This is a genomic window from Luteibacter sp. NPDC104163 (genome assembly GCF_055584245.1).
In genome coordinates, this window is record NZ_JBVJMK010000020.1 from 1 (window position 1) to 45,552 (window position 45,552).

Below are 45,552 nucleotides of genomic sequence, written 5' to 3' on the forward strand. Positions count from 1 at the left end.
AAGCGCGCTCCCACAAGAGCATGGTCGTCCGCCCGCCATTCGCCTGTGGGAGCGCGCTTGCGCGCGATTACCTACGCAGCGATGAAGCCGTGACAGGCCATCGAAGCGCCACCGGCTCTCCCACCACCCAACCGCACCGCGTCCGAGAGTCCTTGGCGCCCACCCTCGAGGCGAGTTCCGCAGGCGAGGCGGCTGGGCGGGAAATGGCCCGCAGGGGGTCGGCCATGGATGGCCGGCCCTTTTCTACGAGACAGGGACGTCTCGTAGAAAAGCCCCCGCGCGGCTGCCGGTTCGCGCCAGTAGGGCAATAAGTACATTTGCCCCGGAGGGGCACTCCTTTTCGAACGACGAGGACCTGTCTGAGCAGCGAGGGTGGGCGCCAAGGGCTCTTTCCAGAGACGTCAGAGCGCTAACGCGATGGCGAAGCCGAGCAACGCGAAGCCGAAGGCGAGCCGTCTCGCAACAACGCTACATCGAAGCCGCAGTAATCTTCCCGATCTCGGCAAACCAGCTGGTGGCTTGGTCGCTGCTCGCCGGCGAGTCCGACAGGAACAGCACCACGATGCGCTTGCTGCCGTTCGGGCCCGTGATGATGCCGATATCGTTGAACGCCGCACGGCGGCCGTCTTCCGTGCCGCTGGTGCCGGTCTTGTCAGCCAGCTGGGAACCCGCGGGAAGGCCCGCGCGGATACGGCTCGGTATCACCTGCGCCGTCATCAGGCCAAGCAGCTTCCGGGTCGACGCGGGCGACAGCAGGCGGCCCTCGTCCAGCTTCTCCAGGAAGCCGGCAGCGGCCTCCAGCGTGCTGCTGTCCACCTTGCTCGCCAGCACGGCCGTGCTGCCTTTCTCCTCGAACATATGCGCCAGGTCGCCTTCGCTCAGGTCGATGCGCATGCCGTGAACGCCCTTGTCTTCCAGGAAGCGGGTGGCGACCGCCGGGCCGCCGAGTACGTGGAGCAGGGCATCGACGGCGGTGTTGTCGCTCTCGCTCACGGCGCCGTGCAGTAGTTCGTCGAGCGTGACGTCGCGCGGCCCCTTTTTCAGCGATGCCCCGACCGACGGTACGGCGGAGCCGCCGACGATATCGGCCGGCGTGAGGTGGACCTTCTGTTCGAGCTTGAGCTTGCCCGCGTCGACCTGGGCCAGGACGGCGGCGGCGATGGGTGCCTTGAACGAGCTCATCAGCAGGTACGAGCGTCCCCCGTTGACCATCACCGACTGGCCGCTTGCCGGGTCCATGACCATGATGCCCAGCGTGCCCGGGCGGGCCTTGTCCGCGACCGCCTGGAGCTTGCCCTGGAGGGCAGCATCGGGCGGGGCGGCGAGCGCCGCGGTGGTGGCCAGGGACCATGCTGCGCCGAGGAGGAGTTGCTTGAGCATCGGGGAATGCCTGTTCGAAGAGGTGCGGGCACGTTAACGCCAACCCTGGTCCCAAGGGCTGGCAGGGAGCGGGCAATTTGCTGACGGGCTGCTCATCACATCGGTTTTACAGCCGAATCGGCACCGTTTGAAGGTTATGCCCGGGATGCGCACCGGGTGCGCGCCAGTTCTACAGGGGTTTCCACTTGAGCCAGAAGCAGTTAGCACGCGACCGCACCATCTGGGCCGTCGTTTTCCTCATCCTCGCCGCCACGCTGGGGATCGACGCGGTCACCCCCCTGGGCTACTCCGTATGGGTGTTCTACTTCTTCGCGGTAGGCGTCACCGTCTTCCAGTCGCGCACCGACATGCCCTTCGTGGTGGCATTCGTCTCGACGGTCCTGATCGCCATCGGCTACAAGCTCTCGCCGCCCTCGCTGGCGGAAGGGCATTCCGAGCTCAACCGCACCATCGGCGCGATTTCCCTCTGGGTCATCGCCACGGTGGTGAGCCAGGCACTGCGGGCGCGCATGGCGTCCGAGCGCATGCTCTGGCTGCAGGAAGGCCATAACGCGGTGGCCCATGCCCTGCGTGGCGAGCAGAGCCCGGAGGAGATCGGCATCCACGCGGTGCGGACGCTGTGCCGCCGCCTCGAGGCGCAGGTAGGCGCGCTTTATCGCGCCGACGGCCGCCAGCTGGTGCTGTGTGGTGGTGCCGGTTTGCCCGAGAACCACCCGGACAGCCTGCCGCGCGTCGGCGGGCTGCTTGGCGATGTGATTTCGGAAGGCGAGCCGCGCAGGCTCGCCGACCTCTCCGCCAGCCACCTTGCCGTGGCGACCACGCTGGGCAGCACCGCGCCCTCCGAGGTCTTCCTGCTGCCGGTCACGGCCGATGGCTACTCGGTGGGCGTGGTCGAGATCGGCCGGGTCGGCGGGACGGACCTGCATGGCGCTGATCTCGAACTGCTGCAGCGCGTGGGCGAAACGATCGGCACGGCCCTGCGCACGGCCGCGCTCCGCCAGCGCCAGAACGAGCTGCTGGAAGAGACCCAGCGCCAGAGCGAAGAGCTGCAGACCCAGCAGGAAGAGCTGCGCGTCGCGAACGAGGAGCTCGAAGAGCAGAGCCGTAGCCTGCAGCAGTCGCACGCATCGCTCGAAGCGCAGCAGGCAGAGCTCGAGCAGACCAACGTCCAGCTCGAGGAGCGCACGCACGAGCTCGAACGCCAGCGGCAGACCCTGGTGATCGCGCAGGCCGACCTGGCCCGCAACGCCCGCTCGCTCGAGGCCACCAGCCGCTACAAGTCCGAGTTCCTGGCGAACATGTCGCACGAGCTGCGCACGCCGCTGAACAGCTCGCTGATCCTGGCCAAGCTGCTGGTGGACAACAAGGACGGCACGCTGACCGAGGAACAGGTGCGCTACGCCAGCGCCATCCATTCGTCGAACAACGACCTCCTGACCCTGATCAACGACATCCTCGACCTCTCGCGGATCGAAGCCGGGCATGTGGAGATCGCCGCCGAGCCGCTCTCCGTCGAGGCACTGCTCGAGCGCGTTCGTGAAACCTTCGAGCCGCTCACGGCCGAGAAGCACCTCGCGCTGCGCATCGAAATGGCCCCCGGCGCGCCGGCACGGCTCATCGGCGACGACCAGCGCCTGCGCCAGGTGGTGAAGAACCTGGTGGCGAACGCGGTGAAGTTCACCGAGGCCGGCGAGGTTTCGCTGCGGGTGGACGCGGCGCCGGGCGATCGCGTGCGCTTCACGGTCACCGATACCGGCATCGGTATCGATCCCGCGCAGCTGGATGTGATCTTCGAGGCCTTCCGCCAGGCCGATGGCAGCACCAGCCGCAAGTTCGGCGGTTCGGGCCTTGGCCTGTCCATCTCGCGCGACCTCGCGCAGCGCATGGGCGGCGATATCACCGTGGCGAGCACGCCGGGGAAGGGCAGCAGCTTCATGCTGGAACTGCCCGTCGATGGCGGCGCCTTCGCCACGGCACCCATGCCGCCGGGAGCGTCCATCGTTCCCGTGCGCACCCATGTGCCGGCGCCGGCGCCCATGGCGGTGCCACCCGCCAACCGGCAGGGGGCCTCCGCTGTCGCGACCGCGCCCGCCGCACCGGCGGTCGCCGACGACCGTGCCTCGCGCCAGCGCCCGGGCCGCCTGATCCTGGTGGTCGAGGACGATCCTGTCTTCGCCCGCGCGCTTGTCGAACTTGCGCACGAACTGGATTTCGACTGCATCGTGGCGGGCTCGGCGGACGAGGCGCTCGCGCTGGCCGCGGCACACTCGCCCAGCGGCGTGCTCCTCGACATCGGCCTGCCGGACGTCTCCGGCCTGAGCGTGCTCGAGCGCCTGAAGCGCGATCCGGCAACGCGGCATATCCCGGTGCACGTGGTCTCCGCGACCGAGCAGGCGCATGTCGCGATGGAACTGGGCGCCGTGGGCCACCTGATGAAGCCGGCGACGCGCGAGCGCCTCGTGGATGCCATCGCGCAGCTCGAAGATCGCTACGAGCGGACGATGCGGCGTCTGCTGATCGTCGAGGACGACACCGAGCTGCGCAACAACCTGACCCTGCTGCTCGCGCGCGACCAGCTGGAGATCGTCGCGGTGGGCAGCATCCGCGATGCACTCGATCGCCTCGGCGCATCCACCTTCGACTGCCTGGTGATGGACCTGGTGCTGCCGGACGGGAGCGGCTACGACCTGCTCGAACACATGGCCGCCAGCGAAGCGTTCGCGTTCCCGCCGGTGATCGTCTATACCGGCCGTTCGCTCACCCGCGAGGAAGAGCAGCGGCTGCGCCGTTACTCGCGGAGCATCATCATCAAGGGCGCGCGCTCGCCGGAGCGATTGCTCGACGAGGTGACCCTGTTCCTGCACAGCGTGGAAGCATCGCTGCCCAGCGACCAGCAACGCCTGCTGCGCGAGGCGCGCAAGCGCGATGCCATGCTGGATGGCCGCACGGTGCTGCTGGCCGAGGACGACGTACGCAACATCTTCGCGCTGACGAGCGTGCTGGAACCGCTGGGCGTGCGCCTGGAGATCGCGCGCAACGGCCGTGAGGCGGTGGAACGGCTGGATGGCACCGAAGTGGACCTGGTGCTCATGGACATCATGATGCCGGAGATGGACGGGCTCGAGGCGATGCGGCGGATCCGCGCCGATGCGCGCTTCGTCGACCTGCCGATCATCGCGCTCACCGCCAAGGCCATGTCCGACGACCGCGAGCGCTGCCTCGAGGCCGGCGCCAACGACTACATCGCCAAACCGATCGACATCGACAAGCTGGTTTCGCTCTGCCGCGTGTGGTGCTCGAGGCGCTGATGTCGGCTGAAACCGAACTGTTCGACCTGGAACTCAAGGTGCTGCTGGAGGCGGTGTACCTGCGCTACCACTACGACTTTCGCCATTACGCAGTGAGCTCGTTGCGCCGGCGCATGCGCCATGCGATGGGCCGCTACGGTCTGGAGCGCCTGAGCGACCTGCAGCACCGGGTGATCCACGATCCGGCGTTCTTCGCCGAGGCGATGCAGTATTTCACCGTGCAGGTCTCGGAGATGTTCCGCGATCCCGAGTACTTCTCCGCGCTGCGCGAACATGCGATCCCCGTGCTCAAGACCTATCCCAGCATCAAGATCTGGATCGCGGGCTGCAGCACCGGCGAGGAGGTCTGGTCCATGGCCATCCTGCTCGAGGAAGAAGGCCTGCTGGATCGCGCGGTGATCTACGCCACGGACATCAACCCGGCTGCGCTGGAGGCGGCCGAAAGCGGCGTGTTCGCGCTGGACCGCATGGCGCTGTTCAGCCGCAACTACCAGGCCGCGGGCGGCACGCGCTCGCTCTCGGATTACTTCACCACGGGCTATGGCGGCGTCGTTTTCGATCGCCGGCTGAAGAAGCAGGTGGTCTTTGCCGACCACAGCCTGGCGACCGACGCGGTATTCTCCGAGGTGCACCTCGTGTCCTGCCGCAACGTGCTGATCTATTTCAACCGCGAACTGCAGGATCGCGCGGTCGGCCTGTTCCACGACTCGCTGGTACGCCGCGGCTTCCTCGGCCTGGGTGCGAAGGAATCGCTCCAGTTCGGCGCGCACGCCACGGCCTTCGAGGCCTGCGCCCCGCAACAGCGCCTTTACCGGCGGACCGCGACGTGAGCCAGCCTTTCCCGCAGGCAGTGGTGATCGGTGCATCGGCGGGCGGCGTCCAGGCGCTGCAGGACGTGCTGCGTTGCTTCCCGAGGGGCTTTCCCGCCCCCGTCCTCGTCGTCCAGCACATCCCGCGCGACCGGCCCAGCGGCATCCCCGCACTGCTCGCGGGTGCCTGCGCGCTGCCCGTGGCCGAGGCCGAGGACAAGGAGCCGCTTTGCGCGGGCGTAGTGCTGTTCGCCCCGCCGGACTACCACCTGCTGGTGGAAGACCGCCTGACCGTATCGCTCTCGCGCGATGAGCCGGTGCTGTATTCACGCCCGGCGATCGACCCGCTCTTCGAGTCCGCCGCGGAGGTATTCGGCGACGGCCTGCTCGCGATCCTGCTGACCGGCGCGAGCAGCGACGGCAGCGCCGGAGTCGCGGCCGTACGCCGCGAAGGCGGCACGGTGTGGATCCAGGATCCCGCCGAGGCGGTCGCCCCTGTCATGCCTGCGTCGGCGATCGCCCATGCGGGCGCGGATGCCATTGTCACCCTCGGCGACCTGTGTCGCCGCCTTGGAAACCTAGTGCCATGACGCTCTCGATGACCCAACCCGATGAGACGGCCGCCACGCGCGAACTGGCCAACGTTCTTATCGTCGATGACGTCCCGCAGAACCTGGTCGCGATGGAAGCGCTGCTGGCCCGCGACGACATCCGTATCCTCAAGGCTGCGTCCGGACCGGAAGCGCTGGAGCTGTTGCTCGTCCACGATGTCGCGCTGGCGTTGCTCGATGTGCAGATGCCGGAGATGGATGGGTTCGTCCTCGCCGAGCTGATGCGTGGTTCGCACCGGACGCGCGACGTGCCGATCATCTTCCTCACCGCGTCGCCGAACGATCCGGCCCGTTCGTTCAAGGGCTACGAAACCGGTGCCGTGGACTTCCTGCACAAGCCGATCGACCCGCGGATCATCCTCGGCAAGGTCGATATCTTCGTGCAGCTCTACCAGCAGCGGCAGCAGCTGAAGTCGCAGAACGCGAGGCTGGAGCGCGCCCTGCAGCTCAACGAGGCCATGATCGCCGTGCTGACCCACGACCTGCGTACGCCGCTGTCGGCGATCACGCTGTGCGCGGACCGGATCCGGGAAGAGATCGGCGATGGCCCGCTGGCACGCACGGCGCAACATGTCGAATCCAGTGCGCGACGCATGGCGCGGATGATCGACCAGTTGCTGGATTTCTCGCGGATCCGTTCGGGCGTCATCCGCCTCGACCTCGCGAACCACGACCTGGGTGCCCTGGCCGAGGCCGTGGTGGAGGAAACCCGGCAGGCGTTCCCGGCGCGCGCCATCGAAGTGAGCGTCCGCGGCGAGACGCAGGGCCATTTCGACAGCACGCGGGTATCGCAGGTCCTGTCGAACCTGCTGGGCAACGCGGTGCAGTACGCGCTGGGCAGTACGCCGATCGTGCTTGAGGTCGATGGCGTGGACGTGGCGACGTTGCGGGTGCGCGTGCGCAATGCCGGTGTCCTCCCGGCGAACCTCGTCCAGCGCATCTTCGAGCCGTTCAAGGGCAGCTTCCACCAGAGCCGAGGCCTGGGCCTCGGGCTCTACATCGTCGACCAGTTCGTGCGTGCGCACGGCGGTACGGTGGAGGCGCGCAACGTCGAGGATGGCGTGGAGTTCGAGGTGGTGCTGCCGCGTCACGCGCCGCGCTGAGCGGGCTAGGGCGCTACCGGCAACCCCTGGATCAACCGTTTGGCCAGGCGCGGCTGGCGGAACTGCTCGAGCCACCAGCTGAGGGCGCGGCCTTCGCTTTCCCCGCGCCAGGCGGCATACAGGGTGTTGGGTTCGCGCGGGTCGGCCATGCGCTTCTCGACGAGCTCACCGGTTTCAAGCAGCGCCTTGGCACGGACCTTCGGCACCCAGCCCACGCCGAGCCCGTCGCGCTGGGCCAGGATCTTCGCGCGCATCGACGGCACGGCCAGGGTCTGCTGGCCGCCGAGCGTGCCGTAGCCGCGGGCCGCGCCACGCGAGGAGTCGGCCACCACGATGGCGCGATGCTTCGTCACCATGTCCGTTTCCAGCGGCTCCTTCGCTTTCGCGAGGGGGTGGCGTGGGGAGACAGCGAAGACCCACTCCATGACCCCGAGCTCGTGCCAGCGCAGTTTCGGGATCGCGGGTGGCTCGTTGGTCGCGCCGACGACCAGGTCGGCCCGCCCATCGCGCAGGGCTTCCCACGTGCCACCGAGGACCTCATGGGTCAGGCGCAGCCGCACGCCCGAACCCAGCGCATCGAAGGCGCGGATCGAGGGGAGCAGGAGCTCGAACTCGAGCAGTTCATCGGTGACGATCCAGAGCCGCTCCTCCCAGCCGCCGGCGACCTGCTTCACCCGCTGGGTGAGCCGGGAGACATCCTGCATGAGCCGCGCCGCCTCGTTCGCCAGCAACTGGCCCGCGGGCGTGAGCTGCAGCCGGTAGCGGCGCCGGTCGAACAGCAGGGCATCGAAGCGGTCTTCGAGCTGCCGCGCCGCGTGCGAGAGGGTGGACGGAGCCTTGCCGAGGTGGGCCGCCGCGCGCGACAGGCTGCCGGTTTCGCGGATCGCCTCAAGGAGCGCCAGTTCGTCTTCTGACAACATGTTCGACTCCATCGAACGTCTGCGACGGCGAGATGGTACGCCAATCGACGGTGACGAGAGCAACCTATCCTCCATACCAACCCAACCGGAGCACACCATGAACCGTTTCACTGGCAAGAACGTCCTCGTCACCGGCGGCACCAGCGGCATCGGTCTTGCCGTCGCCCAGGCCTATGCGGCCGAAGGCGCACGGGTCGTCGTCACCGGCCGCGACGAGAAGGCCCTGGCCGACGCGACCGCGACTCTCGGCGCGGGTACCCTCGCACTGAAGAACGATGCGTCGGCGCTCGCCGATGCCAGGTCGCTGGCCGCCGCGATCGGCGAGCAGGGCATCAAGCTCGATGCGATCTTCATCAATGCGGGCGTGGCGAAGTTCGCCCCGTTCGACCAGGTCGACGAGAACCTCTGGGACCTGACCTTCGACACCAACGTCAAGGGTGCTTACTTCCAGCTCCAGGCGCTGCTGCCGTACCTCAACCAGGGCGCCTCGATCGTGCTCAACGGTTCGATCAACGCACACATCGGCATGCCGAACTCATCCGTGTACGCGGCGAGCAAGGCGGCACTGATCACCCTGGCACGGACGCTTTCCGCCGAACTGCTGCCGCGCGGCGTGCGCGTGAACGTGGTGAGCCCGGGCCCGGTGCAGACGCCCCTTTACGGCAAGCTCGGCATGGATGCGGCCCAGCTCGAAGCCACCGCGGCGCAGATCCAGGCGCAGGTGCCGCTCGGCCGGTTCGGCCGTCCGGACGAAGTGGCGGCGACGGTGCTGCACCTTTCGTCGCCGGAGTCGGGCTTCATCGTCGGTACCGAGATCGTGATCGATGGCGGCATGAGCCAGCTCTGAGCGCTGGTTAACCGTCCGCTGAGCGTGGTGGGCCCGGGCTACCCGGGCTTCACCCGTTGCTGACGGCCTGGGCGGGCACGATCGGTGCCGTGCCCAAGGAGCGCCACCCCATGTCCGATCGCCCGTGCCAGCGCTGTGCCCTGGCCCCCGGTTTCACGGTATGTCGCCATTGCCTGGTCGCGGTGCTCAAGGGACAGACATCGCCCGCGTCGCGCTGGATCGCTTTCGGCTGGGCCATGGCGGCGGCGTTCGCTGCCGCCGGGCTGATGGTGCTGTTGCACACCAACGGCGTGCTCGCGTGGACGCTGGCCATCGCCGCGATCATCGGTGGCGCGCTGATGGGGGCGGTGCTCGCCGAGCAACGCGGCATACATCCGCTGGTGTCGCGCGACGTGCCACCGCTCGATGAAGAGCGTGATGTTACGTAGTTATACGCAAGACTTGAACGCACGTGTCCTCTAACCTCGGCGGCGCAACCGAGGCCAGCACCCTGGCTTTTATCACGCCAGCGGTACCGCGCCATGGACACCATCCAACAGAACAGACGCGTAAACCTTCGCTTCGTCCTCGACGAGCTGGCGAACGAAGGCATTACCGGCGCGGTGACGCGTGCATCGGTGCTCGGCGTCGACGATCGCGAACTGCTCGCGATGCTCCGCGGGAAGTACATCAGCAACGAGGCGGCCCGCGAAATCGAGTGGGCGATGCAACGCCGCGAAGGCTGGATGGACGAAGACCACCGTCGCGAATCGCTGGATAACTGAGAGGTGCCGGCGACGCCGGCACCTCCCGTCGCGCTCAGCGCCCCAGGTTGGACAGGAAGCGCTTCGTGTACTGCAGCTGCGTGGTGGATGGCAGCGAATTGCATATCGGCGAGGCGGTGCCCTGCGAGCAGGGTGTATCGCGATCCAGCGACCAGAAGTGCACGCCGGCCAGCTTGTTGGTGGCGGCATAGTTGGTCACGGTATCGATGTCCGCCGTGGTGAACACCTCGCTGGAGACGTCGTTCACGCCGATCATCGGGGTGATCTCGATCTTGCTGGCCGCGATGCCATAGGTGTGCTGCAGGTTGGTCACGGCTTGCACCGCCGACTGGCCCATGTCGCACGAACCATTCCTGACCACGCAGACACCGGCGCCCGCGGCACCGTAGTCCATGGTCATCAGGTTGATCGTGTAGTTCTTCAGGCCGGAGGCCTTCACCGCCTTCACCACCGCATCGCCGGTGCTGTTGAGGCCGCCGAAGCTGCCATCGGAAGCCGCGAGCGTGGCGAGGGTGAAGGAGAAGCGCAGGCTGGGATGGATGCTCTCCGCATACACCGCCTGGCTGACCAGCGCATTGAGCTGTTGCGGCGACTGGCCGCCTTCGATATCGAAATCGATGCCGACGAGGTGCGAGCTGTTGTAGCGGTTAATGAACTGCGCCATGCCGGTGGCACTGCCGCAGGTGAAGACGCCGGCCTGGCCACCCGTCGAGACCACGTAGTTCACGCCGGCTGAGTTGAGCCGGGCGATGTTCGCATCGGCGAACGCCTGGCCGGGCACGCCGCCCCAGTTTTCGCTGCCGCATTCGCCGCTGGCGAAGGCCAGCGTGATCGCGCCGAGGTTGGGCACCTGGGTCGAGACGAGGCTGCCGCTGCCGACGACGGGCAGGCGCGTGCCGGTCACGGCCGTCGACATGATGTTCGTGTTCCAGTCGAGGTTGATCGTGACGTCCTTGTACGGGCTGAAGAGCAGCGCGCCCGCGCCCGGGGGCGGGTTGGTCGGCGGGGGATCCGTCGGCGGCGGGTCGGTCGGCGGCGTACCGCCCCCATCGCAGGCACCCTGCGAGGTCCACGGCTGCCCGGAGCCGGCGCCGCCGCTGCTGGTGGCGGGGTCATTCCCCTGGGTCCACCAGTTGGCTTTGTAGTTCACTCCGTTCTCGCTGGCGACGTTGCCGGCGGTATACACGGTGCCCGCACTCCATGCCGCGGCGCACGCACTGGCGGCGTGGGCCTCGCGGAACGGTATGACGGTGGACAGGGCAAGCGCGATGGCGACGCCGAGCGTGCCGGTACAGCTTCCAAAGACTAGACGGGACCGAACACCTGCATTCACGTGCATGACGACTCTCCGTTCGAGTGGTGTTGCCGAATGGTTGGTTTCCCCCTGGTGCCGGGCGCCTGCCTTCGTCTGCCCCCGTAGCACTGGCGCACGGTTTCGCGGACGGCCGGACCTGTCCGGTTTAGTCCCGGATGACAACGTTGTCTATTCGCAATGCCCCGATTTGTGACGGCGCGCATGTACCGTTTTTGTGCACGATATGCGGCGTTGCGGGGTGTTTTTGGCGATCTTGCGCGCACGAGCGTGCGGGCGGGCCGTTAGCGCATGTTGCGCTGCGTGAGTAGGCGTGTCCGTCGATGACAACGTGGTCATCCCGGCTCTTGTGGGAGCACGCTTGCGCGCGATGGGCAATGGTGCGAGCACCCATCGCGTGCAAGCACGCTCCCACAGCACGCTCCCGCAACGGGGGCGGGCGGTTTAGCCGAGGTCTTTGATGCGGATGCTGCGGAACCAGATCTGGATCGGCGGCTTGCCCTTGTCTTCGCCGCCCTGCAGGGAGATGTGCCCGCGGGTGAATTTCGCGAAGTCCGGCATCTTCGCGAACTTGGTCTTCGCGACGAGGGCCTTCCACTCCGGCGTCCACAGCTGGGTATCGACCGTCTTGTGGCCGTTCTGGAAGAACTGCATGTGGCCGTGGTCGACGATGATCTCGACCTGGTTCCAGTTCCCGTTTTCGCGGACGTTCTCGATATCCGAGGAAATCAGGTCGAAAAGGTCGCCGGCGCGCTCGTACAGCGTGTAGCTGTCGGGCTTGGTGCAGACCAGGTCGGCGATCTGCAGTTCGGGCCCGGTTTGCCAGGTGTATTTGTACTTCGGGGCTTCGCTGACGTTGAACATCACGCCGGCATCGGCGCAGGCGGTCATCTTCCACTCGAGCTTGAGGTGGAAGTTCTCGTATTCGCCGTCGGTGACGAGGTCGGCGAAGTCCGCGTCCGGGGCCTTCAGGTCGCGATCCAGGCGGATGGCGCCATCGGCGACGCTCCAGTCCTTGCCCGTGCCTTTCTGCTGGAACGAATGCCAGCCATCGAGGGTCTTGCCATCGAACAGGAGCTTGAAGCCGTCGCTGCGCTCGGCCGCGCTGAGCGTGTTGGGCACGTCGGCGGCGTGGACGGGCAGGGCGATGAGACAGGTGAGGGCCAGGGCCTTCAAGGGCACTCGAAGCATCGGGGTGACTCCGGCGGGGGAAACGCCCGAGCATACAGACGTCCAGCCGTCCGTACCCGTGCATGATGACCTACCTGCCTTGCGCCAACCGCTAGATCTTGCGGTACTTCTTCAGTTCCACTTCGATCTGGCCGACCAGCGGCGCGGTGAGCGCGGGCTTGCGCAGGGCACGGAGCTGGACCCGCAAGGCCCGCAGGTCCTGCTTCGCGCCCAGTGCGTCCGAGAGCTTCGACATCGCTTGCGTCGCCGCCTTGTCCTGTTTGGCGCGATGGTGGGCGGTCTTGTTCGTGGCGCGGAGGACACGCTTCCAGTACTGCAACTGCATGCGCAGCCGGCGGGCACGGCGACGCCAGCGGTGCAGGTTGGCCGGCGTCGAGGCCTTGCGCACGCGCTTTTCAGCGCGGTTGACGCGATGCTGCTGCCTATCCAGCGTGTCTTCCACGACGCTGCGCTTCACCGCGCGCCACGGCAGCCGCTCTATGAGGTCGCGAAGTTCGCGGACGGCGTGCCGGCGCTTCAGGAAGCGCGGGTCCTTGTGCAGGGCCTCGACGAGCCGCCCGTCGCGGCGGTGCTCCAGGGTCGCAATGGCCTCCGCCCAGTCGGCCGACGGGCGCGGCCCGGCCAAGTGGTGGGCGAGGGTCACGGCGACATGGGCGTCGCGCAGGGGCGAGAGGCCGGTGGCCAGCTTGCCGATGCGGGCCTCGATCTCCACCAGCGATTCGCCAAACACGTCGCCGCCCAGGCGCAGCAGGCTTTTCAGTCGGCGCAGGGCCTTGCGGGCGGCATGGATGCCGGCATGCCGGTCCCGGGTGTTGGCGAGGGCACGCGCGATGCCGCTGCATTCGCGGGAGGCGAACAGGGCCAGGGCCTTGGGAATGCTGGGCGCAGTCTTTGGTGGCATGCGAGCGTGTATAGCATGTGAAGAACCGGGGCGTACGGATTGAGCATCCTGACACCAGACCGTCATAGTGCATTGCTACTTGTGAGGAGGTCATGACCGGAGGCACGCGATGAACAGCACCGTCCTGAGCTCCCAGCCCGTCGGCTCCCCACAGACCCGAATGATCAGCCTCCTCGTCTTCGGGGGCGTGCTCCTCGCCGCGGCTATCTACGTCGGTTCCCAACTCGGCCATGACCTGACAGTCGCCCCGGCCAGCCCCACCTTTGAATACGTGCTGCTGGGCATCGCCCTGTTGATTGCGCTGGGCTTCGAATTCGTCAACGGTTTCCACGACACGGCGAACGCCGTGGCGACGGTGATCTACACGCGCTCGCTGCCCGCGACCTTCGCCGTGGTGTGGTCGGGAAGCTGGAACTTCGTCGGCGTGCTGATCTCGAGTGGCGCGGTCGCCTATGCCGTGTTGCAACTGCTGCCGATCGGCCTGGTGCTCAATGTCGGTACCGGCACCGGTTTCGCCATGGTGTTCGCGCTGCTGCTCGCGGCGATCATCTGGAACCTGGGCACGTGGTGGCTGGGCTTGCCTTCGTCGAGTTCGCACACGCTGATCGGGTCGATCATCGGCGTGGGCGTGATGAACCAGATGATGAACGCGGGCGACGCAAACGCCGCGGTGGACTGGGGCCAGGCGCTCAGCGTCGGCAAATCGCTGCTGTTCTCGCCGCTGATCGGCTTCGGCCTGGCCTACCTGCTGCTGCTCGCGCTGAAGACCTTCGTCAAGGCGCCGGAACTCTATGCCGAACCGCACGGTGACAAGCCGCCGCCGTTCTGGGTGCGCTGCCTGCTGATCCTGACCTGCACCGGCGTGTCGTTCGCCCACGGCTCGAACGACGGGCAGAAGGGCATGGGCCTGATCATGCTGATCCTGATCGGCACGGTGCCCAGCGCATACGCGCTGAACAAGGCGGTGACAAGCAGCGAGACGCAGACGTTCGTCTCCGTGGCCCACCACGCCAGCGAGACGATGTCGAAGTACGCCACCGGTGCCGGCGTGATCGCCGATCCGCGCCACGAGATCGAAACCTATATCCAGAGCCGCCACGCGACGCCGCAGACGCTCGCCGCGCTGAACCAGCTCACCACCACGGTCGCGGACCAGGTCGCGCAGCGTCCCTCGCTGGCGGACCTGCCGCAGCACGAGGTGAACAACGTACGCAACAACATGTACCTGAGTTCCGAGGCGCTGCGCCTGATGGCGAAGGAGAAGCAGCCGGCGTTCTCTGCGGACGACCAGGCCGTGCTGGACAACTACCACGGCCTGCTCGACAAGGCGACGAAGTTCATCCCGACCTGGGTGAAGGTCGCTGTCGCGATCGCGCTCGGCCTCGGCACGATGGTGGGCTGGCGGCGCATCGTGCGCACGGTCGGCGAGCGCATCGGCAAGCAGCACCTCACCTACGCGCAGGGCGCTTCGGCTGAAGTCGTCGCGATGCTGACGATCGGCGCGGCCGACCGCTTCGGCCTCCCGGTGAGCACGACGCACGTCCTTTCATCCGGCGTGGCCGGCACCATGACCGCGAATGGCTCGGGCCTGCAGTGGCCCACCGTCCGCAACATGCTGCTGGCCTGGGTGCTGACCCTGCCGGTGTCGATCGCGCTCGCCGCGGTGCTGTTCTGGCTGCTACGCCACGTGTTCTAGCGCGACGTGCCCGGGCGCGGGCGCCAGAAGCGCTCGCGCCGGTGTTCCTCGTTGAAGTGCGTATCCAGCGGCCGCACCAGGTCGCTGCGCGAAACGATGCCGACCAGCCGGCGTGACGACGGCCCATCGACGACGGGCATGCGTTCGAGCTGATGCACGGCCATGCGCGCCGCGACCTGCTGGCAGGTGTCGCCAGGCTGGGCTACTTCTACCGTAACCCCGGCTAGTGCTTCGCCGATCGTCCCGCTGAACCCCGCATCAAGCCACGCCTGCAGCGACGCGCGATCGACCATGCCGGTCACGACCTGTCCGGCCACGACCGGGAAGGCGCGATGTGACTGGCCGGCGCCGAAGAACGTTGCCAGGACCGTGGCGAGGGGCATCGCCGCATCGACCGCCTGCACCTGGGTCGTCATGACCTCACGCACGGCGTGACGCTCCAGCGGATCGACCCCGTACTCGCGGAAGATGTGGTAACCGCGGCGCGCGATCTTCTCGGTCATGATGGAGCGGCGCATCGTCACCGTGACGAACGCATGCGCGGTAAGCGTCGCGGCCAGCAGCGGCAGCATCGCGTGGCTGTCGTGGGTGAGTTCGAAACCGAAAACGATCGCGGTGAGCGGTGCCCCGAGCGTGCCACCCAGCGTGGCGGTCATGCAGACCAGCGGCCACAGCATCGGATCCGCGCCCGGCAGGATCCGGCTGAGCACCACGCCCAGGCCCGCGCCGAGCATCAGCAAGGGTGCCAGCACGCCGCCGGAGGTGCCGGAGCCCAGCGCCACCACCCACATGATCGCCTTGACCACGAGCAGCCCCACGGCCACCTGCATCAGGACGTTCTGGTGCAGCAGGTCGTCGATGACGTCGTAACCGACACCGAGCGCGCGCGGCTCGATGAAGCCGCCGATGCCGATGACCACGCCCGCGAGCGCCGGCCACCACATCCAGTGCAGTGGCAGTTTCGCGAACAGGTCTTCCACCTTGTACAGCGCGAGCGACAGCGCCGCGGCGAGCATGCCGGAAAGCAGGCCGGCGACCACGCACGAGAACAGCGCCACCATCTGCGGCTGCCCGGTCTCGAGCGGGAAGATGGCACCCGTGCCGAACCACACGGCGCGGCCGAAGCCGGCGACGGCGCACGCCACGGCGACCGGGATGAAGCTGCGCGGGCGCCATTCGAACAGCAGCAGTTCGACGGCCAGCAGCACCGCGGCCAGCGGCGTGCCGAACACGGCGGTCATGCCGGCGGTGGCACCGGCGACAAGAAGCGTCTTTCGCTCCGCGGCGGTCAGGCTGAGCGTCTGGCCGAGCATGGAGCCCAGCGCACCGCCGGTCATGATGATCGGGCCTTCCGCGCCGAACGGACCGCCGCTGCCGATCGCGATGCCGGATGCCAGCGGCTTGAGCACGGCGACCTTCGGTGACATGCGGCTCTTGCCGAACAGGATCGCCTCGATCGCCTCGGGAATGCCGTGGCCACGGATCTTCTCCGTACCGAACCGCGCGATCAGGCCGATGAGCAGGCCGCCGATGACGGGAATGGCGATGACCCACAACCCCAGCGTGTTCGTCGCGGGCGAGCGCTCGGCGAAGGAGAAGCTGCCGAAGAAGAACAGGTTGGTGAACAGGTGGATCAGGTTGATCAGCACGAATGCGGCGAGCGTGGAAAGCATGCCGACCGGTACGGCCAGGCCCGCCATCAGCGGCATCCGCGGGTTGGCGAAGAAATCGCCACGGGAGGTGTCGTGTTTCATGTGTCGTCGTGGGGAAGGTTGGGAATGAAAAGCGTGCCCTGCAGTGAGCGCAGTTCGGCGCGGTGCATCGCGGCCAGCTTCACCAGCATGGCCTCGCCCTCACGCGTGAGCCGGACCTCGACCACGCGCCGGTCCTCGTTCGAGGGCGTGCGGGTGACGAAGCCCAGGTCTTCGCAGCGGGTCACGAGGGCGACGACGCCGTGGTGCTTCGCCTGGAGGCGCTCGGCCAGCTCGCTGACCGATGCCCACTCACGGCCCGGATAGCCCTTGATGTGCAGCAGCAGGAGGTACTGGAGCGGGGTAAGGCCTGCGCCTTGCGCCGCGTTCTCCGAGAACCGCTCGAACCGGCGGACCTGGTAGCGGAATTCCGATAGCTGCTCGAAATCGGCCTTTGCGAGGCGCGGGGTTTTTTGCTGGGTCATGGGTGCGCACGGACGACGGGATCCGGCGAATATATCACAACGTGATATAACTACCCAGTCGCGTGGCGGGACGCGAGGCCCCAGCGTTCAGCGATCACCGAGCAGCGCGAGCATGTCGTTCTGCACCGTCGTGGCGTACGCATCGATGGGCAGGTCGTTCGGCATGATGTCGAACGGATCTTCGATCTGGTCGCCCAGGGCATCGAGCCCGAAGAACGTGTAAGCGAGGATCGCGACCACGACGGGCGTGAACCAGCCCATCAGCCCCACCAGGCAGAACGGCAGGAAGAAGCAGTACACGTGCACCGAGCGGTGCAGCAGCAGGATGTACGAGAACGGGATCGGCGTGCCGCTGATCCGTTCACAGCCGGCCAGCACATGCGAGAGCTGGCTCAGCTTGAGGTCCATGTTCGCCAGCAGGATCGGATCAGTCGGCCCGGCGCGAGCGGCGTCGGCAAGTACCGGACCCATCCGGTGCAGGATGTAGGCGGGCCGGTTGGGCGCGGCGAGCGTTTCTTCCGCAAGGCGTGGCGACAGCCAACGGCCCAGCTCGGCGGACGGGTCGGTACCGCGCAGGTGGTGCCGCAGCGCGTGCGCAAACGCGATGACCATGCCCATGAGCGTGGCGCGGCCGGTGGCATCCATATGGGGAAGGAAGGCATGGATCTGCCGGGCCAGGTCGCGGGCGATCGTGATCAGTTCGCCCCACAGCATCCGCGCTTCCCACCAGCGCTGGTAGGCGACCTGGTTACGGAAGCCGAGGAAGATCGCCAGCGTCAGGCCGAGCAGCGTCAGCGGCGTGGCGTTGAGACCGGCGCCGAACCAGCCGTAGTGCAGGTCGAGGACGGCCACCACCAGCGAGAGCAGCACCGTGTACAGCACCCGCCGCCAGATGACCGGCATGATGGTGCCGCGGTAGGCGAACAGGAGGGAACGAAGGCCTGGGGTGCGGGTGCGCGATGACATAGGTGCCATCGTACGCCGTCAGCTGGCCGGGTCGTCGGCCTTCTTGCGGCGGCGTTTTGGCGCAGGCTGGGCGAGGAGGGCCTGCAGGTAGGCGACGCCTTCCTCTTCAGGGAACCAGGCGACCACATCCGCCACGGTCAGCTTGTAGCGCGTGCGCAACGCCTCGAAGGCGACGCGCGCGTCGGCGAGGGGATCCACACGGATGGTTTTCGGCCGGCCCGGCTTGCGCTTCTCCACCGGCGGAGGCGGCGGAGTCTGCTTGCTATCGGCCTGCTTGCGCTCGAGTGCGGCGAGTTCGTCCTGGAACTGTCTGAAATCGTATTTACCGGACGAATTCATCACTTCAGTCTGCTACGGCGTGGGCCGCCATTGTGGCACGCGGGGATGTCGGAAATTTGAGAATCCGGGACAACCCGGCCACAACTGCGCCCGGCATGGATGGATCGCTGTCCGCTCCATGCCGGGGCGAGGCATCAGCCCGGCGCGCGGGCCTCGGCACCCGTCGAGATATCGTCCGCGTTGTTGCGCTTGAAGATTTCGCGGGCGGCATCACGCTGGTTGCCGCTGTCCGTGTGCACGGAGATCAGGATGCTGCCCTCGCGCACCTTCGCGTCGTAGCGCTTGGCTTCGAACTCGGGGATGCCCATGCCGACCAGTGCACCGATGATGCCGCCGGTCGCCGTACCCACCGCGGCGGCGCTCAGCGCGGCCATGATCGGGCCCGCCGCGATGAACGGGCCGATGCCGGGGATGGCCAGTGCGCCGATGCCGGCAAGCCAGCCCAGCCCGGCGCCGAGGCCGAGGCCGACCACGCCGCCAGCGGTCGCGCCTTCCGGCGCCTTGGTGTGGTGCTCGTGGGCGAAGTCACGGCTGCCGCGACGGTCGGGCAACAGCGCGGAAATGTCGTCGCTGGTGAATCCGGCCTGCTTCAGTTCGAGCACGATGTGCTCAGCCTGTTCGACGGTGCGGGTGATGCAATAGACGGATGAATTCACGGCGGGCGTTCCGGGCGGGGGATGCCCGAAGTACGCCGCACGACCCGTGAACCACCGGTGGAGCACGCGTCCAGACCGGGGCGACTACCCCGTCTGGAGACTGACCGGCTAGCCGGCGCGGAAGGTCGCCACGAGAACGTCGCGGTGCGAGGCCTTCGACGGATCCAGCGGCAGCACCGGGGTGACGCCGTGGAACACCCGGGGATCGTGGATCAGGGCCGCATCCAGCGGCTTTTCCAGCGTGAACTCGCCGAGCGAGCGGCCGTCGGGGGCATGGATGGTCGTCGTACCGCTGGCGATGTTCTCCCGGTCGATCAGCAGCACCATCACGTAGTCCACGCCGTCGCGGTGGCTGCCTTCCGGGGTGGGCTCGCCGGCTGCGCCAGCGGTAGCCTCGATGCGGAACTGGTGGGTCTCGATATGCCAGTGGGCGACCTCGGGGGAGAGCCCGCCGAAGAAATCGCGGCAGAAACCGAGGATCGCCATCATGCTGGGGCCGGTCGCGATCTCTGGAAGCACCGGTTCGAACCAGCGCTCCATGTCGCCCTGCAGCCGGTTATAGGCGAGCGTCTGGAAGTGGGCCTGGTGCGGCCGTGGCTCGACCTGGCCAAAACGCTCGGCCGCATACGTGGCGTGCCGGCGGCGCCGGAAGCGGCCGGTGGCGGCGAGGTAGGTATCCGGTTCCAGTGCGTTCCAGCTGGCGGCGAAGGCGTCCCAGTCCGCCAGCGAGGCCACGTGCCCGACCAGTTCGCGCATGGTGTCCCCGTGGACGAAGGCGAAGCCTTCATGGTGAACCTGGTCGTGGAGGGAGAGTTCGGTCGCTTCGAGGGGGACGTTCATCGGCGCAGTATACGCCCGGCCCCCATGGCCGGGCTGCGGTGGAATGCATCATGGCCCTGCCGTCAGAGCGCCTTCAGCTGCTGCGGTTTGTCCAGCGCGGCGAGCAGGGGCGCATCGCGTCCATAGATATCGTTCTTGAACGCGAGGCGGCCGTCGTCGTCGATATCCACGGTCCAGTACGCCAGCAGGATCGGCACCGTGGTGGGCAAGGTCACGTTCTGGGTCTTGCCGGTGGCGATGCGCGCATCGATCGCATCGCGGTTCCACTTCTCATCATCGTTGAAGAGCAACTGGACCAGGTCGAGCGGGTGCTCAACGCGGATGCACCCCGAGCTGGTATCGCGCTTGGCCTTCGAAAACAGCTCCTGGTGCGGCGTGTCGTGCAGGTACACCGCGAACGAATTCGGGAAGCGGATCACTACCTGGCCCAGCGAATTCCCCGCACCGGCATCCTGACGCAGCGTGATGCCGCGCGGGTTGGACCAGTCGACGCTGGCGGGGGACAGCGTGTTGCCGGCGCTGTCGAGCACGCGGATGCGGTTGTTGGCGAGGTAGCCGCGGTTCGCGCGGATCTTCGGCAGCACATCGTTCTTCAGGATCGTCGGGGGGATCGTCCAGGTCGGGTTGAAGGTGACGTAGGTGATCTGCGAGCGGAAGATCGGCGTGCTCCGGTACGGCTTGCCGACCTGCACGCGGGAGTTCCAGACCGGATTGCCATCGCGGTAGTAGCTGATCTTGAAGCCCGCGACGTCGACGACCACGAAGGTGCCGGGCAGGGCGTGCAGCAACCAGCGCGCGCGCTCCAGGTTGGCGCGAACCTGGCCGATGCGTTGCGCCAGGGGCACGTTGAGCGCCGCCAGCGTATCGGCGCCCACCGCGCCGTCGACGTCGAGGTAGTGGTCCTGCTGGAAGCGCTTGACCGCATCGGTCACGGCGTTGTCGTAGTGCTCGCCGTGGGCGAGCGTCGGGTCGAGGTAATCGCCGGCCACCAGGCGGGCACGCAACGCCGCGACGCGGGGATCCTTCATGCCGGGCTTCAGTGAGGGACCCTCGGGGACCGTGGGCCAGTCGCCGTGGCTGGCGGCATCACGCAGCCGCGCGAGGCCATCACGCAGCTTCGCGTAGAGCGGGTGTTGGGGTCGCGCCATGCCGAAGGCCTGGTCCACCGAGCGCTCGTCGATCGAGGTCTCCAGCATGGACAAGCCCTGCTGCGGATCGATGGCGAGCGGGTCGATGTTCCAGACCGGATCCAGCCGGGACGGATCGACCTTGCCTCGCGCGAGCTGGACCAGGGCCGTCATGTACGCCCGGGTCGCCATAAGGTCGAAATCGGCATGTTGTGCAGGGCTGGCGTCCTTGAACCCGGCAGCCTGCCAGATGTTGCGGAGGGCATCCAGGCCGTAATCCTGCGGCAGCAGCCCATCACCCTCCATGGAAGCGAGGCCGGCGAACAATTGATCGACGTTATTGCTGTCCGACCACGCCGGCGCGTAGTGGCGCTGGGTATAGAAGTCGGAGAGGGCCTGGCCGATCGCGGCTTCCTGCCGGGTGAGCGGGCCGCCCTGGATCGGCGCCATCGCCACGATCCGCGCATAGATGGCCTGGGCCGCCGGGTCATCGGGCGGCTGCGGCAGGGTGACGCTGACGGATGAGCCCGGCGCGGGCGCGACGATTGGTGGAGGATTGGCGGCCGAGACTGTGGGGGAGGGGCTCTGGGCCTTGGCACACAACGGGATCGTGAGCGCCACGACAAACGTGGCGAAGGTGCTGGTAAACCGCTTTTCCATAGTCATTATCTATTGCTTCCAGTTTTTTCTGCGGTGATTCCTTCACCCTTTCACATATATGAAGGGCAGAGATGTGACGATGTTGTGGTCAGTAAATGATCACCACGTTAGGATCGAGGAATCTGTAGTCCCCCGGCTGGCCTGATGATCCGAACGATCCGTACGCTATTAGCGTCCGCACCGCTGCTCGGTGTAGTCGCTTTCCTCCCGCTAAATGCACATGCCGCCGACTCGCTCGGCGCCGCGCTGGCCAAACTGGCCCCCTCCGCTGACCCCAAGGTGATCGGACTTGCCGTCGAGGCAGCCGAGTGCGCGCAAAGCCAGGGCGGTGCGCCTTCGAACCGCCTGGCGGTCATCGATTATTCGAAGCCGTCCTCGCAGCCGCGGCTGTGGGTGTTCGATACGGTGAACCGCAAGCTGCTGTTCCAGGAGCTGGTGGCCCATGGCAAGAACAGTGGCGACGCCGACAGCACGAAATTCTCGAACGCGCCGAACAGCCTGGCGTCGAGCATCGGCCTGTTCCGTACCTCCGACACCTACATGGGCAAGAACGGCTACTCGCTGCGCATGACGGGCCTGGAGCCCGGCGTGAACAGCAATGCGCTGGCCCGCGCCATCGTGATCCATGGCGCCGCCTACGTGAGCGAGACCATGGCCCGCGCCGCCGGCCGCATCGGCCGCAGCTGGGGTTGCCCGGCGGTGAGCACGGCCGTGGCCCACAAGCTCATCGATGCGCTGAAGGGTGGCCAGATGGTCTTCTCGTACTACCCGGACAAGAAGTGGCTGGGTTCGTCGAGCTACCTGAAGTGCAACACCAACCAGCTCGCCCGTGCCGAGGCGGACAGCGTGGCGCGCGCGGGGACCTGATGCCCGGGCGCGCGGTCGGCTAGAATCCCGGGAACCTTACCGTGGAATCCAGCATGAAACACGTTCTTGCGATCGCCGGCTGCCTCCTCCTGGCCGGCTGCGCCACCAGCGGCATGAAAGACACCCTGCCCAAGCTCAGCAGCAAGACGGGCAAGTCCGTGCCGGCCTACGTCCAGTGCGTGGTGCCGAAGTGGCAGGCGCTGACGAAGGACGCGAAGGGCGACGCGAAGGACGACAAGGGCGTGGTCACGGCCAGCGACGACGGCAAGCACGAGCGCCTGGAAGTCACCGCCAATGGCGCTGGCGCGCAGGTGGTGATGTACGAAATCCAGAAGTTCAAGAAGGGCCGCGAATACGACGGCGCCTACCGCGACGAAGCGATTTCCTGCCTGTAACCGGCTTGTCGTAGGAGCGCGCTTGCGCGCGATGGGGTCGCGGCAAGCACCCATCGCGCGCAAGCGCGCTCCCACAGGCTTTTGGCCGGTCACAGCGTTACGGTGCGGGCTCCACCAACGAAGCGTCATCGTTCTTCGGCGACCCCACCGCTTTCGGCACCGGGTAGTACACCAGCTCCGGTTCGTTCGCCGCCTCCAGCAGCGGCAGCGCCACGTCAGGGGGCGCGAACAGCCAGTCCTCCCAGGCGTCGGGCGCCAGGATCACCGGCTGGCGGTCGTGGATATCGCCGCCGACCTTGCCGGGCTCGCCGGTAATGATCGTGTAACTGCGCAACGGCTCGCCGTCCTCGCCACGCCATACTTCCCATAACCCCGCGAACATCAGCAGGCTGCCGTCCGGCGGCCGGATGAAGTACGGCTGCTTGCTGCCTTTCTCGCCCTGCCACTCGAAATAGCCGGAGGCGGGCACAAGGCAGCGCCGCTTCTTCGCCGCGGCGCGGAACGCGGGCTTCTCCGCGAGGCCCTCGCGCCGGGCGTTGATCGTGCGGGCCCCGATCGAGGTGTCCTTCGCCCAGGAGGGCACCAGGCCCCAGCGGAAGAAGCCGACCTCCGCATGGGCGGCGTCGCCGGCCGTCACCACGAGCGCGCGCTGGGTGGGCGCGATGTTGAAGCGATCCTCGCGCTGGTTGATTTCGCTCGACAGGTCGAGCTCCAGGCGCTCGAGGACGTCGCGGGCCTCCCGCGACATGCTGGCTGGCCCATAGGTGGCATAGCGTCCGCACATGGCCCGAGCATACCCGGGTGGTCTTCTTCCGGCATGCCATCCCGGCGACGCCGATCACATCGGGAACCCTCCGCCGCACGGGCGACGGATTTTTTCCGTCGTATTCGCGCCCTTTTTATATCGACCTTGCTGCACTCAACCTCCCGACAGCCGGAGGAGCGTGCCATGGGCCATGACCTGGACGAAGAATCCCGCATCGACGTCGAGTGCCTGCGCGATAGCAGCACCCACGATGTGCCACGTTACACCTGGGATTACCGCGTGTTCGCCCGCGACGGGACGACCATCATCGACACCAGCGACAGCGGTGGCGTCTCGTACGATTCACAGAAGATGGCGCTTTCCGAGGGCTGGCGCATGGCCCGCGAGTCGCTGCACCGCCTGGAGCGCTAGCGCCCTGCGCGGGGCCGGCGCTCCCTGGCGTTGTCGATCGCGCCCAGCAGCTGGTCGCGGTCGAACGGCTTCTCGAGGAAGACGGCACTGAGCGGAAACGGCTCGAGGTCCTGCGGAAGACGACTGGATACGACCACGATGGCCGTTTTCGGCCGCTCGCGGAGCACGGCCTGGATGAGCGCGGTGCCCCGGCGCTCGCCTGGCGTGTCGGCGTGGATGACCAGCAGGGAGAGGTCGGGCATGTTCTGGAACGCCCGCTTGGCGTCCCGATAGGTCACCGTCGCACGGGCGGCGTATCCCGCATCGTCGAGCACCATCGCGACGGTTTCCGCCACCATGCTGGCACGATCGAATACGAGGGCATCGGGGCGATTGTTCATGGCGCAGTCTATCCCCGCCGGGCGGGGCTCGCGCAAGTCATTCCGCGCCTTTTTCAGGCGGCCAGTCCGAATTGATCTCCTTGACCTTCGACATCAGCTCGCGGACCTCGGCGTCGCGGTCGGCGATCCGCCTTTCCTCGGCGGCTTTCTGTGCCGCGTAGTCGTGGTTGGTGCCCTGGACGGCATCGTTCACCAGCCGGCAGGTCTCCTCGATGTGGCTGGCGCGGGTATGGAAGCCGAGGCGATCCGCGAGGATCTCCATGCGCAGGCCGGGCTGGTTCTGTTCGAGGGCCCGGGCACGCACGGCGAAGAACTGCTGCCACTCGCGTTCCGGGGCGCCGCTAAGAATTGCCTCAAGCCTGGGGATGTCCGGGCGGTCGAAGACCCCGATGTCGTCGACGGCTTCGAACGATTCGATCTCGATCCAGTCGCGGCTGGCCATGGCGGGACTTCCTTGGGGGCATTGGGGGCGGCATTGTTCGGGTCGGCGCGTGGAAAGCGCGTCACGGCACTTCACCCGGGTTGCACATCTGCGAAAGAATGCTGGGCAGGTCCCCCAAGGAGTTCCACGCCATGCGTTACCTCGCCATTGCCGGCCTCGTCCTGATCACCGGCTGCGCCACCCAGAACGAGCGCCACGTCGGCATCCACGACGTGCTGTCCAGCACCACGTTCGACTACCAGAACCCGTCCGATGGCGATGCGACCCTGACGGTCGTCCGTGAGCAGGGCTTGTGGGGCGCCGGCTGCTCGAGCGCCGTGTACGTGGATGACAAGGTCGTCGCCGACATGGAAATCGGCCAGCAGCTCGTGCTCCACGTCCCCTCGGGCGCCCGCAAGCTGACCGTCATGCCGCATGGCGCATGCAGCAGCGACCGGGTCGAGGCCGATGCCACGGTGGGCCAGGGCGAGTCGAAGTCGTTCTCCATCCCGGCGAGCGGCGAGGGCCTCGCGGCCGCGGCGCCGCCCAAGGCCTGAGCATTCAGATGACGCTTGTCATCGGCGACGCGAAGGCGCAAGAATCGGCCTAACGCAACGCGTCGCCCGATGGGAGTTCCGTGACATGCACCGGCGCATCGTAGGCCAGTACTGCGTAGAGGTACGCACGCTTCGCCACGCCACCGGCCTGTGGAAGTCGGCCTATATCGTGGAGCTGGCGCATGCCGGCCCGCGCGACTTCGTCATGATCACGCTGCTCGAGGAATTCCTGGACGAGCGCGCGGCCGTCGATGCCGCGATGGAAAAGGGCTGCCAGCACGCTGGCTGGCTGGCAGCCGCCCGCAATGCCTATTCCGGCTGACGTGACCATCCCAGCCACCTTGCCGTAACGCCTCCGCGACGAAGGCGCCCCTACGGTCGGGGCATGGAGGGCAACGGGCCCTCCCATGCGGAGCTACCCGGTGCGGATCATCTTTTACCTGCCGTATAACGCCGCGCCACGCGGGCAGTGGATCGTGCGCCGCAACGCCGACCTGGTCGGCCAGTTCGCGTCCCAAGACGAGGCCCTGCGCCACGCGCACCAGCTGGTCGCCTCGATCCGGGCGCAGCCGGGCCAGGACGCGGAGATCAAGGTAGAGGACGAAAACGGCAACTGGCGGTTCGAACCGGTGCCGGGCGAGGCCGCCACCGCCGGCTGAGCAGGCTGTCGCAGGATGTGAGACGGGGGCGAGGCATAAACGGGGCCCGCTCTCCGCCCGACCTCGCCATGGCCGCCTACCTCCAAGCAAAGCGCACCGACGAGGCCGATGCGGCCCTCGCCACCCTCCACGATGGCCGGACGCTGGCGCACCGGCTCTCGGACAAGTACGCCGACCGGGTGGCCTCGGCCTTTACCGTATTCGGCCGGGAGGGGCGTTTCGTGCCGTTGCCGGACGATCTGCCCGCGCCACTGGCGACTGCCCTGGCCGCACGCGGCATCGAAAGGCTGTACTCGCACCAGCAGCAAGCCTGGGACGGCGCGCGCGCCGGTCGCAACGTGCTGGTCGCGACGCCGACGGCCTCGGGCAAGACCCTGTGCTACACGCTGCCGGTGGTGTCTTCGGTGCTGGAAGCCGGGGCCAAGGCGCTATACCTGTTCCCGACCAAGGCGCTGGCCCAGGATCAGGTGGCCGAACTCCTGGAGCTCAACCGCGCAGGCGACCTGGGCGTGAAGGCGTTCACCTTCGATGGCGACACCCCGGGCGACGCGCGCCAGGCCATCCGCCTGCACGGCGACGTCGTGGTCAGCAACCCCGACATGCTGCACCAGGCGATCCTGCCCCATCACACCAAGTGGGCGCAGTTCTTCGAGAACCTGCGCTACGTGGTGATTGATGAGATCCACACGTATCGCGGTGTGTTCGGGTCGCATCTCGCCAACGTGCTCCGTCGGCTGAAGCGCATCTGCGCGTTCTACGGCGTGCAGCCGCAATTCATCCTGTGCTCGGCCACGATCGGCAACGCCACGGAGCATGCCGAAGCGTTGATCGAGGACGAGGTGCTGACCGTAGCGGAGAGTGGTGCGCCCAGTGGCGACAAGCACGTGCTGCTGTGGAATCCGCCGGTGGTGAATCCGGACCTGGGCCTGCGTGCCTCGGCGCGCTCGCAGACCAACCTGATCGCGCGGGTGGCGATCAAGGCGAAGATGAAGACGCTGGTCTTCGCGCAGTCGCGGCTCATGGTCGAAGTGCTGACGAAGTACCTGAAGGATGTGTTCGACCATGACGGGCGCAAGGCCCCGCGCATCCGGGCGTACCGCGGTGGCTACCTGCCCACCGAGCGGCGCGAGGTGGAGCGCGAGATGCGCGCGGGTAACGTGGATGGCATCGTCTCCACCTCGGCGCTGGAGCTCGGGGTGGATATCGGCAGCCTGGATGCCGTTGTCCTCAATGGCTATCCCGGTTCCATCGCCGCCACCTGGCAGCGTTTCGGTCGTGCCGGACGCCGGCAGCAGCCTTCGCTGGGCGTGCTCGTCGCGACCAGTGCGCCGCTGGACCAGTACCTGATGCGGCACCCGGCGTTCCTTACCGAGGCCAGTCCCGAGCACGCGCGCATCCAGCCCGACCAGCCGCTGATCCTGCTGGACCACATCCGCTGCGCCGCGTTCGAGCTGCCGTTCGTCGGCGCCGATCCGTTCGGTCCAAACGACGCCGAGCCCTACCTGCAGGTGCTCCAGGAAGCTGAGGTCCTGCATCGCGAGGGCGATCGCTGGGAATGGATCGCTGACAGCTATCCCGCGAATGCGGTGAGCCTGCGCTCGGTGGCGGACGGGAATTTTGTCGTCGTCGATCGCACCGAGGGGCGCCAGGCGATCATTGCGGAAGTCGACTACTCCGCTGCGGCGCTTACGCTTTACGAAGGCGCCATCCACATGATCCAGAGCGTGCCCTACCAGGTGGAGCGCCTGGACTGGGAAGGGCGCAAGGCGTACTGCACGCGCACGCATGTCGACTACTACACCGATGCGATCGACTACACGAAGCTCAAGGAACTGGAGTGCTTCGATGGCGCGAACGCGGGGGAGGGCACGGCACGGCACGGCGAGGTGCACGTCGTGCGCCGCGTGTCGGGCTACAAGAAGATCCGCTATTACACCCACGAGAACATCGGCTATGGCCCGGTGAACCTGCCCGACCAGGAACTGCACTCCACCGCGGTCTGGTGGCAGTTGCCGCAGGCCGTGCTCGATGAGGTGTTCCGCTCGCGCCAGCATGCGCTCGATGGCTTCCTCGGCGCCGCGTACGCGCTGCATACCGCGGCGATCGTCGCGGTGATGGCCGAGCCGCGCGACCTGCAGAAGGCGGTGGGCTCGGGTGACGGCGGCTGGTCGGCGCAGGTGGATGCCGGCGGGCGAGGGCAGATCCGTGCGCCGGATGGCTCGCTGGCGCTGCCGGATGCCTTCGAGCGCTTCCTGCCTACGGTGTACCTCTACGACAACTTCCCCGGTGGCGTCGGCCTCAGCGAGCCCTTGTTCCGCCGTGCGCCGGAACTGGTGCGCCACGCGTTGGCCACCGTGCAGGGCTGCGAGTGCAAGGCCGGTTGCCCGGCATGCGTCGGCCCGGTGCTGGCCGCGGACGAACAGCGTGACCTGACGCCCAAGGCCCTGGCAGCGAAGGTGCTCGAATTACTGGGCGCAGCCGCGTGAGCGACCTCGCCGCAAAACTCGCGGCCCTGCGCAAACAGGCCGGCGCGACACAACCCGCCCCCACACCGACGCCCGTGGGAGCGCGCTCGCGCGCGATGGACCCACCGCAGTCCACGCCCCCTGTGGGAGCGCGCTTGCGCGCGATGGAGTCGCCGCCAGCCCCATCGCGCGCAAGCGCGCTCCCACAGGGCGGCATCGGCCTCGACGCCTTGCGCCGCATGGCCGGCGTGCGCCAGCGCCTCGGCCTCGTGCGCCCTGTCGCGCCCCGCTCCGTGACACGCGATGTCCCCGGCGAGGAAATCGCCCCGGGCCTGCGATACCTCGAGCACACGAGCGCGTGGCCGGAGCCGCCGGCCGAATTCGACCTCACGTTCGCCCGCCTCACCACGGCACGCCGTGAACGCCTGCTGCACTTCGATACCGAAACGACGGGGCTCGCCGGCGGCACCGGCACGCGCGCCTTCATGATCGGTGCGGCGGACTGGTTCAACGGCCACCTGCGCGTGCGTCAGCTGTACATGACGAGCATGGCTGCCGAAAGCGCCATGCTTACCGAGTTCGCCCGCTGGGTGCACCCGGACACGGTGTTGGTGAGCTACAACGGCAAATCCTACGATGCGCCGTTGCTCGCGACCCGCTACCGCCTTGCCCGCCTGGCCAATCCGCTGACCGGCCTGGTGCACGTCGACCTGCTACACCCGATGCGGCGCCGGTATCGACAGGTATGGGAGAACTGCAAGATGCAGACGGCCGAACGCAAGCTGCTGCGCATTGTTCGCGAGGATGACCTGCCGGGCTCGGAGGCGCCGCGGGCATGGCTCACGTATTTGCGTGGGGGTTCGGCGACGGATCTGGTCCGCGTGGCTGAACACAACCTGCAGGACGTGCGTAGCCTCAGCGGGCTGCTGGTCGAGGCCCATGGCTGGGCGGCGCGGGATGCGCAGGAAAACATGCTTGCCGGTGACGAAAAATAGACGCGCTGCCGCGCAGGCTGCGGGGTGCGTTGACGTCAGGAGGCGCGTAATGAACGAATCGACCAAGCCCTGCGACCATGCCGGCTGTGGATGCCAGGTTCCGGTGTCGCGTGACTTCTGCAGTGAAGCCTGCCGCATGGCGGCGGAAGAGCAGAACGTCGGTGGCGCATGCGAGTGCGGCCACGCCGCGTGCCAGCAGCGGCACTAAGGAGGTGAACGTGATGACCAACGACGGGAAACAGGAAACCCCGGGTTACAAGGAAGAGAACCCGAAACCCCGCAGCGGCAAGGAAAAGATCCCGGGTGAAGGACACCCGAAGGAACACCAGAACATGCCGAAGGATAAGCCGGGTAAGCAGGGTAGCTGACCCTCAGACGCGTCGCTGCGCGAAGTGATGTGTAGGAGCCCACCCTGTGGGCGACATCTTTCGATGCGCGGTCTCGGGTTTCGAGCGGTTTCGCGAAGGGCGTCGCGCACAGGGTGCGCTCCTACGAGGGAGCGCACCCTGTGCTAGTGGTTTTACGCCGCCTTGCGAATCAGGCCGCCGATGCCGGCGGTCGCCGATTCAACGGCCTTGGCCTTGTGGTCGTCGCTCATCGCGACGCCTTCGGCGCGGACGAACTCGACATCGGTCACGCCGATGAAGCCCAGCACCGAACGCAGGTACGGTTCCTGGAAGTCCATGCCGGCCGCCGGGCCGGCGGTGTAGATGCCACCACGCGACGAGGCGATGATCGCGCGCTTGCCACCCGCCAGGCCTTCCGGGCCGGCCGCGGTGTAGCGGAAGGTCTTGCCGGCGACCAGGATGCGGTCGATCCAGGCCTTCAGCGAGCTGGTGATGCTGAAGTTGTACATCGGCGCACCGGCGACAACGACGTCCGCCGCGAGGAATTCTTCCAGGACCTTCGCCGCTTCGGCGGCATTCGGGTCGTCTTCACCGGCCGGCAGGCCCCAGTGGGCGAGCGGGGCGGCGTGCAGGTCACGGTAGGTGACCTCGGTGCCGGGGTGGTTGTTCACGAACTCCGAGACGATGGCCTGGGTCAGGCCGCGCGAGACGGAATGGGCGCCCAGGGCGCTGGCGTCGATATGCAGGAGTTTCATGGCAGGTCCTCTTTTCGTCGGTCCCGCAGGCAGCGGGAATGGGAGAAAAGGTACGCTTCGGACAATCACTTGATTAGTCGGCATGGAGTAGACTGATTGTTCCGGATAGGAAACGACTGAGGAACGCCCTGATGGAAGGCGCCCTGCAAGACCTGAACGATCTCTATTTCTTCGCCTCGGTGGTCGAGCACGGGGGCTTTTCAGCCGCCGGCCGCGCCCTGGGGATCCCGAAATCGCGCCTGTCCAAGCGCATCGCGCAGCTGGAGGACCGGCTCGGGGTCCGCCTGCTCCAGCGGACGACCCGGCGCTTCGTCGTCACCGAGATCGGCGAGCGCTTCTACCAGCATTGCCGCGCCGTCCTCGAAGAGGCCAAGGCGGCCCAGGATGCGGTGGACGAGCTGCGCACGGAGCCGCGCGGCATCGTGCGGATCAGCTGCCCCATCTCCATCGCGCAGAACATCGTGGGGCCGATGCTGCCGGCCTTCATGCTGGAGCATCCCAAGGTGCAGATCCGCCTGACCGCGACCAACCGCCGCGTGGATTTGATCGGCGAGGGCTACGACGTGGCGGTGCGCGTGCGCGAGAAGCTCGACACCGACGCCACGCTGGTCCTGCGCAGCATCGGCTATGCCCGCAGCCTCCTCGTCGCCAGCCCCAAGTTCCTGGACAGCCACGGTCGACCCAAAACGCTGGAAGAACTGGCCCAGCTGCCCGCGCTGAGCATGTACGAGCACGAAGGCGCGCAGGTATGGGAACTGGTCGACCCGGCCGGGAAGAAGGCCGCGGTGGAAGTGAAGCCGCGCCTGGTCAGCGGCGACTTCACCGTGCTGATCTCGGCGGCCCTGCAGTGCTGCGGCGTGGCGCTGCTGCCCGAGGACTACTGCGCGCCCCTGCTCAGCAATGGCCAGCTGGAGTGGGTGCTGCCGGAGTACACCACGGCGCAGGGCACGCTGCATTTCGTGTACCCGAGCCGCCGTGGCCTGCTGCCGGCGGTGCGCAGCTTCGTGGATTTCCTCGCCGAGCGCCTGCCCAAGGCCCAGGCCGAATTCCACAAGGACTGCCAGAAGGTGGCCGATGACCCGGACAGCAGGGGGGCGATCGCCATGCGCCGCATGCTAGGATCGGAAAATACGGCCGCGTTTGGCCGTCCAAACGAATAAGGGCGTTCGATGCAGATCGAGACCAAGCTTCCGAAGGTCGGCACGACCATCTTCAGTGTCATGAGCCAGCTCGCGCTGGAGCACAAGGCCGTGAACCTCGGCCAAGGTTTCCCGGACTTCGAGCCGCCGGAACCGCTGCGCGAGGCGATCACCCGTGCCATGGCCGAAGGCAAGAACCAGTACGCGCCGGGCGTCGGCATCGCGAAGCTGCGTGAACAGATCGCGCTGAAGACCGAGCGCCTGTACGGCCACCGGGTGAGCCCGGATACCGAGGTTACCGTCACCTCCGGTGCCACCGAGGCGCTGTTCTCGGCCATCGCCGCCGTCGTGCGCGCCGGCGATGAAGTGATCGTGTTCGACCCGTGCTATGACAGCTACGAGCCGGCGATCGAGCTGCAGGGCGCCGTTGCGGTGCATATCCCGCTCGAGGTCCCGTCGTTCGGGATCAACTGGCAGCGCGTGCGCGAGGCGATCACGCCGAAGACCCGCATGATCCTGGTGAACTCGCCGCACAATCCTTCGGGTGCCGTGATCTCGCGCGCCGACCTCGACGAGCTGGCGGCGATCGTGCGCAACACCCCGATCGTCGTGCTGTCCGACGAGGTCTACGAGCACATCGTGTTCGATGGCGCCGAGCACCAGAGCGTGCTGCGCCACGAGGAGCTGGCCGCTCGCAGCATCGTCGTGTCGTCCTTCGGCAAGACCTACCACTGCACTGGCTGGAAGGTCGGCTACGCCGTGGCGCCGAAGGCGCTGACGGCCGAGTTCCGCAAGGTGCACCAGTACCTGACGTTCTGCACGTTCAACCCCGCGCAGTGGGCGTTCGCCGAGTTCCTCGAATCCACGCCCGAGCATTACCTCGAACTGCCGGCGTTCTACCAGGCCAAGCGCGACCGCTTCCGCGAGCTGCTGGCCCCGTCGCGGCTGAAGCTGCTCGACGTGCCGGGTGGTTACTTCCAACTGGTGGACTACAGCGCCATCCGCGACACCGACGACATCAACTTCAGTGAATGGCTGGTCCGCGAGGGCGGCGTGGCGGCGATCCCGCTCAGCCCGTTCTATGAAACGGCGCCGGATACCCGCCTGGTCCGCCTGTGCTTCGCCAAGAACGATGCCACGATGGAAGCCGCCGCGGAGCTCCTGTGCAAACTCTGACCGTCTCCCTCGTCCAGGGCGCCACGCGCTGGCACGATGCACCCGCGAACCGCGAGTACTACGGCCACCTGGTACGTACCGCGCCGCGCAGCGACCTGTTCGTGTTGCCGGAGACCTTCCTCTCCGGTTTCACCAACGACACGCTGGCGAACGCGGAGACGATGGACGGCGAGAGCGTCGCGTGGCTGCGCGCCCTGGCCATCGAGGTCAATGCGACGATCACCGGCAGCCTGGTCATCCGCGAAGGCGACACGGTCTACAACCGGCTGATGTGGGTGTCGCCGAATGGCGAGCTGGTCACCTACGACAAGCGCCACCTGTTCCGCATGGCGGGCGAACATACCCGCTATGGCGGCGGCCGCGAACGGCTCATCGTCGAGCTGAACGGCTGGCGGATCCTGCCGCAGGTCTGTTACGACCTGCGTTTCCCGGTGTGGCTGCGTAACGGCCGCAACGAGGCGGCCGCGGGTGGCATGGATTACGACCTGGCGCTGTTCGTCGCGAACTGGCCGTCGCCTCGCCGCGGGCCCTGGCGCACGCTGCTGCGCGCGCGGGCCATCGAGAACCTGGCGTATGTGATCGGCGTGAACCGCGTCGGCGTGGACGGCAACAACCACCCGTACAGCGGCGACAGCGCCATCATCGATCCCGTGGGCGAGCCGCTGGTCGAGCTCGGCCCGGTGGAGCAGGTGGTCACCGTCACGATGGATCCCGCGCCGCTTCTGGCACACCGCGAACGCTTCCCGGCGTGGATGGATGCCGACGCGTTCGTGTTGAACACGGACGCGATGTAACTATTTCGGGGCCGGCTTGAACGGTACGGCCGGCCCGATTTTCGCGATCTTCTCCCACGCCTTCAGCTTGTCGGCAATGCCGGCGCCGATGTCGATCTGCGGTTCCGACGGGGTCACGGCGTCCTTCTTTTCCCACGCCGCGATCTCCACCTTCGCCTTGTCGAAAGCCTCGATGAAGTCCGGCGTGGCATTGAGCCCATCGGCCAGCCAGGCGCGGCCGAAATAGGTGATATCCGAATCGGTGCCGCAGCCGAACGACGTGCGGTCGCTGCGCGCGGAGGCCATGACCAGCGTGCCGTCGCCACGCAGTTTCGGCAGGTAGCCGCCCGAATAGCAGGCGTTCACCACCACCACCTTCCAGCGGAAAGCATGCTTCGCCAGGATCTGGGCGAGCCCGTCGGGGTCGAGCTGGTCCAGCGGGATCGGGTCCATGTCGACCAGCAGGCTGTGGTCGCTGCCGCCGTGGGTCGCCACGTAGACGAGGAGGATGTCCTCCTTCGGGTTCATGACCTTCGCGAGGCCATCGAGGCCGGCTTCGAGGTTGCTCCAGCTGGCCAGGGGCCGGGTCGCGAGCGTCGCCGGGTTGTTTTCCAGGACCAGCGTATGGTTCGGGCTGCCGAACCGCGATGTCACCAGCGTATCGAGGTACTCGGCCTCGTTGCGGAAGACATCTTCGGCGCCATCCGCGCCAAAGGCCACCGCGTAGACGTTGGGCTTGCCGGGCGTGCGCTTCGCCAGCCTGCCGAGGGCGGCGTGGACGGCCGTGGGCTGGGCGGTGAACACCTGCTCGGGCGAGGGTGCGGTTTCGGGCCAGTCGCTGGCATCGAGCTGCAGGGCCTGGTCGTCGCCGGTGTCGGGTTCCGCATCGGCGACGGTCGCGTCCGCCGCGGGGGCCGAGGCGGCGTGCGCCGGCTTGGCTCCGGTGGTCGTGGCGTGGGCGACGCCAGCGGTACCGGTGCCCGGTACCGTCGTCGCCGATACCGGCGCTGCGGCGGGCCTGGCCAGCCCGGTGACGACCGGTCGCGGCCCGAAATGGAGGATCGTCGCCGTCAGCAGGGCGCCGACAATGAAGCCGGCGAGGGTGTAGATCGCCGTGCGGCGGCGCGGATCAAGGCTGGATGGCATTGAAATCCGCCACGGCCGGATGGCCTGCATCGAGCATGGGCAGCGGCGGGCGGATCAGGTGCGTGGTCTGCATGCCTGCGGCGCGCGCGGCGTCGAGCTCCTCGCGGATGTCGGAGAGGAACAGCACCTGCGACGGTGCAAGGCCGATCGCCTCGGCGATGCGGCGGTAGGACTCCACCTCGCGCTTGTGGCCCGTCTGGGTATCGAAGTAGCCGGAGAACAGCGGGGTCAGGTCGCCGCTCTCGCTGAAGCCGAACATCAGCTTCTGCGCGGGAACGGAGCCGGAGGAGTACACGTAGAGCGCCAGGCCCTGCGCGTGCCACGCCTTGAGCCGGTCCGCGACTTCCGGGTACATGTGCGAGACATAGGCCTGCGCCTCGTAGCCCTCGCGCCAGATCATGCCCTGGAGCGCCTTGAGCGGCGTGGCCTTGCGGTCCTCGTCGATCCAGCGGATCAGCAGGTCGATGATCTCCGTCCGCGAGGCTTCGACGAGGCCGGCCTCTTTCGCCGCCTCATGCAGCCAGTGCTGCACCTCGGGCTCGTCGGCATGGGTCTCGACGAAGGCCGGCAGGTGCCGGCGGGCGTACGGGAACAGCACGTCCTTCACGAAGTCGATCGAGCTGGTGGTGCCCTCGATGTCGGTGAGGACGGCGCGGATATCGGACATGGGGGACTGCCTGCGGATCGGGGAGATCCGCAGGATAGCCGAGCCGGGACGGCTTTACGACGCGAGCGCGGTCGCGGACGGGTGGGGATCCATGCGCGGGAAACGCTCCGCGATGTCCTCGCCGGTGAAGCTGGCGACCCAGCCCTCGACATTGGTGAACAGGCGGATCGCCACGAAGTAGGGCGAGACGCTCATGTCGAACCAGTGGCGGGTGCCATCGGGCACGCCGATCAGATCGCCCTTCTCGCAGAGCACTTCGTACACCTTGCCGTTCTTGTGCAGGGTGAACTGGCCGGCGCCCGCGACGAAGAAGCGGACTTCATCTTCGCTGTGGGTGTGCTCGTTCAGGAATTTCGAACGGAAGGCGGCGCGATCGGGGTTGTCGGGCTTGAGGCTGATGACGTCGACGGCCTGGTAGCCGTTTTCCTTCATCAACCGATCGATGTCGCCCCTATAGGCGGCGATCACCTCTTCCTGCGAAGCGCCCGGCTCGATCGGCTGGCTGGCCTCCCACTGCTCGAAACGCACGCCGATAGCGTTGAGTTCGGCGGCGATCGCCGCGTGATCGGTGAAGACACCGATCGGCGTGTCATGGTTGGCGTCGTCGTAGATGCGTAGACGGCTCATGGGGAAAGCCTCCGGAGGTCGAGTTCGCAGCCCAGCAGGAATTCGAGGGCCTCGAGGTGGCGGCGGGTTTCCGCCATGTCGCGGCCCCAGGTGTAAATGCCATGGCCATTGATCAGGTAGGCGTACAGCGGCTTGCCGCTGTCGATCCACGCATCGACCTGGGCCTCGAGTTCCGGCATGTGCTGGGTGTTGGGGAAGACGGGGATATCGAGCACGCTTTCATGCGTGGTGTAGCCGGCGATCGCCTTTTGCAACTCCCAGCCCTCGAGGTGTACGCACCCTTCGGCGGCGAACAGCCGCGAGGCGACGCTCTGCGTGCGGGAGTGGGTGTGCAGGACGACGTTGGCTTCCGGGAAGCGCTTGTAGACCTGCGTGTGCAGGCCGGTCTCCGCGGACGGGCGGTTATCGCTGCCCACGGCCTTGCCCTCCATGTCCACGACCATGATGTCGTCGCGGCCCAGGCGGCCCTTGTCGCGGCCGGAGATGGTGATGGCCGCGAGGTTATCGTCCAGGCGCATGGAGAAGTTGCTGCTGGTCGCGGGCGTCCAGCCGAAGGCCGCGAGTTCGCGGGCGGCATCGGCGATGGCATCGGCGTGGGAGGCGAGCAACGCCGGATCGATGTGGTCGAGGTTCTTGGTCATGGATTTGGACGGCTAAATCAGGCGGCGACTATAACATGGGGGTGTTTACAGCCCTTTGAAGGGCGCGCTGGCGTAGTGCGAACCATTCCGTTTTCCGGTTTTGCGTACGATGACAGCTATCCCCACGCATGAGGCAGCTCCATGGCGCAGTATGACAACGACACCACCGAAGGCCGCCGCCGCTTCCTGAAGGCTGCAGCGGGCTCCGTCGCCGCCGCCGCGGTGCTCGGCAGCCTGCCGCGCGTTGGCCAGGCCCAGGACCTGCCGCACCTCTCGCCCTCCGACCCCACGGCATCCGCCCTGAAGTACGTCGAGGACGGTAGCAAGGCGGCGGGCAAGAAGAGCCCGGGCGATGCTTGTTTCAACTGTAACTTTTACCAGGGCAAGGCCGGTGCGGCCTGGGGTCCCTGCCAGCTGTTCCCGGGTAAGGCCGTGGCAGCGAAGGGCTGGTGCGTGTCTCACGCGGTCATGATCTGACCCGTCGGCTGGCCGACGGCCCAAAAAGAAAGGCCAGCCGAAGGGCTGGCCTTTTTCATGCGCGGCGTTCAAGGGAACGCACAAAATGCTGCCCAAGCGCGCCAGGCCGAGGAGCTGACCCGCCTGACGCGCTGGGCGGCAATCCGGGGCCCACTGCCAAGTGATTTACCCACGGAACCGGGATCATACTCCCCTCGGGGCGCGACCGGCCAATGGCAGTTAAATGACGACGGTGTTTCTGCGCATTTCGTCGCAAAAACAATCATTTAACATGAAATGTTAACGCAACGTTGTAGGAGCGCGCTTGCGCGCGACAGGGGTCATCCAGGGCGACGATTCTTGCTGTGCCGGAAGCTGTAAGCGAAGTAAACGATCACGCCCAGCGCGGTCCACACACCCAGCAAAACCCAGTTGCGCAGGCCAAGCGAATACAGCAGTCCGATGCAGCTGAGCACACCGAGTGAGCACGTCACCCAGGCGAACGGAACGCGGAATGTACGCGGTGTATCAGGTGAGGTGTGGCGAAGGATCAGCACACCGATGCATACCGCACAGAACGCGACAAGCGTACCCATCGAAGTCAGGTCGCCAAGCAGGTTCAACGGGAACACCGCAGCGAGCGCCGCGATGCCGACGCCGGTAATGACCGTGTTGAGGTGCGGCGTGCGGTACTTCGGATGGATGGTGGTGAACACTTTCGGCAACAGGCCGTCGCGCCCCATGATCATGAAGATGCGCGGCTGCGCGATGATCATCACCAGCACGACCGAGGACAGGCCGATCAGTGCGCCGATCTCCACGAGGCCGCGCAGCCAGTTGAGTTCCGGGTGCTGGCGGATGGCGGTGACGACCGGCTCCGCCGTGCCGAGCTGGCCGAACGGCACGAGGCCGGTCAGCACCGCTGCCATCGCGATGTAGAGCACCGTGCAGATGCCCAGCGAGGCGAGCGTGCCGATGGGCATGTCGCGCTGCGGGTTCTTCGATTCCTGTGCGGCGGTAGAGGTGGCTTCAAAGCCGATGTAAGCGAAGAAGACCAGCGACGCGCCGCGCAGCACGCCGGACCAGCCGTACTTGTCGCCGCCCTGGTTCTCGGGGATGAACGGGTGCCAGTTCGCGGTATCGATGTGGCTGGCACCGACGACGATCACGACCACGATCAGCGCGACCTTCAGCAGCACCATGGCCATGTTGAGGCCGGTGGATTCCTTGATGCCGACATAGCAGAGCCAGGTCAGCGCGAGCGTTATGCCGACCGCGGGCAGGTTGAACAACGCGCCCGTCGCGACCAGGTGGCCGTCGACGAAATCCAGCGGCGCATTGGTCAGCGCGGGCGGGATGTGGATGCCGATGTGGTCGAGCAGGCTGACGAAGTAGCCCGTCCAGCTCACGGCCACCGCGGAGGCGGAGACGCCGTATTCGAGGATGAGGTTCCAGCCGATGAACCAGGCCGCCCCTTCACCGAGCGTGGCGTAGGCATACGAGTACGCGCTGCCCGAGACGGGCACCAGCGAAGCGAACTCGGCGTAGCACAGCGCGGTGAACACGCTGCAGATGGCAGCCAGGATGAACGAGAGGATGATCGCCGGGCCGGCGTGTTCCGCGGCGGCCACGCCGGTGATCACGAAGATGCCGCCGCCGATCACCGCGCCAATGCCCAGTGCCGTCAGGCCCCATGGGCCGAGCGTTCGGCGCAGGGCCGGGCCATGGGCGTCATCGGGTTCGGGTACGGCGGCTTTCTTCGCAAGTAGCTGCTTGAGCATTCGGTGGCTCGGATCGGTCAGACGTGGATGAGGATAGCGTCAAAACAGGGAAGGCCGGCGAGTGACCGCCGGCCTTCCCCTTGGATGCCTGTTTTTCAGCCGAGCTTCTTGCGCAGCTTGCTGTGCGCGTAGCCGTAGCCGAAGTAGATCAGCTGGCCGATGACGATCCAGCCGACCATCAGGCGCCAGTGCTCTTCGAACGCCTGCCAGAACAGGTAGACGCAGGCGAGCGCACCGAGGATCGAGATCGGCCACACCATCGGGACGCGGAAGCTGCGCTTCAGGTCGGGGCGGGTGTAACGAAGGATCAGGATGCCGATGCAGACGGTGGCGAAGGCGAGCAGGGTGCCCATCGAGACCAGCTCACCCAGCACGCTGACCGGGAACAGGCCGGCCATTGCCGCGGCGGCGACGCCGACGATGATGGTGCCGAGGTGCGGCGTACGGAACTTCGGATGCACCTTGGCCATGGCCGGCGGCAGCAGGCCGTCGCGCGCCATCGAGAAGAAGATGCGCGGCAGGCCCATGAGCATCACCAGGATCACCGACGAGAGGCCGGTAATGGCACCGACGACGACGATGGCCTTGAGCCAGGAGAGCTGCGGGTACAGGCCGAGCGCGGTGGCGACCGGCTCCGGGGTGTTCAGGATGCGGAACGGCGCGATACCCGTGAGCACCAGGGCGACGGCGATGTACAGCACGGTGCAGACGGCCAGCGAACCGAGGATGCCGATGGGCATGTCGCGCTGCGGGTTCTTCGCTTCACCGGCGGCGGTGGACACCGCATCGAAGCCGACGTACGAGAAGAACACGATGGTCGCCGCGCGGAAGATGCCGCTCCAGCCGAACACGCCTTCGCCCTCGTTCGGCGGGATGAACGGGTGCCAGTTCGCCGGGTTGATCATCTTGATGGCGAACGCGAGGAACAGCAGGATCACGGTGACCTTGATCGCCACGATGATCGAGTTCACGAAGGCCGACTGGGTGATGCCGACGTAGCACAGGCCCGAGAGCGCGGCGATGATGACGACCGCCGGCAGGTTGATCAGGGCGCCGGTGGCCTGGATGTGGCCTTCGACGAACTGGAACGGGGCCGAGGAAAGCGTGGAGGGCAGGGTGATATCGCTGCCGATCATGCCGCCGATAAGGCCGAGCAGTTCGTTGAAGTAGCCGGACCAGCCCGCGGCGACCGTGGCGGCCGCGAACAGGTATTCCAGCACGAGGTTCCAACCCACGAACCACGCGACGTATTCGCCCAGGGTTGCGTACGAATACGAGTAGGCGCTGCCGGAGACCGGGAGCATGGCGGCGAACTCGGCGTAGCACAGGCCCGCAAGGGCGCAGGCGAAGCCGGCGATCAGGAAGCTGATGACGAGGGCGGGGCCCGCATGCATCGCGGCGGCCTGGCCGGTGATGACGAAGATACCCGCACCGATGACGGCACCAATACCCAGGAGAATGAGGTGTTTCGCGGTGAGTACGCGCTTGAGGCCCGCGTCGCCATGCGCGCCGGTATCGATGTGTTCACCAGCATCGACGTGCGGCGCGGCCTCGATGGGATGCGTCGCAAAAAGGTGTTTCAACATGTGTCTCCCCTACTGCCGGAAGTGCTCTTTATTATTGGGACCGCCGTGGCAGCCAAGGAACGCCGCCCCCGGTGAGTCGGCACGGCACCATAGCCCAGCGGGGCACGGCCGTACAAGCTGCATTGCGAGGCCTGCCAAGGCCTTGCACGGAGGGCGGCGGAAGTCACCATGACTAACGGCGGTTGTGGTGTGCGAACACGGTGCTTCAGAGCACCATGTTCAGCGCGGCCTGCGGTGCGACATAGCGGGACGCATTGCGCCCGGCCACGCTGAACTGCACGCCCGCGATGAGGCCCAGGGTGGCGTTGAAGTGGTATTCCACCGCGGGCGCCAGGCTGAGGTCGTGGCTGGGCCGGAGTTTCCAGGCATGCTGCGCCGCATCTTTCATGCGTACCATGCCGGTCCGGTTGAACACGATTTCGTTCACCAGCACCCAGCGCGCATCCAGCGCGTACTCGGCCGCGGCCGAGAGGTTCCAGGCCTGGCCATGCCGCGCGACGCCGCGGAAACCCCGGCCCGTGCCGTAAGCACTGGTGCCGTGGACGCTCACGTGGCGCGGGTTCGGGCTCCAGGCGAACTGGCCGCGCCAGCGCACGGCCTGGCCATCCGGCAGGTACTGCAGTTTCTGGACGCCGTAGGCCAGCAACGTGCGCGCCGCGCCGTTACCCATGCCGTTGAGCGGATTGGTATCGAGGTGGTGGTACGCGCCGGTGGGCAGTCGCTGCGCGACCGAGACTGACGAGACCCAGCCGGTGCCGTCGGCGCCCGGGCCGGTGAGACGTTGCTGCAGGCGCACCACGGTGTCACCCATGCGCAGGCCGTCGGCGTGGCCGCCATGCGTGGAGAGACGCGCGCCGGTAAGGGTGAGCTGCACGGCGGTGGTATCGCCCAGCCCGTAGATCATCGGGAGGGCGAGCTGCCACTGCCGGGCATGGTGTTTCGCGGAGTGCGGGGAGCCATCGTTGTCGTACGCGCCGCGCACGTTGGCGAAGACAAGGTAGGGCTCGATGTTGAGGCGGCCCGCGGGCAGGGTGTTCACGGCGGGGGTCACCAGCGGGCCGGTGAAGTTCGGGGCCTCGCGGCCGTCGGCGGCCAGGGCCGTGACGGGGGCAAGGGCGAGAAGCGCGGTATAGCGAAGATGGCGGAACGACATGCGGGCTCCATGCATGAGGGCGGCCGGTTGGCCGTGGACATTCGGTGCGCTCCTTGCGCACACCCCCATGCTAGGGACGAGCTGATGGCCAGCGACATCAGACTTGTCTGAAAATCGTGTGCGAAAATGCACTCATGCTTATCGGAATTCCCTGATGGACTTTTCCCACACTCCCCTGATGTCGGCGCTCGACGACTACGCTGGCCGCTACCCTGACGAAACGGATGTCGCGCATTTCCGCGATTGGCTGGCGAGCGAGGCCAGGCCGTTCCACCGCGAGACGCTCGCGGGCCATTTCACCGGTTCGGCGTGGTTGGTCAGCGCGGACGGGCAGCGCGTGCTGCTCATGCACCACCGCAAGCTGCAGCGCTGGCTACAGCCTGGCGGGCATGCGGATGGCGAGGCGGATCTCGCCAGCGTGGCGTTGCGGGAAGCGGAAGAGGAGACCGGCTTACGCGATCTTGCGGTGCGGCCCGTCTTGTTCGATCTCGACCGGCACGTCATACCTGCCCGTGGCGCGGAGCCTGAGCACTGGCATTACGACGCGAGGTACGTGGTCGAGGCGCGCGGCTCGGAAACGTTCGAGGCAAACGAGGAATCGCTCGGCCTGGCCTGGCGCGATATCGCGGCTATCGCCGGGGATGAAACCAGCGACGAGTCGTTGCGGCGCATGGCGCGCAAGTGGCTTGGGCGCAGTTGATTTTGTGGGAGCGCGCTTGCGCGCGATGGGGCTTGCGGCAAGCACCCATCGCGTGCAGGCACGCTCCCACAGCACGCTCCCACAAGTTATAAGGCTCAGGCCTCTGCGTAGCGCGCAGGCGCGGGGTGCAGCGTGCCGCAGTTCGCGCAGGTGCGTGCCTGCTCGTCGCGGTAGAAGGTGTCGAACACCGGCGGGAAATCGCGCTCAATGCTTTCGAGGGTGAAGTAGCGCTCGAACAGCTTGGTGTTGCAGTTCTCGCAGAACCACAGCAGGCCGTCCTTTTCGCCCTGGAGACGACGGCGCTCGACCACGAGGCCGACCGAGCCGGCCATGCGCTGCGGGGAGTGCGGAACCCGCGCGGGCAGGTAGAAAATCTGGCCGGCGCGGATGGGGATGTCCCTGGCTTCGCCCTCGTCCTGGACCTTCAGGACCATCTCGCCCTCGAGCTGGTAGAAGAACTCCGGGCCCTCGTCGTAGTGATAGTCGGTGCGCGCGTTCGGGCCGCCGACGATCATGACGATGAAGTCGCCATCGACGATGCACTTGTTACCGACCGGGGGCTTGAGCAGGTCGCGGTGCTCGTCGATCCAGCGCTGCAGGTCGATGGGAGGCGTGAGGCTCATTCGGAGGGCTTCGAGTAGGAGTCGGCCGATCATACTCCCGCCCGGGTACTTCCCGGCGGCCGCGCCGTGTCGTACAACGACGTTCCGTTTCGTCAGGATTCCCCTACATGGCGTCGTGGTACCACGCCCGCCAACCCGCACCGTCGCCGCGACCCGCGCCCGTGGGCAAGCGCGAGGCATCGGTCGTGGTCGTTGGCGGTGGCTTCGCCGGGCTGAACACCGCACTCGGCCTGGCGGCGCGCGGTGTGCGTGACGTGGTGCTGCTCGAAGCGCAGACGGTGGGTTTCGGCGCCTCGGGCCGCAACGGCGGATTCGTCTTCGCCGGCTATTCGCTGGGCGAGCGCGCCCTGCTGGAGAAGCTGGGCGACCAGCGTGCCCGCGACCTGTACGGGCGCACCGTCGCCGCGGTGAACCTCATCCGCCAGCGCATCGGGGCGCTGGGCATCGAGTGCGACATGGTCGATGCCGGGGTCGTCTGGGCCAACTGGTTCCGCGATGCGCGCTTGCTCCGCGACAGGCAAAAGCTGCTCGCCGAGCATTACGGCAGCGAATGGCAATGGATTCCCGCCGACGCCATGCACGAGTTCGTGCACAGCCGCCGATACCACGATGGCCTGTATGAACGTAATGCGCTGCACATCGATCCGCTGGCCTACGCCCGTGGGCTTGCGGTCGCCGCGGAAGCGGCCGGCGTATCGATCCATGAAGGCTCACGGGTCAGGATGCTCGAGCGGCGGGGCCCGCGCTGGGTGCTGCGCGTGGGTGACGCGGAGATTGAGACGCCACAGGTGGTGCTCGCATGTGGCGGCTACCTCGCCGGGCTCGATCGCACGATCGACCGCGCGGTTCTTCCGATCGCCACCTATGTCATGGTCACCGAGCCGCTCGGCCCGCGCCTCGGCGAATGCCTGCGGACCCAGGCGGCCATCTACGACACGCGCTTTGCCTTCGACTACTACCGGCCGCTGCAGGACACCCGGCTGTTATGGGGCGGGAGGATCTCGGTACGCGACAGAAACCCGCGTTCGGTGCAGAAACTCCTGGCACGCGACCTCGAGCGTGTATTCCCGGCACTAAAGGGGGTGAAGATCGAGCACGCCTGGTCGGGCTTGATGAGCTACGCCAGGCACGAGATGCCCCAGGTGGGGACCCACGGTAACGGCCTGTGGTACGCGCAGGCGTTCGGCGGCCATGGCCTGGCGCCCACCTGCGCCGCGGGCGAGACGCTCGCTGACGCGATCGCCGCTGGCGAGAAAGCCGTGCCCGCCTATGCGGACTTCGGGCTGGAACCGGTCCACCGGCCGTTCGGTTACCTGGCCGCGCAAGGCACGTACTGGAAGCTCGAGCTGGCGGATTGGTTCAAGTCGCGCCTTGAGGGCTAGGCATAGGACTGCCTAGCGCGGCTTTGCCTTGTCCAGCCAGACGATGATGCCCTGCGCATTCAGCCGGATATCGATCTTCAGCAGCTTCATGATCGCATCGGCGGACAAGGCTACGCCGTGCTTCCTGGCGCGACCCACGTAGAGCTCGGTGAAATCCGCGGCGATACGCACTTCGCGGTCCGGATCGGCCGCATGCCTTGTAGCGATCGCGACCATCGCGTCGATCTGCTCATGCAGGTCACGGGCCAGCCGTTTGACCTCGCCGACGCGGTCGTAATGCGTCAGGTACATCGCCTCGGGCTCATAGCGCAGCATCCGCTCGATGGAAGCGTGCGCCTCGTCGGGATCGAACTGCACCGGCGAGGTCGTCGGGATGATGAAGGGGCCGTTCGCGGTATCGAATTCGCGGTAGGACAGGCCGAAGATGTCGCCGGTGAAGAACGCGTTCGCGCGCTCATCGTGGATGGCGATGTGGTGCTTCGCGTGGCCCGGCGTATCCAGGCATAGCAGGGCCCGTCCGGCGAGATCGACGACGAAGCCATCGCTGGCTTCGATGACCCGGTCCTTCGGGACGGGCACGATCGTGCCGTAGTCACGCCGGACCGCGTCCTCGCCATAGACGCCGGTAGCGCCGGCAATGAGCGCCGAGGGATCGATCATGTGCCGCGCGCCGCGCGGGTGCACCGCGAGCATGGCGTTGGGCAGGTGCTTCATCAGCTCGCCCGCGCCGCCGGCGTGGTCGAGGTGTACGTGGGTGAGGATTACCCAGTCGATGTCGGCGGGCCGCAGGTCGGCCGACGCGATCGCATCGAGGAAACGGGGCAGGGAATGCGTGGTGCCGCTATCGATGAAAGCACCGCGGCCGCGTTCCACCACGAGGTAGGCCGCGTCGAAGGAGGGGCGGCCGAAGCCGGTGTCGATGGTGTGGATGCCGTGCATGGGTAAAGGGTAGCCCCGTTGAATCCCCATTGCATGTGGGAGCGGGGGGGGGGGCGCGGGGGGGGGGGGGGGGGCACCCACCCCCCCCCCCCCCCCCCCCCCCAACAAAAAAAAAAAAAAAATAAAAACAATTCGGGGC

Annotated in this window: 49 protein-coding genes; 24 read left to right on the top strand and 25 right to left on the bottom strand. The window is 67.0% G+C overall.

The annotated features are described in order from the left end of the window. Positions 1–468 precede the first annotated feature (468 nt). Positions 469–1,380: a class A beta-lactamase gene (gene bla, locus ACZ6YI_RS18790; RefSeq protein ID WP_465779980.1), complete on the bottom strand. Its 912-nt coding sequence runs from the start codon at positions 1,378–1,380 to the stop codon at positions 469–471. 185 nt (positions 1,381–1,565) lie between these two features. On the opposite strand from bla, the gene ACZ6YI_RS18795 reads away from it, so the two are divergent. Genes ACZ6YI_RS18795 through ACZ6YI_RS18810 form a run of 4 tightly spaced genes read left to right on the top strand, consistent with a single transcriptional unit; the run spans position 1,566 to position 7,211 of the window. Continuing rightward, the gene (locus ACZ6YI_RS18795) at positions 1,566–4,688 is read left to right on the top strand and encodes a response regulator (RefSeq protein WP_465779981.1); all 3,123 of its coding nucleotides are present in this window, start codon (positions 1,566–1,568) and stop codon (positions 4,686–4,688) included. After that, positions 4,661–5,518, top strand: a complete 858-nt coding sequence (locus ACZ6YI_RS18800) for a CheR family methyltransferase (protein ID WP_440329155.1) — start codon at positions 4,661–4,663, stop codon at positions 5,516–5,518. Before ACZ6YI_RS18795 ends, ACZ6YI_RS18800 begins: the two co-directional genes overlap by 28 nt. Then, positions 5,515–6,087, top strand: coding sequence for a chemotaxis protein CheB (locus ACZ6YI_RS18805; protein ID WP_465779982.1), 573 nt, complete (start codon positions 5,515–5,517; stop codon positions 6,085–6,087). The genes ACZ6YI_RS18800 and ACZ6YI_RS18805 overlap by 4 nt, the downstream gene beginning before the upstream one ends. Then, the gene (locus ACZ6YI_RS18810) at positions 6,084–7,211 is read left to right on the top strand and encodes a hybrid sensor histidine kinase/response regulator (RefSeq protein ID WP_465779983.1); all 1,128 of its coding nucleotides are present in this window, start codon (positions 6,084–6,086) and stop codon (positions 7,209–7,211) included. Before ACZ6YI_RS18805 ends, ACZ6YI_RS18810 begins: the two co-directional genes overlap by 4 nt. A 5-nt stretch (positions 7,212–7,216) precedes the next feature. On the opposite strand, the gene ACZ6YI_RS18815 is transcribed toward ACZ6YI_RS18810, so the two are convergent. Continuing rightward, on the bottom strand, positions 7,217–8,131 hold the full coding sequence (locus ACZ6YI_RS18815) for a LysR family transcriptional regulator (RefSeq protein ID WP_465779984.1): 915 nt from the start codon (positions 8,129–8,131) through the stop codon (positions 7,217–7,219). A gap of 97 nt (positions 8,132–8,228) precedes the next feature. Here ACZ6YI_RS18815 and ACZ6YI_RS18820 point away from each other — a divergent pair, with 97 nt between their 5' ends. The 3 genes from ACZ6YI_RS18820 (at position 8,229) to ACZ6YI_RS18830 (ending at position 9,742) form a co-directional block, all read left to right on the top strand. After that, complete coding sequence (locus ACZ6YI_RS18820; RefSeq protein ID WP_440329145.1) at positions 8,229–8,978, top strand: SDR family oxidoreductase; 750 nt, start codon at positions 8,229–8,231, stop codon at positions 8,976–8,978. Positions 8,979–9,088: 110 nt separating this feature from the next. Then, entirely contained in the window at positions 9,089–9,406 is a 318-nt protein-coding gene (locus ACZ6YI_RS18825) for a hypothetical protein (protein ID WP_465779985.1), read from the top strand. A 93-nt stretch (positions 9,407–9,499) separates the two neighbouring features. Then, on the top strand, positions 9,500–9,742 hold the full coding sequence (locus ACZ6YI_RS18830) for a hypothetical protein (protein WP_465779986.1): 243 nt from the start codon (positions 9,500–9,502) through the stop codon (positions 9,740–9,742). A gap of 34 nt (positions 9,743–9,776) precedes the next feature. Here ACZ6YI_RS18830 and ACZ6YI_RS18835 read toward each other — a convergent pair whose 3' ends face one another. The 3 genes from ACZ6YI_RS18835 to ACZ6YI_RS18845 all read right to left on the bottom strand — a co-directional run bounded on the left by ACZ6YI_RS18835 (position 9,777) and on the right by ACZ6YI_RS18845 (position 13,146). Further along, complete coding sequence (locus ACZ6YI_RS18835) at positions 9,777–11,081, bottom strand: carbohydrate-binding protein (RefSeq protein ID WP_465779987.1); 1,305 nt, start codon at positions 11,079–11,081, stop codon at positions 9,777–9,779. Positions 11,082–11,498: 417 nt separating this feature from the next. After that, positions 11,499–12,245, bottom strand: a complete 747-nt coding sequence (locus ACZ6YI_RS18840; RefSeq protein WP_440329151.1) for a 3-keto-disaccharide hydrolase — start codon at positions 12,243–12,245, stop codon at positions 11,499–11,501. A 91-nt stretch (positions 12,246–12,336) separates the two neighbouring features. Further along, positions 12,337–13,146 (bottom strand): CHAD domain-containing protein, encoded by an 810-nt coding sequence (locus ACZ6YI_RS18845; protein ID WP_465779988.1) that lies wholly within the window; start codon positions 13,144–13,146, stop codon positions 12,337–12,339. 109 nt (positions 13,147–13,255) lie between these two features. On the opposite strand from ACZ6YI_RS18845, the gene ACZ6YI_RS18850 reads away from it, so the two are divergent. Further along, positions 13,256–14,842: an inorganic phosphate transporter gene (locus ACZ6YI_RS18850; protein ID WP_440326920.1), complete on the top strand. Its 1,587-nt coding sequence runs from the start codon at positions 13,256–13,258 to the stop codon at positions 14,840–14,842. On the opposite strand, the gene ACZ6YI_RS18855 is transcribed toward ACZ6YI_RS18850, so the two are convergent. The 7 genes from ACZ6YI_RS18855 to ACZ6YI_RS18885 all read right to left on the bottom strand — a co-directional run bounded on the left by ACZ6YI_RS18855 (position 14,839) and on the right by ACZ6YI_RS18885 (position 21,612). Further along, entirely contained in the window at positions 14,839–16,596 is a 1,758-nt protein-coding gene (locus ACZ6YI_RS18855; RefSeq protein WP_465779989.1) for a chloride channel protein, read from the bottom strand. The two genes, ACZ6YI_RS18850 and ACZ6YI_RS18855, sit on opposite strands and share 4 nt — an antisense overlap. After that, a complete protein-coding gene (locus tag ACZ6YI_RS18860; protein ID WP_465779990.1) occupies positions 16,593–17,018 on the bottom strand; it encodes a MarR family winged helix-turn-helix transcriptional regulator in 426 nt (141 codons plus the stop codon). The genes ACZ6YI_RS18855 and ACZ6YI_RS18860 overlap by 4 nt, the downstream gene beginning before the upstream one ends. Positions 17,019–17,105: 87 nt before the next feature. Further along, positions 17,106–17,984, bottom strand: coding sequence for a bestrophin family protein (locus ACZ6YI_RS18865; protein ID WP_465779991.1), 879 nt, complete (start codon positions 17,982–17,984; stop codon positions 17,106–17,108). A gap of 18 nt (positions 17,985–18,002) precedes the next feature. Further along, positions 18,003–18,323 (bottom strand): 2-hydroxyacyl-CoA dehydratase, encoded by a 321-nt coding sequence (locus ACZ6YI_RS18870; protein WP_465779992.1) that lies wholly within the window; start codon positions 18,321–18,323, stop codon positions 18,003–18,005. A gap of 134 nt (positions 18,324–18,457) precedes the next feature. Beyond that, complete coding sequence (locus ACZ6YI_RS18875; protein ID WP_440327024.1) at positions 18,458–18,979, bottom strand: hypothetical protein; 522 nt, start codon at positions 18,977–18,979, stop codon at positions 18,458–18,460. A 108-nt stretch (positions 18,980–19,087) separates the two neighbouring features. Further along, complete coding sequence (locus tag ACZ6YI_RS18880; protein ID WP_465779993.1) at positions 19,088–19,819, bottom strand: 2OG-Fe dioxygenase family protein; 732 nt, start codon at positions 19,817–19,819, stop codon at positions 19,088–19,090. A gap of 62 nt (positions 19,820–19,881) precedes the next feature. Further along, entirely contained in the window at positions 19,882–21,612 is a 1,731-nt protein-coding gene (locus tag ACZ6YI_RS18885; RefSeq protein WP_465779994.1) for a L,D-transpeptidase family protein, read from the bottom strand. Between the two features lie 138 nt (positions 21,613–21,750). Here ACZ6YI_RS18885 and ACZ6YI_RS18890 point away from each other — a divergent pair, with 138 nt between their 5' ends. Beyond that, positions 21,751–22,473 (top strand): murein L,D-transpeptidase catalytic domain family protein, encoded by a 723-nt coding sequence (locus tag ACZ6YI_RS18890; RefSeq protein ID WP_440327019.1) that lies wholly within the window; start codon positions 21,751–21,753, stop codon positions 22,471–22,473. Positions 22,474–22,526: 53 nt separating this feature from the next. Further along, on the top strand, positions 22,527–22,868 hold the full coding sequence (locus ACZ6YI_RS18895) for a hypothetical protein (RefSeq protein ID WP_465779995.1): 342 nt from the start codon (positions 22,527–22,529) through the stop codon (positions 22,866–22,868). 97 nt (positions 22,869–22,965) lie between these two features. Here ACZ6YI_RS18895 and ACZ6YI_RS18900 read toward each other — a convergent pair whose 3' ends face one another. Next, on the bottom strand, positions 22,966–23,652 hold the full coding sequence (locus ACZ6YI_RS18900) for an SOS response-associated peptidase (protein ID WP_465779996.1): 687 nt from the start codon (positions 23,650–23,652) through the stop codon (positions 22,966–22,968). 165 nt (positions 23,653–23,817) lie between these two features. On the opposite strand from ACZ6YI_RS18900, the gene ACZ6YI_RS18905 reads away from it, so the two are divergent. Further along, positions 23,818–24,045 (top strand): hypothetical protein, encoded by a 228-nt coding sequence (locus ACZ6YI_RS18905; protein ID WP_440327013.1) that lies wholly within the window; start codon positions 23,818–23,820, stop codon positions 24,043–24,045. Here the strand turns inward: ACZ6YI_RS18905 and ACZ6YI_RS18910 are convergent. Beyond that, on the bottom strand, positions 24,042–24,425 hold the full coding sequence (locus ACZ6YI_RS18910) for a response regulator (RefSeq protein ID WP_465779997.1): 384 nt from the start codon (positions 24,423–24,425) through the stop codon (positions 24,042–24,044). The two genes, ACZ6YI_RS18905 and ACZ6YI_RS18910, sit on opposite strands and share 4 nt — an antisense overlap. 37 nt (positions 24,426–24,462) lie before the next feature. After that, positions 24,463–24,867: a hypothetical protein gene (locus tag ACZ6YI_RS18915; protein WP_465779998.1), complete on the bottom strand. Its 405-nt coding sequence runs from the start codon at positions 24,865–24,867 to the stop codon at positions 24,463–24,465. A gap of 131 nt (positions 24,868–24,998) precedes the next feature. Here ACZ6YI_RS18915 and ACZ6YI_RS18920 point away from each other — a divergent pair, with 131 nt between their 5' ends. From ACZ6YI_RS18920 to ACZ6YI_RS18950, 7 genes are all read left to right on the top strand, one after another. After that, positions 24,999–25,403, top strand: a complete 405-nt coding sequence (locus tag ACZ6YI_RS18920) for a hypothetical protein (RefSeq protein WP_465779999.1) — start codon at positions 24,999–25,001, stop codon at positions 25,401–25,403. A gap of 85 nt (positions 25,404–25,488) precedes the next feature. Further along, the gene (locus tag ACZ6YI_RS18925) at positions 25,489–25,725 is read left to right on the top strand and encodes a hypothetical protein (protein WP_440327006.1); all 237 of its coding nucleotides are present in this window, start codon (positions 25,489–25,491) and stop codon (positions 25,723–25,725) included. A gap of 100 nt (positions 25,726–25,825) precedes the next feature. Beyond that, entirely contained in the window at positions 25,826–26,062 is a 237-nt protein-coding gene (locus ACZ6YI_RS18930) for a hypothetical protein (protein WP_440327004.1), read from the top strand. Between the two features lie 68 nt (positions 26,063–26,130). Continuing rightward, positions 26,131–28,548 (top strand): DEAD/DEAH box helicase, encoded by a 2,418-nt coding sequence (locus ACZ6YI_RS18935; RefSeq protein ID WP_465780000.1) that lies wholly within the window; start codon positions 26,131–26,133, stop codon positions 28,546–28,548. Between the two features lie 143 nt (positions 28,549–28,691). After that, a complete protein-coding gene (locus ACZ6YI_RS18940) occupies positions 28,692–29,522 on the top strand; it encodes a ribonuclease H-like domain-containing protein (protein WP_465780054.1) in 831 nt (276 codons plus the stop codon). A 49-nt stretch (positions 29,523–29,571) separates the two neighbouring features. Beyond that, complete coding sequence (locus ACZ6YI_RS18945) at positions 29,572–29,730, top strand: hypothetical protein (RefSeq protein WP_440325031.1); 159 nt, start codon at positions 29,572–29,574, stop codon at positions 29,728–29,730. 10 nt (positions 29,731–29,740) lie between these two features. After that, positions 29,741–29,890, top strand: coding sequence for a hypothetical protein (locus tag ACZ6YI_RS18950; RefSeq protein ID WP_440325032.1), 150 nt, complete (start codon positions 29,741–29,743; stop codon positions 29,888–29,890). 152 nt (positions 29,891–30,042) lie between these two features. Here the strand turns inward: ACZ6YI_RS18950 and ACZ6YI_RS18955 are convergent, their stop codons facing one another. Then, on the bottom strand, positions 30,043–30,624 hold the full coding sequence (locus ACZ6YI_RS18955; protein ID WP_465780001.1) for an FMN-dependent NADH-azoreductase: 582 nt from the start codon (positions 30,622–30,624) through the stop codon (positions 30,043–30,045). Positions 30,625–30,755: 131 nt separating this feature from the next. Here ACZ6YI_RS18955 and ACZ6YI_RS18960 point away from each other — a divergent pair, with 131 nt between their 5' ends. From ACZ6YI_RS18960 to ACZ6YI_RS18970, 3 genes are read left to right on the top strand one after another with little or no spacing between them, the layout of a single operon-like run. Next, on the top strand, positions 30,756–31,784 hold the full coding sequence (locus ACZ6YI_RS18960) for a LysR substrate-binding domain-containing protein (protein WP_465780002.1): 1,029 nt from the start codon (positions 30,756–30,758) through the stop codon (positions 31,782–31,784). Positions 31,785–31,793: 9 nt separating this feature from the next. Then, positions 31,794–32,939 carry a pyridoxal phosphate-dependent aminotransferase gene (locus ACZ6YI_RS18965; RefSeq protein WP_440325051.1) on the top strand — a complete coding sequence of 382 codons (1,146 nt, stop codon included), beginning with the start codon at positions 31,794–31,796 and terminating at the stop codon, positions 32,937–32,939. Continuing rightward, positions 32,927–33,733: an amidohydrolase gene (locus tag ACZ6YI_RS18970; protein ID WP_465780003.1), complete on the top strand. Its 807-nt coding sequence runs from the start codon at positions 32,927–32,929 to the stop codon at positions 33,731–33,733. The genes ACZ6YI_RS18965 and ACZ6YI_RS18970 overlap by 13 nt, the downstream gene beginning before the upstream one ends. On the opposite strand, the gene ACZ6YI_RS18975 is transcribed toward ACZ6YI_RS18970, so the two are convergent. The 4 genes from ACZ6YI_RS18975 to ACZ6YI_RS18990 are packed head-to-tail and all read right to left on the bottom strand — an operon-like array spanning position 33,734 to position 36,793. Next, a complete protein-coding gene (locus tag ACZ6YI_RS18975; RefSeq protein ID WP_465780004.1) occupies positions 33,734–34,858 on the bottom strand; it encodes a C13 family peptidase in 1,125 nt (374 codons plus the stop codon). Then, positions 34,842–35,525, bottom strand: a complete 684-nt coding sequence (gene mtnC / locus ACZ6YI_RS18980) for an acireductone synthase (protein WP_465780005.1) — start codon at positions 35,523–35,525, stop codon at positions 34,842–34,844. Before mtnC ends, ACZ6YI_RS18975 begins: the two co-directional genes overlap by 17 nt. A gap of 54 nt (positions 35,526–35,579) precedes the next feature. Then, on the bottom strand, positions 35,580–36,152 hold the full coding sequence (locus ACZ6YI_RS18985) for a 1,2-dihydroxy-3-keto-5-methylthiopentene dioxygenase (RefSeq protein ID WP_465780006.1): 573 nt from the start codon (positions 36,150–36,152) through the stop codon (positions 35,580–35,582). Continuing rightward, the gene (locus ACZ6YI_RS18990) at positions 36,149–36,793 is read right to left on the bottom strand and encodes a methylthioribulose 1-phosphate dehydratase (RefSeq protein WP_465780007.1); all 645 of its coding nucleotides are present in this window, start codon (positions 36,791–36,793) and stop codon (positions 36,149–36,151) included. Before ACZ6YI_RS18990 ends, ACZ6YI_RS18985 begins: the two co-directional genes overlap by 4 nt. A 141-nt stretch (positions 36,794–36,934) precedes the next feature. Between ACZ6YI_RS18990 and ACZ6YI_RS18995 the strand changes: the two genes are divergently transcribed. Then, positions 36,935–37,270 (top strand): high-potential iron-sulfur protein, encoded by a 336-nt coding sequence (locus ACZ6YI_RS18995; RefSeq protein WP_440325045.1) that lies wholly within the window; start codon positions 36,935–36,937, stop codon positions 37,268–37,270. Between the two features lie 320 nt (positions 37,271–37,590). Here ACZ6YI_RS18995 and ACZ6YI_RS19000 read toward each other — a convergent pair whose 3' ends face one another. The 3 genes from ACZ6YI_RS19000 to ACZ6YI_RS19010 form a co-directional block, all read right to left on the bottom strand. Beyond that, on the bottom strand, positions 37,591–39,030 hold the full coding sequence (locus tag ACZ6YI_RS19000; protein WP_465780008.1) for an amino acid permease: 1,440 nt from the start codon (positions 39,028–39,030) through the stop codon (positions 37,591–37,593). Between the two features lie 95 nt (positions 39,031–39,125). Further along, positions 39,126–40,616 carry an amino acid permease gene (locus ACZ6YI_RS19005; RefSeq protein ID WP_440327537.1) on the bottom strand — a complete coding sequence of 497 codons (1,491 nt, stop codon included), beginning with the start codon at positions 40,614–40,616 and terminating at the stop codon, positions 39,126–39,128. Between the two features lie 205 nt (positions 40,617–40,821). Beyond that, positions 40,822–41,769 (bottom strand): hypothetical protein, encoded by a 948-nt coding sequence (locus ACZ6YI_RS19010; protein WP_465780009.1) that lies wholly within the window; start codon positions 41,767–41,769, stop codon positions 40,822–40,824. 154 nt (positions 41,770–41,923) lie between these two features. Here ACZ6YI_RS19010 and ACZ6YI_RS19015 point away from each other — a divergent pair, with 154 nt between their 5' ends. Continuing rightward, on the top strand, positions 41,924–42,469 hold the full coding sequence (locus tag ACZ6YI_RS19015) for an NUDIX hydrolase (protein WP_465780010.1): 546 nt from the start codon (positions 41,924–41,926) through the stop codon (positions 42,467–42,469). 95 nt (positions 42,470–42,564) lie between these two features. Here the strand turns inward: ACZ6YI_RS19015 and ACZ6YI_RS19020 are convergent, their stop codons facing one another. Further along, positions 42,565–43,092: a 3-hydroxyanthranilate 3,4-dioxygenase gene (locus tag ACZ6YI_RS19020; protein WP_465780011.1), complete on the bottom strand. Its 528-nt coding sequence runs from the start codon at positions 43,090–43,092 to the stop codon at positions 42,565–42,567. A gap of 107 nt (positions 43,093–43,199) precedes the next feature. Between ACZ6YI_RS19020 and ACZ6YI_RS19025 the strand changes: the two genes are divergently transcribed. Then, entirely contained in the window at positions 43,200–44,474 is a 1,275-nt protein-coding gene (locus tag ACZ6YI_RS19025; RefSeq protein WP_465780012.1) for an NAD(P)/FAD-dependent oxidoreductase, read from the top strand. Between the two features lie 12 nt (positions 44,475–44,486). Here ACZ6YI_RS19025 and ACZ6YI_RS19030 read toward each other — a convergent pair whose 3' ends face one another. Then, positions 44,487–45,413 (bottom strand): MBL fold metallo-hydrolase, encoded by a 927-nt coding sequence (locus ACZ6YI_RS19030; protein WP_465780013.1) that lies wholly within the window; start codon positions 45,411–45,413, stop codon positions 44,487–44,489. Positions 45,414–45,552 lie beyond the last annotated feature (139 nt).

What these genes read in the sequence shown, in the direction of transcription:
- bla (WP_465779980.1), bottom strand. Translation starts at nt 1,380, where the DNA reads ATGCTCAAGCAACTCCTCCTCGGCGCAGCATGGTCCCTGGCCACCACC.
- ACZ6YI_RS18810 (WP_465779983.1), top strand. Translation starts at nt 6,084, where the DNA reads ATGACGCTCTCGATGACCCAACCCGATGAGACGGCCGCCACGCGCGAA.
- ACZ6YI_RS18815 (WP_465779984.1), bottom strand. Translation starts at nt 8,131, where the DNA reads ATGTTGTCAGAAGACGAACTGGCGCTCCTTGAGGCGATCCGCGAAACC.
- ACZ6YI_RS18820 (WP_440329145.1), top strand. Translation starts at nt 8,229, where the DNA reads ATGAACCGTTTCACTGGCAAGAACGTCCTCGTCACCGGCGGCACCAGC.
- ACZ6YI_RS18825 (WP_465779985.1), top strand. Translation starts at nt 9,089, where the DNA reads ATGTCCGATCGCCCGTGCCAGCGCTGTGCCCTGGCCCCCGGTTTCACG.
- ACZ6YI_RS18830 (WP_465779986.1), top strand. Translation starts at nt 9,500, where the DNA reads ATGGACACCATCCAACAGAACAGACGCGTAAACCTTCGCTTCGTCCTC.
- ACZ6YI_RS18835 (WP_465779987.1), bottom strand. Translation starts at nt 11,081, where the DNA reads ATGCACGTGAATGCAGGTGTTCGGTCCCGTCTAGTCTTTGGAAGCTGT.
- ACZ6YI_RS18840 (WP_440329151.1), bottom strand. Translation starts at nt 12,245, where the DNA reads ATGCTTCGAGTGCCCTTGAAGGCCCTGGCCCTCACCTGTCTCATCGCC.
- ACZ6YI_RS18845 (WP_465779988.1), bottom strand. Translation starts at nt 13,146, where the DNA reads ATGCCACCAAAGACTGCGCCCAGCATTCCCAAGGCCCTGGCCCTGTTC.
- ACZ6YI_RS18850 (WP_440326920.1), top strand. Translation starts at nt 13,256, where the DNA reads ATGAACAGCACCGTCCTGAGCTCCCAGCCCGTCGGCTCCCCACAGACC.
- ACZ6YI_RS18855 (WP_465779989.1), bottom strand. Translation starts at nt 16,596, where the DNA reads ATGAAACACGACACCTCCCGTGGCGATTTCTTCGCCAACCCGCGGATG.
- ACZ6YI_RS18860 (WP_465779990.1), bottom strand. Translation starts at nt 17,018, where the DNA reads ATGACCCAGCAAAAAACCCCGCGCCTCGCAAAGGCCGATTTCGAGCAG.
- ACZ6YI_RS18865 (WP_465779991.1), bottom strand. Translation starts at nt 17,984, where the DNA reads ATGTCATCGCGCACCCGCACCCCAGGCCTTCGTTCCCTCCTGTTCGCC.
- ACZ6YI_RS18870 (WP_465779992.1), bottom strand. Translation starts at nt 18,323, where the DNA reads ATGAATTCGTCCGGTAAATACGATTTCAGACAGTTCCAGGACGAACTC.
- ACZ6YI_RS18880 (WP_465779993.1), bottom strand. Translation starts at nt 19,819, where the DNA reads ATGAACGTCCCCCTCGAAGCGACCGAACTCTCCCTCCACGACCAGGTT.
- ACZ6YI_RS18885 (WP_465779994.1), bottom strand. Translation starts at nt 21,612, where the DNA reads ATGACTATGGAAAAGCGGTTTACCAGCACCTTCGCCACGTTTGTCGTG.
- ACZ6YI_RS18890 (WP_440327019.1), top strand. Translation starts at nt 21,751, where the DNA reads ATGATCCGAACGATCCGTACGCTATTAGCGTCCGCACCGCTGCTCGGT.
- ACZ6YI_RS18895 (WP_465779995.1), top strand. Translation starts at nt 22,527, where the DNA reads ATGAAACACGTTCTTGCGATCGCCGGCTGCCTCCTCCTGGCCGGCTGC.
- ACZ6YI_RS18900 (WP_465779996.1), bottom strand. Translation starts at nt 23,652, where the DNA reads ATGTGCGGACGCTATGCCACCTATGGGCCAGCCAGCATGTCGCGGGAG.
- ACZ6YI_RS18905 (WP_440327013.1), top strand. Translation starts at nt 23,818, where the DNA reads ATGGGCCATGACCTGGACGAAGAATCCCGCATCGACGTCGAGTGCCTG.
- ACZ6YI_RS18910 (WP_465779997.1), bottom strand. Translation starts at nt 24,425, where the DNA reads ATGAACAATCGCCCCGATGCCCTCGTATTCGATCGTGCCAGCATGGTG.
- ACZ6YI_RS18915 (WP_465779998.1), bottom strand. Translation starts at nt 24,867, where the DNA reads ATGGCCAGCCGCGACTGGATCGAGATCGAATCGTTCGAAGCCGTCGAC.
- ACZ6YI_RS18920 (WP_465779999.1), top strand. Translation starts at nt 24,999, where the DNA reads ATGCGTTACCTCGCCATTGCCGGCCTCGTCCTGATCACCGGCTGCGCC.
- ACZ6YI_RS18925 (WP_440327006.1), top strand. Translation starts at nt 25,489, where the DNA reads ATGCACCGGCGCATCGTAGGCCAGTACTGCGTAGAGGTACGCACGCTT.
- ACZ6YI_RS18935 (WP_465780000.1), top strand. Translation starts at nt 26,131, where the DNA reads ATGGCCGCCTACCTCCAAGCAAAGCGCACCGACGAGGCCGATGCGGCC.
- ACZ6YI_RS18940 (WP_465780054.1), top strand. Translation starts at nt 28,692, where the DNA reads ATGGAGTCGCCGCCAGCCCCATCGCGCGCAAGCGCGCTCCCACAGGGC.
- ACZ6YI_RS18945 (WP_440325031.1), top strand. Translation starts at nt 29,572, where the DNA reads ATGAACGAATCGACCAAGCCCTGCGACCATGCCGGCTGTGGATGCCAG.
- ACZ6YI_RS18955 (WP_465780001.1), bottom strand. Translation starts at nt 30,624, where the DNA reads ATGAAACTCCTGCATATCGACGCCAGCGCCCTGGGCGCCCATTCCGTC.
- ACZ6YI_RS18960 (WP_465780002.1), top strand. Translation starts at nt 30,756, where the DNA reads ATGGAAGGCGCCCTGCAAGACCTGAACGATCTCTATTTCTTCGCCTCG.
- ACZ6YI_RS18965 (WP_440325051.1), top strand. Translation starts at nt 31,794, where the DNA reads ATGCAGATCGAGACCAAGCTTCCGAAGGTCGGCACGACCATCTTCAGT.
- ACZ6YI_RS18975 (WP_465780004.1), bottom strand. Translation starts at nt 34,858, where the DNA reads ATGCCATCCAGCCTTGATCCGCGCCGCCGCACGGCGATCTACACCCTC.
- mtnC (WP_465780005.1), bottom strand. Translation starts at nt 35,525, where the DNA reads ATGTCCGATATCCGCGCCGTCCTCACCGACATCGAGGGCACCACCAGC.
- ACZ6YI_RS18985 (WP_465780006.1), bottom strand. Translation starts at nt 36,152, where the DNA reads ATGAGCCGTCTACGCATCTACGACGACGCCAACCATGACACGCCGATC.
- ACZ6YI_RS18990 (WP_465780007.1), bottom strand. Translation starts at nt 36,793, where the DNA reads ATGACCAAGAACCTCGACCACATCGATCCGGCGTTGCTCGCCTCCCAC.
- ACZ6YI_RS18995 (WP_440325045.1), top strand. Translation starts at nt 36,935, where the DNA reads ATGGCGCAGTATGACAACGACACCACCGAAGGCCGCCGCCGCTTCCTG.
- ACZ6YI_RS19000 (WP_465780008.1), bottom strand. Translation starts at nt 39,030, where the DNA reads ATGCTCAAGCAGCTACTTGCGAAGAAAGCCGCCGTACCCGAACCCGAT.
- ACZ6YI_RS19005 (WP_440327537.1), bottom strand. Translation starts at nt 40,616, where the DNA reads ATGTTGAAACACCTTTTTGCGACGCATCCCATCGAGGCCGCGCCGCAC.
- ACZ6YI_RS19010 (WP_465780009.1), bottom strand. Translation starts at nt 41,769, where the DNA reads ATGTCGTTCCGCCATCTTCGCTATACCGCGCTTCTCGCCCTTGCCCCC.
- ACZ6YI_RS19015 (WP_465780010.1), top strand. Translation starts at nt 41,924, where the DNA reads ATGGACTTTTCCCACACTCCCCTGATGTCGGCGCTCGACGACTACGCT.
- ACZ6YI_RS19020 (WP_465780011.1), bottom strand. Translation starts at nt 43,092, where the DNA reads ATGAGCCTCACGCCTCCCATCGACCTGCAGCGCTGGATCGACGAGCAC.
- ACZ6YI_RS19025 (WP_465780012.1), top strand. Translation starts at nt 43,200, where the DNA reads ATGGCGTCGTGGTACCACGCCCGCCAACCCGCACCGTCGCCGCGACCC.
- ACZ6YI_RS19030 (WP_465780013.1), bottom strand. Translation starts at nt 45,413, where the DNA reads ATGCACGGCATCCACACCATCGACACCGGCTTCGGCCGCCCCTCCTTC.